The 57,671-nt window shown below is 69.3% G+C and carries 50 protein-coding genes and 1 pseudogene (2 of these 51 running past the window's edge); 36 read left to right on the top strand and 15 right to left on the bottom strand.

Features of this window, described 5'->3' with window-relative positions:
• The 5 genes in view from I1A62_RS12135 to I1A62_RS12115 are tightly spaced (at most 31 nt apart) and all read right to left on the bottom strand, a layout consistent with a single transcriptional unit that may run on beyond the window.
• A protein-coding gene (locus I1A62_RS12135; RefSeq protein WP_219458784.1) for a glycosyltransferase family 2 protein crosses the window boundary here: on the bottom strand, nucleotides 1-546 show its 5' end (the start). Its footprint begins 615 nt before the window's first position; the window shows 546 of its 1,161 coding nt (coding positions 1-546); its start codon is at nucleotides 544-546; its stop codon lies beyond the left edge, outside the window.
• On the bottom strand, nucleotides 543-1,256 hold the full coding sequence (locus I1A62_RS12130; RefSeq protein WP_219458783.1) for a DUF3153 domain-containing protein: 714 nt from the start codon (nucleotides 1,254-1,256) through the stop codon (nucleotides 543-545). Before I1A62_RS12130 ends, I1A62_RS12135 begins: the two co-directional genes overlap by 4 nt.
• 31 nt (nucleotides 1,257-1,287) lie before the next feature.
• Nucleotides 1,288-2,100: a carotenoid biosynthesis protein gene (locus tag I1A62_RS12125; RefSeq protein WP_124389955.1), complete on the bottom strand. Its 813-nt coding sequence runs from the start codon at nucleotides 2,098-2,100 to the stop codon at nucleotides 1,288-1,290.
• Nucleotides 2,097-3,671 carry an NAD(P)/FAD-dependent oxidoreductase gene (locus tag I1A62_RS12120; protein WP_219458782.1) on the bottom strand — a complete coding sequence of 525 codons (1,575 nt, stop codon included), beginning with the start codon at nucleotides 3,669-3,671 and terminating at the stop codon, nucleotides 2,097-2,099. Before I1A62_RS12120 ends, I1A62_RS12125 begins: the two co-directional genes overlap by 4 nt.
• The gene (locus I1A62_RS12115) at nucleotides 3,668-4,279 is read right to left on the bottom strand and encodes a GNAT family N-acetyltransferase (protein WP_124389957.1); all 612 of its coding nucleotides are present in this window, start codon (nucleotides 4,277-4,279) and stop codon (nucleotides 3,668-3,670) included. Before I1A62_RS12115 ends, I1A62_RS12120 begins: the two co-directional genes overlap by 4 nt.
• Nucleotides 4,280-4,452: 173 nt before the next feature.
• Between I1A62_RS12115 and I1A62_RS12110 the strand changes: the two genes are divergently transcribed.
• The 24 genes from I1A62_RS12110 to I1A62_RS11995 all read left to right on the top strand — a co-directional run bounded on the left by I1A62_RS12110 (nucleotide 4,453) and on the right by I1A62_RS11995 (nucleotide 32,044).
• Complete coding sequence (locus I1A62_RS12110; protein ID WP_225857918.1) at nucleotides 4,453-4,914, top strand: SAV_6107 family HEPN domain-containing protein; 462 nt, start codon at nucleotides 4,453-4,455, stop codon at nucleotides 4,912-4,914.
• Between the two features lie 233 nt (nucleotides 4,915-5,147).
• Nucleotides 5,148-5,576: a DUF3040 domain-containing protein gene (locus I1A62_RS12105; protein WP_012688068.1), complete on the top strand. Its 429-nt coding sequence runs from the start codon at nucleotides 5,148-5,150 to the stop codon at nucleotides 5,574-5,576.
• A gap of 496 nt (nucleotides 5,577-6,072) precedes the next feature.
• Nucleotides 6,073-6,504, top strand: a complete 432-nt coding sequence (gene mraZ, locus I1A62_RS12100; RefSeq protein ID WP_005247637.1) for a division/cell wall cluster transcriptional repressor MraZ — start codon at nucleotides 6,073-6,075, stop codon at nucleotides 6,502-6,504.
• Nucleotides 6,505-6,701: 197 nt separating this feature from the next.
• Entirely contained in the window at nucleotides 6,702-7,718 is a 1,017-nt protein-coding gene (gene rsmH / locus I1A62_RS12095; RefSeq protein ID WP_124389960.1) for a 16S rRNA (cytosine(1402)-N(4))-methyltransferase RsmH, read from the top strand.
• Nucleotides 7,715-8,389 carry a hypothetical protein gene (locus tag I1A62_RS12090; protein WP_124389961.1) on the top strand — a complete coding sequence of 225 codons (675 nt, stop codon included), beginning with the start codon at nucleotides 7,715-7,717 and terminating at the stop codon, nucleotides 8,387-8,389. Before rsmH ends, I1A62_RS12090 begins: the two co-directional genes overlap by 4 nt.
• Nucleotides 8,386-10,236 carry a penicillin-binding protein 2 gene (locus I1A62_RS12085; RefSeq protein WP_206010830.1) on the top strand — a complete coding sequence of 617 codons (1,851 nt, stop codon included), beginning with the start codon at nucleotides 8,386-8,388 and terminating at the stop codon, nucleotides 10,234-10,236. The genes I1A62_RS12090 and I1A62_RS12085 overlap by 4 nt, the downstream gene beginning before the upstream one ends.
• Before the next feature lie 170 nt (nucleotides 10,237-10,406).
• Nucleotides 10,407-12,020, top strand: coding sequence for a UDP-N-acetylmuramoyl-L-alanyl-D-glutamate--2,6-diaminopimelate ligase (locus tag I1A62_RS12080; protein ID WP_219458781.1), 1,614 nt, complete (start codon nucleotides 10,407-10,409; stop codon nucleotides 12,018-12,020).
• On the top strand, nucleotides 12,017-13,531 hold the full coding sequence (gene murF, locus I1A62_RS12075; protein WP_219458780.1) for a UDP-N-acetylmuramoyl-tripeptide--D-alanyl-D-alanine ligase: 1,515 nt from the start codon (nucleotides 12,017-12,019) through the stop codon (nucleotides 13,529-13,531). Before I1A62_RS12080 ends, murF begins: the two co-directional genes overlap by 4 nt.
• Nucleotides 13,528-14,607: a phospho-N-acetylmuramoyl-pentapeptide-transferase gene (gene mraY, locus I1A62_RS12070; protein ID WP_072945365.1), complete on the top strand. Its 1,080-nt coding sequence runs from the start codon at nucleotides 13,528-13,530 to the stop codon at nucleotides 14,605-14,607. The genes murF and mraY overlap by 4 nt, the downstream gene beginning before the upstream one ends.
• A 4-nt stretch (nucleotides 14,608-14,611) precedes the next feature.
• Nucleotides 14,612-16,111 carry a UDP-N-acetylmuramoyl-L-alanine--D-glutamate ligase gene (gene murD, locus I1A62_RS12065; protein ID WP_219458779.1) on the top strand — a complete coding sequence of 500 codons (1,500 nt, stop codon included), beginning with the start codon at nucleotides 14,612-14,614 and terminating at the stop codon, nucleotides 16,109-16,111.
• On the top strand, nucleotides 16,108-17,646 hold the full coding sequence (ftsW, locus tag I1A62_RS12060; protein WP_219458778.1) for a putative lipid II flippase FtsW: 1,539 nt from the start codon (nucleotides 16,108-16,110) through the stop codon (nucleotides 17,644-17,646). The genes murD and ftsW overlap by 4 nt, the downstream gene beginning before the upstream one ends.
• Nucleotides 17,643-18,791 (top strand): undecaprenyldiphospho-muramoylpentapeptide beta-N-acetylglucosaminyltransferase, encoded by a 1,149-nt coding sequence (gene murG / locus I1A62_RS12055; protein ID WP_219458777.1) that lies wholly within the window; start codon nucleotides 17,643-17,645, stop codon nucleotides 18,789-18,791. The genes ftsW and murG overlap by 4 nt, the downstream gene beginning before the upstream one ends.
• Complete coding sequence (gene murC / locus I1A62_RS12050; RefSeq protein ID WP_219458776.1) at nucleotides 18,788-20,299, top strand: UDP-N-acetylmuramate--L-alanine ligase; 1,512 nt, start codon at nucleotides 18,788-18,790, stop codon at nucleotides 20,297-20,299. The genes murG and murC overlap by 4 nt, the downstream gene beginning before the upstream one ends.
• Nucleotides 20,296-21,180 carry a cell division protein FtsQ/DivIB gene (locus I1A62_RS12045; protein WP_225857917.1) on the top strand — a complete coding sequence of 295 codons (885 nt, stop codon included), beginning with the start codon at nucleotides 20,296-20,298 and terminating at the stop codon, nucleotides 21,178-21,180. Before murC ends, I1A62_RS12045 begins: the two co-directional genes overlap by 4 nt.
• A 217-nt stretch (nucleotides 21,181-21,397) precedes the next feature.
• Nucleotides 21,398-22,597, top strand: coding sequence for a cell division protein FtsZ (gene ftsZ / locus I1A62_RS12040; protein WP_012688055.1), 1,200 nt, complete (start codon nucleotides 21,398-21,400; stop codon nucleotides 22,595-22,597).
• Entirely contained in the window at nucleotides 22,594-23,337 is a 744-nt protein-coding gene (pgeF, locus tag I1A62_RS12035) for a peptidoglycan editing factor PgeF (protein WP_219458775.1), read from the top strand. Before ftsZ ends, pgeF begins: the two co-directional genes overlap by 4 nt.
• A gap of 47 nt (nucleotides 23,338-23,384) precedes the next feature.
• Nucleotides 23,385-24,110, top strand: a complete 726-nt coding sequence (locus I1A62_RS12030; RefSeq protein ID WP_219461180.1) for a YggS family pyridoxal phosphate-dependent enzyme — start codon at nucleotides 23,385-23,387, stop codon at nucleotides 24,108-24,110.
• Nucleotides 24,111-24,195: 85 nt separating this feature from the next.
• A complete protein-coding gene (locus tag I1A62_RS12025; protein ID WP_124389971.1) occupies nucleotides 24,196-24,873 on the top strand; it encodes a cell division protein SepF in 678 nt (225 codons plus the stop codon).
• A 133-nt stretch (nucleotides 24,874-25,006) separates the two neighbouring features.
• Nucleotides 25,007-25,309 carry a YggT family protein gene (locus I1A62_RS12020; protein ID WP_072945348.1) on the top strand — a complete coding sequence of 101 codons (303 nt, stop codon included), beginning with the start codon at nucleotides 25,007-25,009 and terminating at the stop codon, nucleotides 25,307-25,309.
• A 102-nt stretch (nucleotides 25,310-25,411) separates the two neighbouring features.
• Nucleotides 25,412-26,263, top strand: a complete 852-nt coding sequence (locus I1A62_RS12015) for a DivIVA domain-containing protein (protein ID WP_124389972.1) — start codon at nucleotides 25,412-25,414, stop codon at nucleotides 26,261-26,263.
• Nucleotides 26,264-26,312: 49 nt separating this feature from the next.
• Nucleotides 26,313-26,564: a hypothetical protein gene (locus I1A62_RS12010; RefSeq protein WP_219458774.1), complete on the top strand. Its 252-nt coding sequence runs from the start codon at nucleotides 26,313-26,315 to the stop codon at nucleotides 26,562-26,564.
• A gap of 262 nt (nucleotides 26,565-26,826) precedes the next feature.
• The gene (ileS, locus tag I1A62_RS12005) at nucleotides 26,827-29,994 is read left to right on the top strand and encodes an isoleucine--tRNA ligase (protein ID WP_219458773.1); all 3,168 of its coding nucleotides are present in this window, start codon (nucleotides 26,827-26,829) and stop codon (nucleotides 29,992-29,994) included.
• A gap of 46 nt (nucleotides 29,995-30,040) precedes the next feature.
• Nucleotides 30,041-31,393 carry a DNA polymerase IV gene (locus tag I1A62_RS12000; protein ID WP_124390040.1) on the top strand — a complete coding sequence of 451 codons (1,353 nt, stop codon included), beginning with the start codon at nucleotides 30,041-30,043 and terminating at the stop codon, nucleotides 31,391-31,393.
• Between the two features lie 150 nt (nucleotides 31,394-31,543).
• Nucleotides 31,544-32,044 (top strand): hypothetical protein, encoded by a 501-nt coding sequence (locus I1A62_RS11995; RefSeq protein WP_087556253.1) that lies wholly within the window; start codon nucleotides 31,544-31,546, stop codon nucleotides 32,042-32,044.
• A 98-nt stretch (nucleotides 32,045-32,142) separates the two neighbouring features.
• Here I1A62_RS11995 and I1A62_RS11990 read toward each other — a convergent pair whose 3' ends face one another.
• Nucleotides 32,143-32,895 (bottom strand): sensor domain-containing protein, encoded by a 753-nt coding sequence (locus tag I1A62_RS11990; RefSeq protein ID WP_124389975.1) that lies wholly within the window; start codon nucleotides 32,893-32,895, stop codon nucleotides 32,143-32,145.
• A pseudogene (locus I1A62_RS11985) lies at nucleotides 32,895-33,847 on the bottom strand (hypothetical protein). The gene I1A62_RS11990 and the pseudogene I1A62_RS11985 overlap by 1 nt, the downstream one beginning before the upstream one ends.
• A 51-nt stretch (nucleotides 33,848-33,898) precedes the next feature.
• Between I1A62_RS11985 and lspA the strand changes: the two are divergent.
• The 5 genes from lspA (at nucleotide 33,899) to dnaE (ending at nucleotide 40,646) form a co-directional block, all read left to right on the top strand.
• A complete protein-coding gene (gene lspA, locus I1A62_RS11980) occupies nucleotides 33,899-34,495 on the top strand; it encodes a signal peptidase II (RefSeq protein ID WP_192581723.1) in 597 nt (198 codons plus the stop codon).
• Nucleotides 34,492-35,418 carry an RluA family pseudouridine synthase gene (locus tag I1A62_RS11975; RefSeq protein ID WP_005260233.1) on the top strand — a complete coding sequence of 309 codons (927 nt, stop codon included), beginning with the start codon at nucleotides 34,492-34,494 and terminating at the stop codon, nucleotides 35,416-35,418. The genes lspA and I1A62_RS11975 overlap by 4 nt, the downstream gene beginning before the upstream one ends.
• A 1-nt stretch (nucleotide 35,419) precedes the next feature.
• Nucleotides 35,420-36,097: a hypothetical protein gene (locus I1A62_RS11970; protein ID WP_124389978.1), complete on the top strand. Its 678-nt coding sequence runs from the start codon at nucleotides 35,420-35,422 to the stop codon at nucleotides 36,095-36,097.
• Nucleotides 36,094-37,011, top strand: a complete 918-nt coding sequence (gene rarD, locus I1A62_RS11965; RefSeq protein ID WP_124389979.1) for an EamA family transporter RarD — start codon at nucleotides 36,094-36,096, stop codon at nucleotides 37,009-37,011. The genes I1A62_RS11970 and rarD overlap by 4 nt, the downstream gene beginning before the upstream one ends.
• A 98-nt stretch (nucleotides 37,012-37,109) precedes the next feature.
• Nucleotides 37,110-40,646 (top strand): DNA polymerase III subunit alpha, encoded by a 3,537-nt coding sequence (dnaE, locus tag I1A62_RS11960; protein WP_219458772.1) that lies wholly within the window; start codon nucleotides 37,110-37,112, stop codon nucleotides 40,644-40,646.
• An 18-nt stretch (nucleotides 40,647-40,664) separates the two neighbouring features.
• Here the strand turns inward: dnaE and I1A62_RS11955 are convergent, their stop codons facing one another.
• Nucleotides 40,665-40,901 (bottom strand): hypothetical protein, encoded by a 237-nt coding sequence (locus I1A62_RS11955; RefSeq protein ID WP_124389981.1) that lies wholly within the window; start codon nucleotides 40,899-40,901, stop codon nucleotides 40,665-40,667.
• 170 nt (nucleotides 40,902-41,071) lie between these two features.
• On the opposite strand from I1A62_RS11955, the gene I1A62_RS11950 reads away from it, so the two are divergent.
• From I1A62_RS11950 to ilvA, 3 genes are read left to right on the top strand one after another with little or no spacing between them, the layout of a single operon-like run.
• The gene (locus I1A62_RS11950; protein WP_124389982.1) at nucleotides 41,072-41,506 is read left to right on the top strand and encodes a nitroreductase family deazaflavin-dependent oxidoreductase; all 435 of its coding nucleotides are present in this window, start codon (nucleotides 41,072-41,074) and stop codon (nucleotides 41,504-41,506) included.
• 53 nt (nucleotides 41,507-41,559) lie between these two features.
• Nucleotides 41,560-43,335 carry a pyruvate dehydrogenase gene (locus I1A62_RS11945; protein WP_219458771.1) on the top strand — a complete coding sequence of 592 codons (1,776 nt, stop codon included), beginning with the start codon at nucleotides 41,560-41,562 and terminating at the stop codon, nucleotides 43,333-43,335.
• Between the two features lie 43 nt (nucleotides 43,336-43,378).
• Nucleotides 43,379-44,731, top strand: a complete 1,353-nt coding sequence (ilvA, locus tag I1A62_RS11940; protein WP_124389984.1) for a threonine ammonia-lyase IlvA — start codon at nucleotides 43,379-43,381, stop codon at nucleotides 44,729-44,731.
• Between the two features lie 4 nt (nucleotides 44,732-44,735).
• On the opposite strand, the gene I1A62_RS11935 is transcribed toward ilvA, so the two are convergent.
• The gene (locus I1A62_RS11935) at nucleotides 44,736-45,260 is read right to left on the bottom strand and encodes a TetR/AcrR family transcriptional regulator (protein WP_087556262.1); all 525 of its coding nucleotides are present in this window, start codon (nucleotides 45,258-45,260) and stop codon (nucleotides 44,736-44,738) included.
• Between the two features lie 122 nt (nucleotides 45,261-45,382).
• On the opposite strand from I1A62_RS11935, the gene I1A62_RS11930 reads away from it, so the two are divergent.
• Nucleotides 45,383-46,948 (top strand): MFS transporter, encoded by a 1,566-nt coding sequence (locus I1A62_RS11930; RefSeq protein WP_124389985.1) that lies wholly within the window; start codon nucleotides 45,383-45,385, stop codon nucleotides 46,946-46,948.
• Here I1A62_RS11930 and treZ read toward each other — a convergent pair.
• Together treZ and I1A62_RS11920 are read right to left on the bottom strand one after the other, a co-directional pair.
• Complete coding sequence (gene treZ / locus I1A62_RS11925) at nucleotides 46,915-48,648, bottom strand: malto-oligosyltrehalose trehalohydrolase (RefSeq protein WP_219458770.1); 1,734 nt, start codon at nucleotides 48,646-48,648, stop codon at nucleotides 46,915-46,917. The two genes, I1A62_RS11930 and treZ, sit on opposite strands and share 34 nt — an antisense overlap.
• Nucleotides 48,649-48,688: 40 nt before the next feature.
• Nucleotides 48,689-48,838 (bottom strand): hypothetical protein, encoded by a 150-nt coding sequence (locus I1A62_RS11920; protein ID WP_179220139.1) that lies wholly within the window; start codon nucleotides 48,836-48,838, stop codon nucleotides 48,689-48,691.
• Between the two features lie 109 nt (nucleotides 48,839-48,947).
• Here I1A62_RS11920 and I1A62_RS11915 point away from each other — a divergent pair, with 109 nt between their 5' ends.
• Nucleotides 48,948-49,136, top strand: coding sequence for a DUF1918 domain-containing protein (locus I1A62_RS11915; RefSeq protein ID WP_005247576.1), 189 nt, complete (start codon nucleotides 48,948-48,950; stop codon nucleotides 49,134-49,136).
• 91 nt (nucleotides 49,137-49,227) lie between these two features.
• Nucleotides 49,228-49,857 carry a TetR/AcrR family transcriptional regulator gene (locus I1A62_RS11910; RefSeq protein ID WP_124389987.1) on the top strand — a complete coding sequence of 210 codons (630 nt, stop codon included), beginning with the start codon at nucleotides 49,228-49,230 and terminating at the stop codon, nucleotides 49,855-49,857.
• Nucleotides 49,858-49,873: 16 nt separating this feature from the next.
• On the opposite strand, the gene I1A62_RS11905 is transcribed toward I1A62_RS11910, so the two are convergent.
• Genes I1A62_RS11905 through I1A62_RS11890 form a run of 4 tightly spaced genes read right to left on the bottom strand, consistent with a single transcriptional unit; the run spans nucleotide 49,874 to nucleotide 56,844 of the window.
• Nucleotides 49,874-50,812: an NADP-dependent oxidoreductase gene (locus I1A62_RS11905; protein ID WP_124389988.1), complete on the bottom strand. Its 939-nt coding sequence runs from the start codon at nucleotides 50,810-50,812 to the stop codon at nucleotides 49,874-49,876.
• A 43-nt stretch (nucleotides 50,813-50,855) separates the two neighbouring features.
• Complete coding sequence (treY, locus tag I1A62_RS11900; RefSeq protein WP_219458769.1) at nucleotides 50,856-53,225, bottom strand: malto-oligosyltrehalose synthase; 2,370 nt, start codon at nucleotides 53,223-53,225, stop codon at nucleotides 50,856-50,858.
• A gap of 13 nt (nucleotides 53,226-53,238) precedes the next feature.
• On the bottom strand, nucleotides 53,239-55,497 hold the full coding sequence (gene glgX / locus I1A62_RS11895; RefSeq protein ID WP_219458768.1) for a glycogen debranching protein GlgX: 2,259 nt from the start codon (nucleotides 55,495-55,497) through the stop codon (nucleotides 53,239-53,241).
• A gap of 54 nt (nucleotides 55,498-55,551) precedes the next feature.
• Nucleotides 55,552-56,844 carry an adenosylmethionine--8-amino-7-oxononanoate transaminase gene (locus I1A62_RS11890; RefSeq protein ID WP_124389991.1) on the bottom strand — a complete coding sequence of 431 codons (1,293 nt, stop codon included), beginning with the start codon at nucleotides 56,842-56,844 and terminating at the stop codon, nucleotides 55,552-55,554.
• Between the two features lie 65 nt (nucleotides 56,845-56,909).
• Here I1A62_RS11890 and I1A62_RS11885 point away from each other — a divergent pair, with 65 nt between their 5' ends.
• On the top strand, nucleotides 56,910-57,671 hold the 5' portion of the coding sequence (locus I1A62_RS11885; RefSeq protein WP_219458767.1) for an 8-amino-7-oxononanoate synthase. Its footprint extends 393 nt past the window's final position; 762 of the gene's 1,155 nt are visible here — the first part of the coding sequence; the start codon lies at nucleotides 56,910-56,912; the stop codon falls past the right edge of the window.

Raw genomic sequence — 57,671 nt, 5'->3', positions numbered from 1 at the left:
GGCCTCGCCGGCCGATCCCGCCTGCTGGAACGGCCACGCGCAGACCAGCGCCGCGTCGGACTTGCGCAGGGCGGTGCAGGCGGTGTTCAGCGCGTCGGGGCGCAACCGCACGTCGGCGTCGAGGAACACGAGGACCCCGCTGCCTGCCCGGCCCTGCGCGAAGGCGTGCTCGCTCACCCGGTGGCAGGCCGCGGGTTTACCCACCCACCCCGGCGGCGGCTCCGACGTTCCCCGGACCACCGAGAAGCGGGCGTCGTCGCCGGCCGCTGCCTCCGCGGCCCCGGCCGTCCCGTCGGTGGAGGCGTCGTCGTAGACGAACACCCGGAGATCGTCGACCCCGCGCTGTTCCCGCAGATCGCCGATCAGAGCGGGTAGCCGGTCACGCTCGTCCCGGGCTGGGACGCAGACCGTGACGGGTTCGGTGACCCGGCGGGCCGGAGCAGGGAGCCGCGGTGCGGAGCGCAGGTTGGCGACGGAGACGGCGAGACCGAGCACCGAGATCAGCGAGCCGAACCGGACCACCCGCTCGATCGGCGCCGCGGTCACACGTCCGAGTGGTCCCGTGCGCGCCGTCCGCCGAGCACCGGCTCCTTGTTACGGGCCAGCCACGCCAGCGCACCGACGATGACGGCCACACCCAGCGTCACACCGGCCATGATGCCCGCCCAGCCCGCGAAACTGCGGGTGCTGGGATCCGAATAGCGCACCTCGGCCCGGATCGTCGAGGTGTCGCCGGCGGGCAACTTCCACGACACGATCGAATCGCCCTCACGGGTGCCGTTGGTGGTGGCGACGCGGGCCGGGAACGCGATCGTGAACTGCACGTCGGTGCCCTGGGCGGGTACCGAACTGAGATCGGCCTTCCCGTCGAGGGTCACGAGGTCGCCGGTCCGCTGGAGCGAGATCTGGAAACTTCCCGTGGCCTGCTCCGACATGGTGCCGAGCTGCGCCACGTCGCCGAACGTGAGGTCGCTGAAGAACGCCTGGCTGCCCACGTAGCCGTCCTTCTTGTACTCCTGGATGCGCACCTTGTCCGACAGCGAGCCGGGGGGAGTGAGCTGGGGGCCCTTGTCCTGATCGTTCGCAGGCACGGCGGCGGCCACGATCTGGCCGGAGACCCGGTCGTCGGCGGACACACCCATCGACACCTGAACCCGCAGGCATCCCGCGAGGAACGGTACGAGGAGAAGTCCGAGGACGGCGAGGGACACGGCCCTCCGCGAGCGGGTCGAGGTCGGAACCGAAGGCAGCTGCACAGTCGTATCGTGCCAGGGGACCGGTTCGGTGTCAGTGGTGAGGGTGCGTGTCGCGGGCCCCGGGCCGCCGGACGCCCGGCCGCAGCAGCGAGACGAGCAGGGGAACTCCCAGGATTCCCATCGCGCACCACCCGTAGATTGCCGAATACCGCAACTCGGGGGCGTCCAGGAAGACGGAGTGGGCCAGCGCCGAACCCAGCCACGTCCACAGGAACAACCCGATCGGGACGCCGTCGCGGTGCCGGGTTCGCGTGCCGAAGCGGCGGTCGATCCGGTCGACCGCGACCGCCATCACCGTCGCGACGATGAACCACCCCGCGTAGTTCGTCAGCGGAATGTGCTCGACCCCGGGCAGGCCGGCGTCGGTGACGCACCAGCGCCACTGGCCGTCCGCGACCATCTGCGGGTCCAGGTACAGGTCCCAGCCGACGACGCCGACGGTCGTCAGCGCGACCCGGACCGCCCGCCTGTGCGGGCCGCGGGCGAGCGCCGACGCCGCACACCACACCGGGTAGAAGCCGGCGGTCCAGGCGAACGGCACCACGAGGGGCACCCCGGCGAGTGCGGGACCGAGCCGGTCGACGCTGTAGTCGTAGCAGCCGTAGGGGAAGCCGGTGGCCGTCCCGGCGACCTCGGAGACCAGACCCAGGCCGGCCGTCACGACCACCAGCCCCACCGCCCAGCGTCCACCCCGGGTCACGGCCGCGTGGGAGATCGAGGCGGCGGCGAGCAGGACGACCACGAACACGGTGACGACGTCGCGGACCCCGCCGTGCACCAGCGGGTAGAGGATCTGCGCCGCGATCGCCGCCCCCGCGAAAACGACGGGAACGCGGGAGGTCATCGCCGGCGCCACACGCGGGCCAGACCCTTTCGGTCGTCGCGGAGCGCGATCCGGGCGGCGCTGCGGCCGCTCGCACCGGACACCCCGCCACCCGGATGGGTCGAGGCCCCCGTCAGGTACAGGCGGTCGGCCCCCGGAACGCGGTGCCCCGACAACTCGGGGAGGGGACGCCACATCATCATCTGGTCCAGCGACATCTCCACGTGCATGACGTTGCCGCCGAGCAACCCCATCTCGTCTTCGAGGTCCTGCGGCGACTGCACGTGCCGGTCGAGGACGGACTCGCCGAACCCGGGTGCCAGCGCGTCCATCTCCGCCACGATCCGATCGGCCTCCCGCGCGGCGAGGTCGCTCCACCGCCTGCCGCCGGTCAGCCGGTACGGCTGCCATTGCGACCACAGGGTCACCTGGTGCCTGCCCTCGGGTGCGATGGTGGGGTCGAGTCCGCTGAAGCTCATCCCCAGCACCGCGGGCCGCGGCGGGAGCTCCCCGGCGAGCGCCGCGCCGTGCGCGAGCCGCAGCTGGGCGCGATCCGAGACCAGCAGCTGGAGCCCGTCGGTGACGGTGTCGTCGGGCGCACTCGGATAGGCGGGGAGAGTGTCGGTCGCCAGCCGCACCACCATCCCGATCCCCGGGCCGACGCGGATCCGGCGACGCCACCGGGCGAGGGTCGGCGGGTCGTACCCGCCGCGTTCGAGCAGACAGAGGGTGGTCAGCACGTGGCAGCCTGCGACCACCACCCGGGAGCGGATCTCGCGACCCGACGACGTCCGAGTCGTCCAGGCGTCGCCGTCGCGGCTCAGCGAGACCACCGACTCGCCGAGCGTGACCGTCCCGCCGTCCGACTGCAGTCGCGAGGCGAGCGCCGCGGTCAAGGCTCCGCTGCCGCCGACGGCCCGGCCGGGCGGAATTGTGTGCATCAGGGCCGCGAACCCGACCATCGGCGCCGTCCCCGGCTCCGACATCGGCGGACCGGACTGGGCGCCGAACCACGCGAGCGCCGCCTTGAGCCGTTCGTCGTCGAAATACTCGTCGAGCAGTGCGTCGCCGGAACCGAGGAACTGCCGGGAGAGGTCGCTGCCGCCGCCGCCCGTGTCGAGCCCCCAGAACGACGAGAGCAGCGCGGGCGCGGTCGGCGGATTCGAGAACGCGCGCATGACGCGGGCGCTGCGCGGACCCCACACGTCCACGAACCGGCGGTACGCGTCGGCGTCCGCGGCCCCGCAGGTCTCCTCGATGGACCGGCACGTCGCCTCGAGGCTGCGGTGGAACACGATTCCCGGCCGGTCCGTCCCAGCGGGGGCGGGGGCGAACGCCCACGGATCGCAGTCGAGGTACCGCAGGCCGTGCGCGCCGAGGTCGAGTTCCTCGACGATCCCCGTGTGCCGGACCATGATGTGCGCGGACGACCCGCGGTCGACCTTGTACCCGGGGAAGCGTTCCACCGTGGACACGGCGCCGCCGAGCACGGTGTCGCGTTCGATCACCTCGACCGACCACCCGGACCGCGCGAGGTAACACGCCGACACCAGGGCGTTGTGTCCCGATCCGACGACCACCGCGTCGATCACAGGGGAAGCCCGCGTCCCAGCACCGCGAACGGCCGGTTGTCGCCGGCGAATCGGAAGTGGCGCAGGACATCTCTGAAGCCGAGGCGGCGGTACAGCCGCCACGCGCGGTTGTCCTCGTCCGCCACTTCCGGGGTGGAGAGCAGCACCCCGCGTTCGGGTCGGCGTTCGAGGAGGCGCAGGAGCAGGGTCTCGCCGAGCCCGTGACCCTGGGCGTCCGGGTGGACGTGGAGTTCGGTGAGTTCGAAGTAGTTGCCGAGGATCACGTCGATCTGGTCGCGGGTCCACCCCGTGTGGCGCAGGCCGGAACGGACCTGCTGGTGCCACCACTGCTCGGGGGCTCCGCGGTAGCCGTAGGCGATGGCGACGAGGCGGGCGGCCGCGTCGTCGGTGGATCCGTCCCCGGCCGGGACGAGCGCGCCGACGCCACGCCACCCCGACCGCTGGAGGTGCTCGTTCCACATCGGCGCCCGGTGGTATTCGGTGCCGTGGGGATAGCCCATGGCGGCGACGTAGATCGACAGCGCCTCGTGCAGGCGGTCGCGGAACTCGGCGGCCGAGAGTTCGACCACGAGCGGAGTCTGGTCAGCGTTCGGTTCGACCGGTCTCACCTTTCTCTTGACGACATGTCGGTGGGTCCAGCTATATTGAATAGGTCGAACAGATGTTCGATGGTGGGGATCCGGCGATGCTCGAGGGAAGCGAGCATCGCCGGCCCCCGAACTCACGACCTGACTACGCCCGGCGGGGTGGTTGCACCGGGGTTTTGGAGGTGTTCGAAGTGCTGACGAATCCGGTCACGGGACCGACCTCTGGGAACTCGCACCGGAAGGGTGACGTACGCAACCCTGGCGCCCGGCGGAGCTCGGCGCTGCTCGATCGCGCCGACGCGCTCCTCGCCCAATCGGTGGGGGCAGGCGGCCCGGCGGATCGATTCCACAGCGCGTATCTGGCCGCGTTGCGCGGCGCGGGCGCCGTGCTGGCCGCCGCGGAGGGGCCGGCCGGGAGCAAAAGGACACGAACACGTAACGCCTGGGTGCTCATGGCCGGCGCGGCGCCGGACTTCGCGAACTGGGCCGACTACTTCGCCGGTCACTCGCCCACCCGCGCCGCCATCGAGGCAGGAATGTCGAGAACCCTCACCGACCTGGAGGCCGACGAGTTCTTCGTCGAGGTCGGACGCTTTCTCCAGGCCGTCGAAGATCACATCGAACGTGGCGCAGGTCTCGATCTGCGGGCCTCGTAGGACGGCCGGAGACCGGAAACGGCGGGTAAACGGTGAGGCGTCCGCGACATTGCGGTGCCCCGAACGTCGTTCGGTGCGGGAGTCCGTAAGGTTGGTGGGGAACTCGTACGTGGAGTAGGTGGTACGGGGATCGAACTGCTCGTATTATTAAATCTAGGTAGCCGCCAAAGTCGGTTACCCACCGTCTCGCACCGTGAGGCGGTGGCCAACACTCCAGTGCCGGGGGAGGTACCGTGCCACTCTCCGAGCACGAGCAGCGCATGCTCGACCAGATCGAGAGCGCTCTCTACGCCGAGGATCCCAAGTTCGCCTCCACTGTGCGAGGCGGTCGCATGCGTGCGGCATCGAGTCGTCGTCGATTGCAGGCGGTGGCCCTGTTCGTTCTGGGCCTGGTCCTGCTCATCGCCGGCGTCGCCCTTCCGATCAAGCCGGGCGGTTTTCCCGTCATCAGCCTGATCGGCTTCATCGTCATGTTCGGTGCCGGAGTCCTCCTCCTGTGGGGTGGAGGAAAGAGCAAGTCCGGACAGTCCTCACGTGGTGGCTCGACCACGCAAGGCGAGACCGGCCGTGCCGAACGCGGTAAGCCCCGAAGCGGGCGCAAGAGTGGCGGATTCTCGTCGCGAATGGAAGACCGCTTCAAGAAGAGATTCGAGCAGGAGTAGTACAACCCGCTCAGCAGTTCAGCGGCGGCGTGGCATGTGATGCCACGCCGCCACTGCTGTCTCCGGGGTCGGCACCCCGTCGCCCGGCGCCCATTCGGCCCTGTTGTGCCCGGCAGGTGGGGCCAGTGAACGCTCCCGCCCACGAATCCCCACCCTTACCCACCCCGTTTCCCCACTTTCCCCCTCGGGTCTCCGACGGGCCGCGGAGCAGGGGTAACGCACCCTCTCCGTGAGCTCTCACCTGGGCCTTTCGGATGCTTGGCGCCGCTGTGTGCCGGAGCGCGATCGACGGTGCCCGTGTCGGTGATCACGTCGGGAATTTCCCCCCACCTGCTCCAATTCGCGTTGACCAGCAAGTATTGGGCAAATTGGGTGGCAACACGCCGTTATCTACCTTGTGGGTGGGGGAAAGTGGGGTACTGTGGTGCGCAGCGGGGAGCGAAGGTGAACCGCCCGGGCATGCGGCGTTCGATATGAACGCGGTGGGAGGTGTCGAGTGTTTCTCGGTACCTACACGCCGAAGCTCGACGACAAGGGGCGGCTCACGTTGCCCGCAAAGTTCCGGGATGCGCTGGCGGGAGGGTTGATGGTCACCAAGGGTCAGGATCACAGCCTCGCGGTGTATCCCCGGGAAGAATTCACCGCTCTCGCACGCAAGGCCGCGGCCGCGTCGCGAAGCGATCCGGAGGCGCGAGCCTTCGTTCGCGGACTGGCGGCAGGTACCGACGAGCAGCACGCAGATGCCCAGGGGCGCATCACCCTCTCGGCAGATCACCGTCGTTACGCGGGTCTCTCCAAGGACTGCGTAGTGATCGGTTCGGTCGACTTCCTCGAAATCTGGGATGCGCAAGCCTGGCAGACCTATGTCGAGGCGAACGAGGAGAACTACTCGCAGGCAACAGGAGTCGCGCTCGGCGAGATCGTCTGAGCGTGAACACGTCCCCGCGAATGCCGCGAGGCCTCTGTCCGACGGAACCCTGACGCACTTCCCCAGCGCCAGGTTTTCATTTCGGGCAGGGACCTCGAAGCATTCGCCACGGCAACTGGCCGACACGAGAAGTTCGAGCAGTGGACCCCGGCACCGGGCACGTTCACCCGCACCACAGAGCAGGAGCCGGAGGGGTCATGGTGGATCACGAGGGGGAAGATTCCTCGCCCGCCGATGGTTTCGGTCACATCCCGGTACTGCTTCACCGCGCAGACGAACTGCTGGGCCCTGCCCTCACCGTGAACGACCCGCAGGGCGGGGGCGCCGTCATGATCGACGCGACCCTCGGCCTCGGCGGGCATTCCGAGCACTTCCTGCGGACCTACCCCCAGCTGAGGCTCGTCGCCCTCGACCGTGATCCGCACGCACTGGAGATCGCGGGTGGCCGGCTCGCCCCGTTCGCGGACCGAATCACGTTCGTGCACACCCGCTATGACGGCATCGAGGACGCGCTCACCCAGGCGGGTCTGTCCGCGCAGGAGTCGGTGCACGGCATCCTCTTCGATCTGGGTGTCTCCTCGATGCAGCTCGACGAATCGGATCGGGGGTTCGCGTACTCGATCGACGCGCCCCTGGACATGCGAATGGACCCGACCACCGGCATCACGGCGGCCGAGGTCCTCAACACGTATAGCCACGGAGATCTCGCTCGCATCCTCAGCACGTACGGCGAGGAGCGCTTCGCGGGCAAGATCGCGTCGGAGGTGGTCCGGCAACGCGCGAAGGAGCCGTTCACGACCAGCGCAGCTCTGGTCGAACTGCTGTACCGCACCATTCCTGCGGCGACCCGTCGTACCGGGGGACATCCCGCGAAGCGGACGTTCCAGGCTCTTCGAGTGGAGGTCAACGGCGAGCTCGATTCACTGCGCGCCGCGGTACCGGCTGCACTCGACGCGTTGACCGTCGGGGGACGCGTCGTGTTCATGTCGTACCAATCCCTGGAAGACCGGGTCGTCAAGCAGGAAATCACTCCCAGGTCCAAGTCGAAGAGCCCGGAGGGGCTTCCCGTCGAATTGCCCGGGATGGGACCGGAATTCCGGATCCTCACACGAGGGGCGGAGCGCGCGTCCGAACAGGAAATCGAAGAGAACCCACGATCAGCCCCGGTGCGTTTGCGCGCTGCAGAAAGAATTGCCAGGAGGTCGGCGGCATGACGGTTCAGGTGAGTTCCACCGAGATGCGGCCCGCGCGGGCGGACAACCGGTCGGGCGCGGCTGAGCGGGCGTACAAGAAGCGCACCCAGCGCGCGGCTGTGCACAACGGATCCGCGATCGCCGTCTCCGGCAAGAACCGCACCGGCACGCTCACCGCCCGCATCCCGTTCGTGGCGACGATCCTCGTGCTGCTCGCGACGGGCCTGGCCGTCACACTGCTGCTCACCACCCGGTCCGCGGAGGACTCGTACCAGCTGAGCGCCGCCCGCGCGCACAACCAGTCCCTCGAAGAGGAGAAGGCAGCGCTCCAGCGTGACGTCGAGACCGCCAACTCCGCCCCGAAACTGGCGGAGGAAGCGGCCAAGCTCGGCATGGTCCCCGCGAACGACCCGGCTCGGCTCGTCGTCCACCCCGACGGCAGCGTCGAGGTCGTCGGAAAGCCGGCCCCGGCGTCGGGTGCGCCCGTGCCTCCGCTCGACGCCGCCGCCCCGAACACGCAGCGTGGCAACTCCGTGGCTACCGCCCCGAACAGGGGCACTACACAGTCTCCGCGCGCCACGCCGCAGCCCGGCAATGGCGCAGAGATCCAGGCGCAGGGTGAACAATTGGTTCCCGTGATCCCTTCGGCCGCTGCACCGACGACTGCTCCACCCTCCGGTGGTCGCCGGTGAGTCGAAGCGCACCGAGAAATCGTCCCCGGCGCCCCACGGGCGCCGGGACCGCGTCTTTTCCGTTCAGGCAACGGATCGGGCGCGGATTGATGTTCTTGGCGCTCGGCCTCGCCGCCGTGCAGCTTCTGTGGATCCAGGTCATCGACGCACCGCAACTGTCCGCGGAGGCGGCGAACCAGCGCACGACCACTGAGGTGGATCCGGCGCTGCGCGGCTCGATCACCGACCGCAACTCCAATCCCGTCGCCTTCACGATGGAAGCCAAGGCGCTGACTTTTCAGCCTGCGCGGGTGCGGAAGGAACTCGAGGAGGCGAAGGCCAAGAGCGACACCGCCCCCGACGTCGATTCCCGGCTCGACGCGATAGCGAAGGAGATCCACGACCGGCTCGGCGACGTCGCACCAGAGAAGGATCTGAAGGAGAAACTGCACGGCGACGAGACGTTCGTCTATCTGGCCCGCAGCGTCGACCCGAACATCGCCGCGCAGATCAGCGACAAGTTCCCTGAGGTCGGTCTCGAACGCCAGGACATCCGCGAGTACCCGGGTGGGTCGCTTGCCGCCAACCTGGTCGGCGCCACCGGCTGGGACGGTCACGGACTGCTCGGCCTCGAGGATTCGCTCGATTCCACCCTCGCCGGGACCGACGGCTCCCAGACGTACGACCGCGGTTCCGACGGCGCGGTGATTCCCGGCAGCTGGCGCGACAAGCAACCGGCGGTGGACGGATCGAGCGTCGAACTCACCATCGACTCCGACCTGCAGTACTACGTCCAGCAGCAGGTGCAGATGGCCAAGGACAAGTCCGGTGCGAAGGACGCGTCGGCGGTCGTGCTCGACTCCCACACCGGTGAGGTGCTCGCGATGTCGAACGACAGCACGTTCAATCCGGCGATCGGGGTGGGCAACAACCCACGCACGGTGGAGATGGGCAACCTGCCGGTGAGCACGCCGTTCGAGCCGGGATCCGTCAACAAGATCGTCACCGCGGCGGCCGCGATCGAGTACGGGCTGACCTCACCCGACGAGGTTCTCGAGGTTCCCGGCAGCATTCAGATGTCGGGGGTGTCGGTGAAGGACGCGTGGGATCACGGGGTCGCCCCGTACACGGCCACCGGGGTGTTCGGTAAGTCCTCGAACGTCGGCACCCTGATGCTCGCACAGCGCGTGGGCGAGGACCGTTACGCGGACATGCTGTCCAGGTTCGGTCTGGGCCAGCGTACCGACGTCGGACTTCCCGGTGAGAGCGCCGGCAACGTGCCCAGCCGGGACCAGTGGTCGGGGGGCACGTTCGCGAACCTGCCGATCGGACAGGGCCTGTCGATGACCCTGCTGCAGATGACCGGCATGTACCAGGCGATCGCCAACGACGGTGTGCGCATCCCGCCGCGCATCGTCAAGGCGACGGTCGACGCGTCCGGCAACCGGACGGAGACCGAGGCGCCCGAGGAGGTGACGGTCGTCAGCCCGCAGACCGCGGCCACCGTCCGCGACATGTTCCGGTCCGTCACCCAGAACGACACGGGCAACCAGCGCGGTACCGGGGTGCAGGCCGCCGTCGACGGCTACCAGATCAGCGGCAAGACGGGCACCGCCCAGCAGGTCGACCCCGCCTGCAAGTGCTACTCGAACTCGAACTACTGGATCACGTTCGCCGGGATCGCTCCGGCCGACAATCCGCGGTACGTCGTCGGAATCATGCTCAACGCGCCGACACGCAGTGCGGACGGCTCCGGTGGGCAGTCCGCTGCCCCGCTGTTCCACAACATCGCGTCCTGGATGTTGCAGCGCGACAGCGTGCCGATGTCCCCGGACCCCGGACGCAGGCTGGTGCTGCAGGCCGATTGAGCGAAGGTCGGCCGAATCGGGTTCCGGGAGCGCTCACGGTAATCTGACACGTCGGCCGTTCAGCGGACACGCGCATTTGCCGTGGACGCAGGGAACTGCCGAGGTAGCACGCTGTATCGATCCGTGCACTACGCCGTTGTCAGTGCGAGTCGACATACGAGAGGAGCCCGGTGCCTGTTCCGTCCCGCCCGCAGTCGGCGTCAGTGGAGGTGAAGGTCACAGACGGTCTTCGCCCCGCCCAGCCGGTCCGTACCACGGTGAGCGCTCTGGCAGCGCTCGCCGGAGCGAGGGTCGAGGCACCCACCGGAACCGCCGAGCACGTGATCGTCACCGGGGTGGATCTCCGCGCCCAGGGGATCGTGGAGGGGGATCTGTTCGCAGCCCTCCCCGGGGCCCGCGCGCACGGCGCGGAATTCGCCGTGGACGCTCTCGAACGCGGAGCGAGCGCGATCCTCACCGACGAGGCCGGATTCGCACTCGTGTCCGCGTTGGGCACCGACGCCCCGGTGCTCGTCCACGACGACCCGCGCGGCGTGCTCGGTGAGCTGTCGGCCACCATCTACGGTCGGCCCTCGGAGAAGATGCAGGTCATCGGCATCACGGGGACGTCGGGAAAGACCACCACCTCGTATCTCGTCGAAGGAGCCCTCAACGCGGCCGGCCGGACGACGGGTCTCGTGGGCACCATCGAGACCCGGATGAGCGGCCGTCGCGTGCCGAGCGCCCTGACGACCCCCGAGGCGCCGCAGCTCCACGCCCTGTTCGCCGTCATGCTCGAGCAGGGGATCGACACCGTAGTCATGGAGGTGTCCAGCCACGCGCTGTCCCTCGGCCGCGTCGACGGAGTCCGCTTCGACGTGGGCGCGTTCACGAATCTCTCCCAGGACCACCTGGACTTCCACCGCGACTTCGAGGACTACTTCGCTGCCAAGGCGCGGCTGTTCGCGGCCGACTCGTCCGTGCACGCGCAGCACGCCGTCGTCTGCGTCGACGACGTGTGGGGCCGGCGGATGGCCGAGGTGGCGCGCGGCGCCCACTCGATCGTGACGACGGTCGCGACCACGCCGGAGATCGACGACGCGGTGTGGACGGCGGGACCGGCGACGGTATCGCCCTCGGGCTCGCAGACGTTCGCGCTCACCACCGCCGAGGGCACGACCCTCGACGTGGAACTCCGGCTGCCGGGGCAGTACAACGTCGCGAATGCGTCGCTCGCCGTCGCACTGTGCGCCGCGCTGGGCGTCGATCCGCGCGACGCCGTCGCGGGTATTGCCGGGGTCGACGTGCCGGGCCGGGTGCAGCGGATCGACCGGGGGCAGGACTTCCTCGCCGTCGTCGACTACGCGCACAAGCCGGCAGCGGTCGAGGCCGTGATCGCGACGCTACGCGAGCAGGTACGCGGCCGCGTCGCCGTCGTCGTGGGTGCCGGCGGCGATCGCGACGCGGGTAAGCGGCCGTTGATGGGCGCCGCGGCCGCGCGGGGAGCGGACCTGCTCATCATCACGGACGACAACCCGCGTACCGAGGATCCGGCGAAAATCAGGGCCGCGATCCGCGAGGGCGCCCTCGGGGTGCCCGAATCCGAGCGGGGACAGGTGTGGGAAGTAGCGGACCGAGCGAAGGCGATCGCCGACGCCGTCGGCTGGGCGCAGGCAGGCGACGTTGTTCTGGTCGCAGGCAAGGGACACGAGATCGGTCAGGAGATACACGGGGTGAAGTACCCATTTGACGACCGCGACGTACTGGGCGACGCGATCGAGCGACAGGTCGGAGGAACGCGATGATCCCGATGACACTCGCCCGCATCGCCGAGATCGTGGGCGGCGAACTGCACGACGTCGCGGACACGTCGGCCGAGGTGACGGGAACGGTCGAGTTCGACTCGCGCAAGGTCACCGGCGGCGGACTGTTCCTCGCCCTGCCCGGCGCCCGCGTCGACGGACACGATCATGCGGCGGCGGCGGTCGAGGCCGGCGCGGTCGCGGTTCTGGCCGCGCGCCCGGTCGGGGTCCCCGCCGTCGTCGTCACCCCGGCGCCCGGCGACGGTCCGAGCAGGGCGATGGCGCTCGAACACGACACCGACGGATCGGGCGCCGCGGTGCTCGCGGCCCTCGCGAAGCTCGCGCGCGCGTCCGTCGACGACCTCACCGCGAAGGGTCTCACCGTCGTCGGCGTCACCGGCTCGGCAGGCAAGACGTCGACGAAGGATCTGCTCGCCGCCGTTCTGCGCCCCCTCGGTTCCGTCGTCGCGCCGCCCGGATCGTTCAACAACGAACTCGGCCACCCGTGGACCGCGCTGCGCGCGGACGCCGGAACGGGATTCCTGGTTCTGGAGATGTCGGCCCGCGACCGCGGCCACATCGCCTCCCTCGCCGCTATCGCGCCCCCGAAGATCGGGGTGGTCCTCAACGTGGGCACGGCGCACCTCGGCGAGTTCGGTTCGCGGGACGCGATCGCCGCCGCCAAGGGGGAACTCCCGGAGTCGCTGCCCTCGGCCGAAGACGGTGGTGTCGCGATCCTCAACGCGGACGATCCGCTGGTGGCAGCGATGGCCCCGCGCACGTCCGCGAGGGTGGTGCTCGTCGGCCGGTCGGAGTCCGCGCACGTGCGGGCCACCGACATCGTGCTCGACGAGAGGGCAAGGGCGCGTTTCACCCTCACGACGACGGCGGGCAGCGTCCCGGTCGAACTCGCCGTGCACGGTGAGCACCAGGTCGGCAACGCACTCGCTGCAGCCGCGGTGGCGCTCGAATGCGGGGCGGACCTCGACCAGATCGCGCAGGCGCTGTCCGGCGCCGCCGCCGTCTCGGGGCGCCGGATGGACGTCCGCGACCGGCCGGACGGTGTGACCGTCGTCAACGATTCGTACAACGCGAACCCCGACTCGATGCGGGCAGCCATCAAAGCGCTGGTGTCGATGGCCAGGTCGGGCAGGGGAGCGGCGCGCCGGAGTTGGGCGGTGCTCGGAGAAATGGCCGAGCTGGGTCCAGAATCGGTGGTCGAACACGACGCCATCGGCAGATTCGCGGTCCGGCTCGATGTCAGCAGGCTGATCGTCGTCGGAACCGGCAGGCCCGCCCGCGCCATGCATCAGGGTGCGGTCATGGAAGGTTCGTGGGGTGAGGAGTCGATCCTCGTCCCCGACATCGCCGGTGCGGTCGCACTGCTCGAGAAGGAACTGGCGCCGGGAGATCTGGTGCTGGTCAAGGCGTCGCAGTCCATCGGATTGTGGGAGGTCGCGGACACGGTGTTGGCGGGAAGCACGGGACAGAAGGGTTCGGAGGCTACGCGGTGAGACAGATCCTCTTCGCGGCGGGCATCGCGCTCGCCGTTTCGATTCTGCTGACCCCCGTTCTCATCAAGGCCTTCTCCCGGCAGGGGTTCGGCCAGGAGATCCGTGTCGAAGGTCCGGCGAGTCACCAGTCGAAGCGCGGCACCCCGACGATGGGCGGCGTCGCCATTCTCGCCGGACTGTGGGCGGGCTACTGGGGTTCGCACATGATCGGCATCGGCTACGACGCGGACGGGCCGTCGGCGTCGGGACTCCTCGTGCTCGGTCTCACGACGGCGCTCGGCGGTGTCGGGTTCCTCGACGACTTCATCAAGATCCGCAAGCAGCGCAACCTCGGGCTGAACAAGACGGCGAAGCTCGTCGGGCAGCTCATCGCGGCGGTGGCGTTCGGCATCCTCGCGCTGCAGTTCCGGGGCGCGAACGACCTCACTCCCGGCAGTGAGCACCTGTCGTATGTTCGTGACATCGCGACGGTCACGATGGGCTCCGTCGTGTTCGTCGCCTTCTGCTACCTGCTGGTGAGTGCGTGGTCGAACGCGGTCAACCTCACCGACGGCCTCGACGGTCTCGCCGCCGGTTCCATGAGCCTGGTGCTCGGCGCGTATGTGATCATCACGTTCTGGCAGTACCGCAACGCGTGCGAGACGAGCCCCGGAAAGGGCTGCTACGACGTCCGCGATCCGCTCGACCTGGCCCTGATCTGCGCGGCAGGCGCCGGTGCGTGCATCGGATTCCTGTGGTGGAACGCGGCGCCCGCGAAGATCTTCATGGGCGACACCGGTTCGCTGGCCCTCGGCGGCATGCTCGCCGGACTGTCGATCACGACGCGCACCGAACTGCTGATGGTCGTCATCGGCGCGCTGTTCGTCGCCGAGGCGGCATCGGTCGTGATCCAGGTGGCGGTGTTCCGGTCGAGCCGAAGACGCGTGTTCCGGATGGCCCCGTTCCACCACCACTTCGAACTCGCCGGGTGGGCGGAAACCACGGTGATCATCCGTTTCTGGTTGCTGGCCGCCATCGCCTCCGCGATCGGGCTCGCGCTGTTCTACAGCGAGTACCTGGCAGCGATCGGGGGCTGACGCCATGACAGAGGAACACGGCGGGCTCGACTGGTTGCGAGGCCGCGGTGTCCTCGTCGCCGGTGCGGGGGTGTCCGGCCGCGCCACCATCGAACCTCTTCGCGACCTCGGGGCCCACGTCACCGTCACCGACGCGAACGTCGACGCCCTCGCCGAGTGCGCGCGACTGGGGGCGGCGACCGTCCCGATCGACGATCTGCTCGCCGAGCGGGAGAGGATCGCCGAATTCGCGCTGGTCGTGACGAGCCCGGGGTTCCGCCCGGACGCGTCGCTGCTCTCGATCGCCGCCGGGGACGGGGTGCCGATCTGGGGCGACATCGAATTCTCCTGGCACGTGGACCGGGCCGGGCTCTACGGCCCGCCGCGGCAGTGGCTGGTGGTCACCGGCACCAACGGCAAGACCACGACGACCTCCATGCTGCACGCCATTCTCGAGGCGGCCGCGCTGCCGAGCCTCGCGTGCGGCAACATCGGGCTGCCGGTGCTCGACGCACTGCGGCAGACCGAACCGCAGGCGGAGGTGCTGGCGGTCGAACTGTCGTCGTTCCAGCTGCACTGGGCGCCGTCGGTCCGGCCGACCGCCGGCGCGATCCTCAACATCGCCGAGGATCACCTGGACTGGCACGGCGGCATGCAGCCGTACATCGACGCGAAGGCTCGCGCCCTGACCGGTGAGGTCGCGGTTCTCGGCCTCGACGACGAAGTCGCGTCGTCTCTCTTCTCTTCGTCTCGCGCAGTCCGCACTCTGGGGTTCCGGCTGGGAGTGCCCGCGACGGGCGAACTGGGTGTCGAGGACGGCTATCTCGTCGATCGCGCGTTCGCGGACGGCGAGCGGCTGGCCCCGGCCGACGGGATCACCCCGCCCGGGCCCGCCGGACTGATGGATGCGCTGGCAGCGGCGGCTCTCGCGCGGGCGATCGGGGTTCCGCCGGCCGCGGTCGCAGCAGGCCTGGCCACCCACGTGGTGGGCCCGCACCGGGCGGCGCACGTCGCCGAGGTCGGGGGAGTGACGTTCGTCGACGACTCCAAGGCGACCAACCCGCACGCCGCCCGCCCGTCGATCCTCGCCCACGACCGGGTGGTGTGGATCGCCGGTGGTCTGCTGAAGGGTGCGCGGGTCGACGACCTCGTCCGGGAGGTGGCCGGTCGCCTCGCGGGCGCCGTCCTCCTGGGCCGCGATGCGATGCAGATCGCAGAGTCGCTTGCGCGACACGCCCCCGAGGTTCCCGTGGTCACCGTCGAAACGGGAGACGATGCAGGTGTGAGTGCAGTCCCGCAGTCCGCGGCGCACCGGGTGGTGCTGCCGGCGGACACCGACAGCGACGCCGTGATGGGCGTCGTCGTGCGCGAGGCAGCTGCGCTGGCAACGGCAGGCGATGCCGTCGTCCTGGCGCCCGCGGCGGCGTCGCTCGACATGTTCGACAGTTACGGGCACCGGGGGCGCAGCTTCGCCGACGCCGTCGGCAGGCTCGACGAATCGGACATCTCCAGGACGCTGCGATGACCTCCGCCGGAGCCCGCACCCGCCGCGTCCCCGAAGGACAGCGGTCCCCGGCCCGCACCGCCGCCGCACCCGGGGTGGCCAAGCGCGCCCCGTCGGGTCCGCGCACGCGGACGGCCCCTCCCCGCAGTCCGCGCACCCGGATCGGGGCGTGGCTGTCGCGGCCGCTGGCGTCGTTCCACCTCGTGGCGACCATCGCGTTTCTGCTGACGGTCCTCGGCCTGGTGATGGTGCTGTCGTCGTCGAGTGTCGAGGCCTACGCCTCCGACGGCTCGGCCTACACCCTCTTCACCCGGCAGGCGCTGTTCGCGGCTCTCGGACTCGGCCTGTTCTACGCCGCGCTGCAGATCCCCGTCCGGGTGATGCGCGCCCTGTCGTTCCCGGCGTTCGCGGCCACGATCATCCTGCTGGTCCTGGTTCTCATCCCTGGCATCGGCACCGTGTCCCAGGGCACCCGTGGCTGGTTCGTGGTCGCCGGATTCTCGTTGCAGCCCGCCGAGCTCACCAAGATCGCGCTGGCGGTGTGGGGCGCGCACATCCTGGCGTCGCGCCGCAGCGACATCTCCAGCGTCCGGGACATGCTGGTGCCGCTGGTTCCCGCCGCTCTCGTCGCGTTCGTCCTGATCATCCTGCAGCCCGACCTCGGCACGACGGTCTCGCTGGCCATCATCCTGATGGCACTGCTGTGGTTCGCGGGGCTGCCGCTGAAGCTGTTCGTCGCCATCGTCGGCACCGGCGTCACCGGAATCGTGATTCTCGCGCTCACCGCCGGCTATCGGTCGGCTCGCGTGCGCGAGTTCCTCAACCCCGGCTCCGACCCGCAGGGCATCGGATACCAGTCGCGGCAGGCGATGTATTCGCTCGCGGACGGCGGGATCCTCGGACGAGGGCTCGGGCAGAGCCGCGCCAAGTGGAGCTACCTGCCGAACGCGCACAACGACTTCATCTTCGCGATCATCGGCGAGGAACTCGGATATCTCGGCGGCGCCGCCGTCCTCGGCCTGTTCGGGCTGTTCGTGTACACGGGTCTGCGTATCGCGGCGCGATCCGCCGACCCGTTCCTGCGGTTGCTCACGGGAACGGCGACGGTGTGGATCACCGGGCAGGCATTCATCAACGTGGGATATGTGATCGGGCTGCTCCCCGTCACCGGTCTGCAGTTGCCGCTGGTGTCGGCGGGCGGAACGTCGACGGCGACCACACTGTTCATGTTCGGTCTCGTCGCCAACGCGGCGCGGCACGAACCGGAGGCGGTCGCGGCGCTGCACTCCGGGCAGGACGGCCCGTTCGGCCGGCTGCTGCGGCTCCGCAAACCCGAGGCGTATTCACCGGTGCGGGCGGACGCGGCCCGCGCGGAGGCGGTGCGCCGGGCCGAGGCCCGTCGCCGGGCCGGTCGCGAGATGGCCCCGCGGACCCGCAGCATCACATACGAGAAGGGTCGCACCCCCGAACGCGGCACGGGCCGCACCCCCGAACGGGGTGCACGTCAACAGCGAAGCTCGGGTGGCCGAGCAGGAGAGCGAGGATTTCGTAGGTGAACGGCGACAAGTCCACCCTGTCGGTGATCGTGGCCGGCGGTGGTACCGCCGGGCACATCGAACCGGCCCTGGCCGTGGCCGACGCGATCAAGGCGATCGACGACACCGCGGTGGTGACCGCCCTCGGCACGGCGCGCGGCCTCGAAACGACGCTGGTTCCCGAGCGGGGCTACCCCCTGGAACTCGTTCCGCCGGTGCCGCTGCCCCGTAAACCCACCCTCGACCTGCTGCGGCTGCCCGGGCGCGTGCGCGCATCGGTGCGCCGCACCCGCGAGGTGCTCGACGCGACCGGCGCCGACGTCGTCGTCGGTTTCGGCGGATACGTGGCGCTGCCCGCGTACCTCGCGGCAGGCCCCGGCCTGCTCCGCCGCCGGCGCCGCATTCCGATCGTCGTGCACGAGGCGAACGCCAGCGCCGGGATCGCGAACAAGATCGGTGCCCGTCGCGCCGCCCGCGTCCTGGCCGCGGTGGCCGGTTCGGGCGTGTCGGCACGGGGGCGTTCGGACGCCGAGATCCTCGGGATCCCGGTGCGGGCGTCGATCACCGGTCTCGACCGGGCCGCGTTGCGCGCGGAGGCGCGTGCACACTTCGGCCTCCCCGCCGAGGGCCCGGTGCTGCTCGTGTTCGGCGGTTCCCAGGGCGCGCGGTCGCTGAACGAGGCCGTGTCGGGTGCGGCCGAGTCGCTCGCGGCAGCCGGGGTGGCCGTCCTGCACGCGCACGGACCGAAGAACACCCTCGACGTTCCCGCGACCCCGGGCGGCCCGCCGTACGTGGCCGTTCCCTACCTGTCGCGGATGGACCTCGCCTATTCGGCCGCGGACGCGGTGATCTGCCGGTCGGGTGCGATGACGGTGGCGGAAGTGTCGGCCGTCGGCCTTCCCGCGGTGTACGTGCCGCTGCCACACGGCAACGGTGAGCAGGAACTGAACGCGCGGCCGGTCGTCGCCGCCGGAGGTGGAATGATTGTGGCCGACGGAGACCTGTCCGCCGGATTCGTCGCGGAGACCGTGATCCCACTGCTGCGCGACCCCGTACAGCTCGAGGACATGGGGCGACGCGCGGCCGGCGCGGGTCACCGCAGCGCAGCCGCCGAGGTTGCGCGCATCGTGATCGACGTGGCCGCGCAGACGAGGGGAACCCGATGACCGACCTGCCCGCGCAGTTGGAACGTGTCCACATGGTCGGGATCGGCGGCGCCGGAATGTCCGGAATCGCGAGGATCCTGCTGGCCAGGGGTGGCCAAGTCTCCGGTTCGGACGCCAAGGAAAGCCGCGGCGTCCTCGCGCTGCGTGCCCGCGGCGCGCAGGTCCGCATCGGCCACGACGCCTCCGCGCTCGACCTGCTGCCCGGCGGCCCGACCGTCGTGGTCACCACCCACGCCGCCATCCCCAAGGACAACCCGGAACTCGTGGAGGCGGCCCGGCGCGGGATTCCCGTGATCCTGCGGCCCGCGGTGCTGGCCTCGCTGATGCAGGGGCACCGCACCCTGCTGGTGTCGGGCACCCACGGCAAGACGTCGACGACGTCGATGCTGGTGGTGGCGCTGCAGCACTGCGGGTTCGATCCGTCGTTCGCGGTCGGCGGAGAACTGAACGAGGCCGGAACCAACGCCCACCACGGCAGCGGCGACGTGTTCGTCGCCGAGGCCGACGAGAGCGACGGTTCACTGCTCCAGTACGACCCGAATGTCGTCGTCGTCACCAACGTCGAGGCAGATCACCTCGACTACTTCGGCAGCCCCGAGGCGTACGTCCAGGTGTTCGACGATTTCGCGGCCCGGCTGTCGCACGGCGGGCTGCTCGTCGCCTGCCTCGACGATCCGGGGTCCGCGGCGCTTGCGCAGCGGGTGGCGGCGCGGGGACTGCCCGGGATGCGGGTGCTCGGCTACGGCAGCGCCGAGAACGCGGACGGGGCCTTCGCTCCGATCGACGGCGTCGAGGTCGGTGCGCGCCTGCTGAGTTTCGAGGCCAGGGACGTCGGCGGGGTACTGCAGTTCCAGCTGGCCGGGGAGCAGGCGCCGAGAACGATCCGGATGAACGTGCCGGGCAGGCACATGGCGCTCAACGCGCTGGCCGCGCTCCTCGCCGCCCGGGAGACAGGTGCCGACGTGGACGAGATCCTCGAGGGCATCGCCGGTTTCGGGGGAGTGCACCGCCGGTTCCAGTTCACCGGCCGCGAGCACGGGGTCCGCGTGTTCGACGATTACGCGCACCACCCGACGGAGGTGCGGGCGGTGCTCGGCGCCGCCGCGGATCTGGTGCGCCAGCCCCACGAGGCCGACCGCCGCGAATCCGAGGACTCGGTGCGCAGCGGCAAGGTCATCGTGGTCTTCCAGCCGCACCTGTATTCCCGCACAGCAACATTCGCGGAGGAATTCGGGCACGCACTCGACCTCGCCGACGAGGTCGTCGTCCTCGACGTGTACGGCGCGAGGGAAGAACCGCTCCCGGGAGTCAGTGGCGCCCTGGTCGCGCTGTCGGTGTCGAAGCCGGTGCACTACCAGCCCGACCTGTCGCAGGCGCCGCGTCAGGTCGCGGCACTCGCGTCCCCCGGTGACGTGGTCATCACCATGGGTGCAGGCGACGTGACGATGCTCGGGAACCAGATCCTCGACGCTCTGCGTGCGGCGCCGCACCACCACCCGTCGCGATGACGCGGGAGCGCCGCGGCCGGTCCGAGAGGCCGGACCGCCCTGTCCGCCGCGACGCCGCGCGCAGTCCGCGACCGGGCGCGTCCGGCGCGCGCGCCACGGCGGGCGAGGGGACGTCCGCGCGGCGGCGCGGCGCGACCGCCACCGACCCGGGCCCGCGGCGCACCCGCGAATCGGCTTCGGCGGCACGGAAGTCCGCGGCGGTGCAGACGCCGCGGCGTCCGTGGTACCGGCGTCCTGCGGTGATGGGCGCCGTCGGCGTCGTGGTGGTCGTGGCGCTCGGTCTCGTCGCGTGGTTCACGCCGCTGCTGTCGGTGCGTCAGACGGACGTCGCGGGGGCGACGTCGATCTCCGAGGAGCAGATTCGCCAGGCGCTGGCGGTGCCGCAGGGGCAGCCGCTGCTCCGCGTCGACACCGAGGGCGCGGCGCTGCGGGTCGCCGCGATCCCGAAGGTGGCGTCCGCCCGCGTGCAGCGGGTGTACCCGTCCACCATCCGCGTCACGGTAACCGAGCGGGTGCCCGTCGTGTTCGTCGACAGCCCCGGCGGCACCCATCTCCTCGACGCGGAGGCCGTGGATTACGAGATCGCCCCGCCCCCGCCCGGGGTGCCGCGACTGGTGACGGAGAAGCCGGGGTGGGGCGACCCGTCGACGGAGGCGGCGATCGAGGTGCTGGAGTCGATGCCGCCCCAGCTGCGCGGTCAGGTGGGACAGGTTGGCGCGAAGTCGATTTCGGATATCGCGGTGACCCTGCTCGACGGCCGGGTCGTGGTGTGGGGTGGCACCGAGAAGTCCGAGCGCAAGGCTGCGGTCACGCTGCCGCTGCTCACTCAGCCCGGGCAGACGTACGACGTGTCCAGTCCGGACCTGCCGACGGTGCGGTGAGGGGGCGTGACCCGGATGCGAGAGAGTTGCGGGCGAGTTCGTCAAATAACTCGGCGCGTCTCGGCGCGCCTAATGGCGTATCCGTAGGACGGTGCATAGCGTTTCGCTCTAGTCGAGCAGCACTTGACATAACCGTAACCCTATGGTTGATGTTGAGGGTTCAGGCTGGGCTGATCTGTACGAAAGCGTGATACACACTCATGGAAGGCGAGAGCCGATGACGCCCCCGCACAACTACCTCGCCGTAATAAAGGTCGTCGGCATCGGCGGCGGCGGCGTGAACGCAGTCAACCGGATGATCGAGCAGGGACTCAAGGGAGTCGAGTTCATTGCCGTCAACACCGACGCGCAAGCGCTGCTGATGAGTGACGCCGACGTCAAGCTCGACGTCGGCCGGGAACTCACCCGCGGGCTCGGCGCCGGCGCGGATCCCGAAGTCGGCCGCAAGGCCGCAGAAGACCACAAGGACGAGATCGAGGAAGTCCTCAAGGGCGCCGACATGGTGTTCGTGACCGCAGGCGAGGGCGGCGGCACCGGCACCGGTGGCGCACCGGTCGTGGCGAGTATCGCGCGCAAGCTCGGAGCCCTCACCGTCGGCGTCGTCACCCGGCCCTTCTCCTTCGAGGGCAAGCGCCGCGGCGGCCAGGCCGACACCGGCATCCAGTCGCTGCGCGAATCGTGCGACACCCTCATCGTGATCCCCAACGACCGCCTGCTGCAGCTCGGCGACGCCGCGGTCAGTCTCATGGACGCGTTCCGCAGTGCCGACGAGGTTCTGCTCAACGGTGTCCAGGGCATCACCGACCTCATCACCACCCCCGGACTGATCAACGTCGACTTCGCCGACGTCAAGGGAGTCATGTCCGGTGCGGGTAGCGCGCTGATGGGCATTGGATCCTCGCGCGGTGAGGGCCGGGCCATCAAGGCCGCGGAATCGGCGATCAACTCCCCGCTGCTGGAGGCGTCGATGGAGGGTGCGCGCGGCGTGCTGCTCTCGATCGCCGGTGGCAGCGACCTCGGCCTGTTCGAGATCAACGAGGCTGCGTCGCTGGTCCAGGAAGCCGCCCACATCGACGCCAACATCATCTTCGGCACCGTCATCGACGATTCCCTCGGCGACGAGGTGCGGGTCACCGTCATCGCCGCCGGGTTCGACGGCGGCACCCCCACCCGCAGGCCGGTCGAGTCGGGTGCTGCCGGTCGCAGCGCCATCGGCGCCGGACGGGCGGGCGAGGTCGGACAGTCGGCCGAGCAGCAGAACAGCGAGCCGATGTCGGTGACCCGCGAGACGATCAGCTCGCACCAGAGCCCGAGCAGTCTGCCGCCGCTTCCCGGAAACGGGCAGTCCCGTGCGGTGCCGGTGTCCGACGAGGAGGGTGAAGACGAAGTCGACGTGCCCTCCTTCATGCGTCGTTGAGTTCGCCGACCGCCCCCGAGTTCAGGGTTCGCCGGGTCGTCACCACCCGCGCCGGAGGACACTCCGTCGCACCGTACGACACGTTCAACCTCGGTGATCACGTCGGCGACGATCCGGCCGCGGTGGAGGCGAACCGGCGCCGGCTCGCCGGCGAGATCGGCGTGCCGTTCGACCACCTGGTGTGGATGGAGCAGATCCACAGCCGCAACGTGACCGTCGTCGACGGGCCCACCGACACGCCGGTGCCGGCGACGGACGCGTTGGTGACGACGGTGCGGGGGCTCGCGCTCGCGACCCTCAGTGCCGACTGCGTCCCGGTGCTGCTCTCCGACGACGAGGCCGGGGTGATCGCCGCCGTCCACGCCGGCCGGATCGGCGCCCGCATCGGCATCGTTCCGCGGGTTCTCGACGTCATGGTCGAGCAGGGAGCGCGGATCGATCGGATCGGCGCGTTCCTGGGTCCGGCGGCGAGTGGCAGGCAGTACGAGGTGCCCGCGGCGATGCAGGCGGACGTCGAGAAGTTCCTTCCCGGCAGCGCCGTCCGCACCGTCAAGGGGACACCCGGTCTCGACCTGCGGGCGGGTCTGCGGAAGCAACTGCTCGACGCGGGGGTCGCGGGAGTTGCGGAGGATCCGCGCTGCACCATCGAGGACCAGACGCTGTTCAGTCATCGCCGCCAGGCCCCGACCGGTCGGCTCGCGGCGGTGATCTGGATGGATACTGGGCAGGACAGCGTGTGACAACTGCCGGCGTCGCCGGTGAGGGATTCGGTGTGGGAGTGGAAACGATGAGCAGGGTCGGGGACATCGAGGCTGCGCTCGGCGCCGTGCGCGTACGGCTCGACGCGGCGTGCCGGGACGCCGGCCGCGACCCCTCGGAGGTGTCGCTCCTGCCCGTCACGAAGTTCTTCCCCGAATCGGACGCCCGGATCCTGTACGACCTCGGCTGCCGTGAATTCGGGGAGTCGCGGGAGCAGGAGGCCACGGCCAAGATCGCGGAGTTCCGCAACGCGGTGACGGACCCGTCGGTGCGGTGGCACATGATCGGGCACCTGCAGCGCAACAAGGCGAAGGCCGTCGCGCACTGGGCGTACGCGATCCACTCGGTGGACAGCGAACGACTCGTCGGCGCCCTCGGCCGCGCGGCGACCACGGCCCTGGAGGCGGGGGAGCGGCCCGCGCCGCTGCGGGTGCTGCTGCAGGTCAGTCTGGACGGTGACCCGCAGCGCGGCGGCGCCGCGATCGCCGACCTCGATCGCCTTGCCGCGCAGGTGCAGTCGTCGCCGGGGCTCGAGTACCGCGGACTGATGGCGGTTCCGCCGATCGACGCCGACCCGGACGCGGCGTTCGAGGAACTGCAGAAGATACACGCACGGTTGCAGCGCGACCATCCGGATGCGACGGAACTCTCGGCGGGCATGACGAATGATCTCGAGCACGCCGTTCGACACGGGTCCACCTGCGTGCGTGTCGGAACCGCGCTGTTGGGTTCGAGGCCTATAACCTCGAAATAGATCGCTCAGGTGATCGCCAACCCGTCCACACCGCTGCGACCGGTCGCAGTTGGATCCTGTCCGCCGCGCCAAGGAAGGTCGATCAATGAGCAGTCTGCACAAGTTCAAGGCTTACTTCGGCATGGTTCCCCTCGACGACTACGAGGACGAGTACCTGGACGAGCCGGAACCTGCGCGCAGGCCCGCTCGACCGGCGCGCGACGGTGGACGCGATCCGTACCTCGACCGTGACGACCGCGACTTCGCCGAACCGGCCTTCAGCAAGGCCGCCTACGCGCCCGGTCGCCGGGACGACCTGGACGACGACTTCGACCGCTACGAGAGCCCCCGGCACTCGTCCCGGGTGGAACCCGTGGCCGTCCGGTCGGCACGTCCCAGCGCGAGCGGTGCTGTGCGCGGCAGCACCCGCGGCGCGCTCGCCGTCGACACGCGATCCGACCGGGTCGAGAGCCGTCGCGGACCCCTCTTCGACGAAGGTGGCCCACTGTCCAAGATCACCACGCTCCGCCCCCGCGACTACGGGGAGGCCCGCACCATCGGCGAGCGGTTCCGGGACGGCACCCCCGTCATCATGGATCTCGTCGAGATGAGCAACGCCGACGCCAAACGCCTCGTGGATTTCGCCGCCGGTCTGGCATTCGCGCTGCGCGGGTCGTTCGACAAGGTGGCCACCAAGGTGTTCTTGCTCTCACCCGCAGACATCGACGTGTCCGCCGAGGAGCGTCGCCGCATCGCGGAAACCGGTTTCTACAGCCAGAAGTAAGCCGGGGAGCGGGGGAAACGACCATCGGGATCCGAACGTCCGACACGACGCGAGCCGCGACGGCTGTGGCGCAGAACGCCCTGGCCACGCGGCTCGTTTTGATCGCCCGGACATTCTCAGGCAGAGTGAAGGTGTGGCCTTGTTCTCGGTGATCTATTTGATACTGTTTGTCTTTTGGCTGCTTCTCATCGGCAGAATCATTGTCGAGTTCGTACGGACCTTCGCACGAGACTGGCGGCCAACCGGCGTCGTGGTCGTCATTCTCGAAGCGATTTTTACGGTCACCGATCCACCGGTCAAACTGCTTCGGCGGTTGATCCCCCCGATCAATCTCGGTGGGGTGCGGTTGGATCTATCCATCATGGTCTTGCTGTTCATCGTCTTCATCCTGATGTCGATCGTTCAGGGACAAGCGCGTGCCGCGGGAGTGGTGTGACAGAATGGACCCCATTGATCCAGTCTTGTTTCACCGTTACGTAGACTGCGCTGTAACTGAATGCTTGCTAGACCGCCAAATGACGCGTGAAGGGATCCTTCCATGCCGCTGACTCCCGCTGATGTGCACAATGTCGCGTTCAGCAAGCCACCGATCGGTAAGCGGGGCTACAACGAAGACGAAGTCGATGCGTTTCTCGACCTCGTCGAGCAAGAGTTGTCGCGCCTGATCGAGGAGAACGCCGACCTTCGGCAGCGAGTTGGGGAGCTCGACAAGGAGCTCGCCGATGCGAAGAAGGCTCCCCGCTCCACGTCTGCAGCACCCACTCCTGCCCCCAAGGCGGAGCCCGCTCGCGTCGTCGAGCAGCCCAAGGCACCTGCTCCGGCGCCCGCTCCGGCCCCGGCCGCCGCGGCTGCCCCGGCTCCCGCTCAGGGCGCCGACGCTCACATGCAGGCCGCCAAGGTCCTGGGTCTCGCCCAGGAGATGGCAGACCGCCTCACGAGCGACGCGAAGACCGAGTCCGAGCAGCTGCTCGGCAACGCACGCACCAACTCGGAGCAGCTGGTCAGCGACGCGCGGAACCGTTCCGAGACGATGATCTCGGACGCCCGCCAGAAGTCGGAAGCACTGATCACCGACGCTCAGACCCGTTCCGAGACCCAGCTGCGCCAGGCCAAGGAGAAGGCCGACGCGCTGCAGGCGGACGCGGAGAAGAAGCACACCGAGATCATGGCGACGATCAACCAGCAGCGTTCGGTGCTGGAGGGTCGAATCGAACAGCTCAAGACGTTCGAGCGCGAATACCGTGTGCGCCTGAAGTCGTACCTGGAGTCGCAGCTCGAGGAACTGGAGCAGCGGGGATCCGCGGTTCCGGTGGACGGCGGTCAGGATTCGTTCGCACAGGGTGGATCGCAGTCCAATTACAGCCAGTCCTACGCCAAGGGCAATAGCTGACTGAGCGCGCGGTAGTTGCCCAGCCAGCGGCCCGGATTGAGGTTGAGCCGTGCTGGTCGTGACACTCGCTCTTGCAGCGGTGGGGTTCGCTCTCCTGGTGGTGGCTCTCATGACCGGTTCGGTCGTGTGGGCCTGGGGATGCATCGTGGTATGCGTCGCCGGAGCGGTCCTGCTGCTCGTCGGCGCTCTCGCGGGCAAGAAGGCCACGGTCGTGCCGGGGCAACCCGCGAGCGGTGTCCCCGGTGACCGCGGTACCGCAGCGGATACGGACACGACGCCCGGATCCGACGAGACCGACTGAGCTGCCGTCCGGCGGTGGCGGTTAGACTGCATTCAGCGAATAATTCAGTAATCGAGTTTCGCGGCGACGATCCGGCCATCACCGGGGAGCCTTCGGAAGAACGGCCGGCACGCCGGCTCAGTAGAACCGAACGGGTGGGCCCGTCACAGCCCGGCACCGAGAGGCGCCCTCCGGGGTGCAAGCGGGGTGGTACCGCGGTAGGTGACGCAGGAGGCGTCCCCGTCGTCCCCGTGCCGAGTACTTCAGGCACGAGGAGATCGCGGTGACCGACACCAGCAACGTGACCAACAGCAACGAGTCGTACCCCAAGGTCGATTACGGCGTCTCCCAGGACGCCGGCGTCCGGTTCCCCGAGATCGAGCAGCGGGTGCTGGCCGGCTGGGACGAGGACGACACGTTCCGGGCCTCGGTCACCCAGCGCGACGACGCCCCCGAGTTCGTGTTCTACGACGGTCCGCCGTTCGCGAACGGTCTCCCGCACTACGGCCACCTCCTCACGGGGTACGTCAAGGACCTGGTCCCCCGGTTCCAGACCATGCGCGGCAAGAAGGTCGAGCGCCGATTCGGCTGGGACTGTCACGGGCTGCCCGCCGAACTCGAGGCGGAGAAGCAACTCGGCATCAAGGACAAGTCCGAGATCGACGTCATGGGTCTCGAGAAGTTCAACGAATACTGCAAGTCGTCGGTGCTGCGCTACACGGACGAGTGGCGCGACTACGTCACCCGTCAGGCCCGGTGGGTCGACTTCGACAACGACTACAAGACCCTGGACCTCGACTTCATGGAGTCGGTCATGTGGGCGTTCAAGGAACTGTTCGACAAGGGCCTGATCTACCAGGGTTTCCGCGTGCTGCCGTACAGCTGGTACGAGCAGACGCCGCTGTCGAACCAGGAGACGCGGCTCGACGACGCGTACAAGATGCGCCAGGACCCGGCCGTCACGGTCGACATGCCACTGCGCGGTGAGGGACCGCTCGACGGCGCCAACGCCATCATCTGGACCACCACCCCGTGGACGCTGCCGTCCAACCTCGCCGTCGCGGTCCACCCGGACATCGACTACGTGCAGGTCGCGGGTGGCGACGGGAAGCGTTACGTACTCGCGAAGGACCGGCTGGGTCACTATGCCCGCGAACTCGGCGAGGAGCCCGAGGTGCTGTCCGAGCACAAGGGTTCCGAGCTCGTCGGGCTCAGCTACGACCCGCCGTTCGACTTCTTCGCCGGCCACGACAACGCGCACCGGGTGCTGTCCGCCGACTACGTGACCACCGAGTCCGGCACCGGAATCGTGCACATGGCACCGGCTTTCGGTGAAGAGGACTACGACTACTGCGTCCGCAACGGCATCGAACTGGTGCAGCCGCTCGACCCGGGCGGCAAGTTCACGGCGATGGTGCCGCCGTACGAGGGTCTCCTGGTGTTCGACGCGAACCCGGTCATCATCAAGGACCTCAAGGCTGCTGGAAAGTTGCTGCGGCACGAGACGATCGAGCACTCGTACCCGCACAGCTGGCGCAGCGGGCAGCCGCTGATCTACATGGCCGTGCCCTCGTGGTTCGTCGCCGTCACCAAGTTCCGCGACCGCATGGTGGAGCTGAACCAGGACATCACCTGGGTGCCCGAGCACATCCGCGACGGACAGTTCGGCAAGTGGCTCGAGGGTGCCCGCGACTGGAACATCAGCCGCAACCGGTACTGGGGCAGCCCGATTCCGGTGTGGGTGTCCGACGATCCGGCGTACCCGCGCACCGACGTGTATGGCTCCCTCGACGAACTCGAGCGTGACTTCGGGCTGCGGCCGACGGATCTGCATCGCCCGATGATCGACGACCTGGTGCGCCCGAACCCGGACGACCCGACCGGGAAGTCGATGATGCGCCGCGTGCCGGAGGTCCTCGACTGCTGGTTCGAGTCCGGGTCGATGCCGTACGCGCAGGTGCACTACCCGTTCGAGAATCGGGAATGGTTCGACTCTCACTTCCCGGGCGATTTCATCGTCGAGTACAACGGTCAGACCCGCGGCTGGTTCTACACGCTGCACGTGCTGGCGACGGCGCTGTTCGATCGTCCCGCGTTCAAGACCGTTGCGGCCCACGGCATCGTCCTGGGCGAGGACGGCCTGAAGATGAGCAAGTCCAAGGGCAACTACCCGGACGTGAAGGAGGTGTTCGAGCGCGACGGCTCCGACGCCATGCGCTGGTTCCTCATGTCGTCGCCGATCCTGCGCGGCGGAAACCTCGTCGTCACCGAGCAGGGCATCCGCGAGGGTGTCCGGCAGGCGCTGCTTCCGCTGTGGAACGCGTGGAGCTTCCTGCAGTTGTACGCGCCGACGTCCGGTGAGTGGCGCACGGATTCGACGAACGTCCTGGACCGGTACATCCTCGCGAAGCTGGCGGGCACCCGGGACGTCATCACCGACGCGCTCGAGACGAACGACATCGCCGGGGCGTGCGACGAACTGCGCACGTTCTGCGACGCGTTGACGAACTGGTATGTGCGGCGGTCGCGTTCGCGCTTCTGGGACGAGGACGCCGAGGCCGTCGACACCCTGCACACCGTGCTCGAGGTGGTCACCCGGCTCGCCGCGCCGCTGCTGCCGCTGATCAGCGAGGTGATCTGGCGGGGGCTGACCGGCGGACGGTCCGTGCACCTCGCGGACTGGCCCGCGGGAGCGGAACCTGGGGAGCGACCCGGAAGCACTGTCGGTGAGCTGCCTGCGGATCCGGAGTTGGTGTCGGCCATGGACGAGGTCCGGTCGGTGTGCTCGACGGTGCTGGGTCTGCGCAAGGCGCAGAACCTGCGGGTGCGGTTGCCGTTGCCCGAGGTGACGGTCGCGGCCGAGGACGCGGAGCGGCTGCGCCCGTATCTCGGACTGATCGCCGACGAGGTCAACGTCAAGAAGGTCGACCTCACCACCGACGTGGACGCACACGGCCGCTTCGAGCTCGTCGTCAACGCGCGCGCCGCGGGGCCGCGGCTGGGCAAGGACGTGCAGACCGTCATCAAGGCCGTGAAGGCCGGTGACTGGTCGGAGAACTCGGACGGCGTCGTCGTCGCGGCGGGGATCGAGTTGCTGCCGGAGGAGTACACGCAGCGTCTGGTTGCCGCCGAACCGGAGTCGACGGCGGCCCTGCCCGACGGTGCCGGTCTGGTGGTCCTGGACTCGGCGGTCACCGAGGAACTGGAAGCCGAGGGCTGGGCGAAGGACCGGATCCGCGAGTTGCAGGACGCGCGCCGCGCGGCCGGGCTCGAGGTGTCCGACCGGATCACCGTCGTCCTCGACGTGCCCGCGGAACGGCGGGACTGGGCGCTGGCGCACCGGGAACTGATCGCGGGCGAGATCCTCGCCGTCCAGCTGGAACTGGCCGAGGCGCCGGGCGATGCCGTCGAACTCGGCGAGGGTGTGCGGGCGGCGATCACGAAGGCGTGACCTGTCGGACCGGGCGGGTATTTTGCACCAGGTGAGTCGTCGGTGGGTGCTGCACCTCGACATGGACGCGTTCTTCGCGTCGGTCGAGCAGCTCACCCGGCCGACGCTCCGCGGCCGCCCGGTTCTCGTCGGTGGTCTCGGCGGGCGCGGTGTCGTCGCCGGGGCCAGCTACGAGGCGCGGGTGTTCGGCGCGCGGTCGGCCATGCCGATGCATCAGGCGCGGAGGCTGGTGGGTCCGGGTGCGGTGGTGCTGCCGCCGCGGGGCCGGCTGTACGGCATGCTGAGCAAGTCCGTGTTCGACGCGCTTCGCGGGCCGATGCCGGTGCTCGAGCAACTGTCGATGGACGAGGCGTTCGGTGAACCCACCGAACTGGCCGGAGCGGATGCGGCCACGGTGCAACGCTATTGCGAGGGCCTGCGGGCCCTGGTTCTCGAGGAGACGGGGCTCGTCGCGTCCATCGGTGCCGGGTCGGGGAAACAGGTGGCCAAGATCGCGTCCGGTCTCGCCAAACCCGACGGGATCACGGTGATTTCGCCGGACGAGCAGCACGCGGTGCTGGACGAGCTTCCGGTGCGGAAGCTGTGGGGCATCGGCCCGGTCGCGGAGGAGAAACTGAAGCGGCTCGGCATCGAGACCATCGGCGGTTTCGCGCGGACCCCCGAATCGGAGGTCGCGTCGATTCTGGGCACCACGATCGGACCGGGCCTGCACCGGTTGGCGCAGGGCATCGACAATCGGCCCGTCGCCGAACGCGCGGAGTCGAAACAGGTCAGTGCGGAGACGACTTTCGCCACCGACATCGTCACGATGGCGGACTTGCGAACTGCTGTCGAGTCGAGCGCGGCGTCCGCGTTCGTGCGCCTGCAGAAGGACGGCCGGGCCGCGCGCACAGTGGTGCTGAAGCTGAAGAAGGCGGACATGAGCATTCTGACGCGTTCGGTCACGCTTCCCTACGCGACCCTCGACCGTCAGATTCTGGTCGCGGCCGCGCAGCGTCAGGTGATCGACCCGATCGAACTCGGCCCGGTCCGTCTGGTCGGGGTGGGGTTCGCCGGACTGTCGACGGTGCGCCAGGGCTCGCTGTTCCCCGAACTGGACCTGGACGTCCCGGGCTACCAGGAGTCGAAGATCACGGATGCGGTCGGTGACGACGGCCTGTCCGTGCCCGTCCCCGCACCCGCCCCCGCCCCCGCACCCGCCCGGGCGATCGACACGCGGTGGCATCCCGGTCTCGACGTGACGCACCCGGACTTCGGCCACGGCTGGGTCCAGGGTGCCGGGCACGGTGTCGTGACCGTCCGATTCGAAACGCGCACAACGGGTCCGGGAAAGGCCCACACGTTCAAGGAGGACGACGGGCAACTCGAGACGGCCGATGTGGAAGGCTCGCTCGCGTGACCGGACGCATCGCCCGGACGAGGGAGTGGAGACCGGCTCCGCGAGAAGGTAGCCTCGGGCGCTGATGCCTACCCTTGGGTAATGTCGCCCGGGTAGCGAACGTGCTCAGATCGTCCGAGAACGAACACCGAGAATGAAGAGGTTATTGAGTTGAAGCTTCGTAAGATCACGGTTGCCGGAGTAGCAATCGCCGCAGCCCTCACGATGTCCGCGTGTGGCTCCGACGACGGCGACACGGCGGCCAAGACCACGACGACGACTTCCGCAGCTGCCGAGACCTCGGAAGCCATCGAGGTGCCCACCGCGGCCGATCTCAACGCGCTTCTGGTGCAGGGCCTCGACCCGGCCACCCCGCTCGAGGTCAAGTCCGCGATGGTCGAGGGCTCGGAGCAGGATCCGGAGCTCATCAACCAGGTCGCCGCCGCCGCCAAGGCCAACAACGCCCAGGTCACCGTTCTCGACCCGGTCATCGACAACGGTGACGGCACCGCCAGCGGCCAGCTGCAGCTGACCGTCAACGGCCAGGTCCAGCAGGGTGGCGTTCCGGCCATCTTCGTTCCCGGCGAGAACGGAACGTGGAAGCTGTCGAAGATCACCGCATGCCAGATCGTGTCGCTCGCGCAGCTGACCTCGCCTGCATGCCCTGCCTGATTCCGGGCCGAACCGTGCGGTCCTGACGGATCGCCGCGTTCTCGCACCGATGCCGGTGTCCCCTCGGGGGCACCGGCATCGGTCGTTACGGGGTCGGCTCACCCGGCGGGTGCGGGCGCGAGCTTCGCCACGGCGGTGCTCGTCAGGTCGCCGAAGACGCCGGCGTCGATCGGATCCTGTCCCGTCGCGACCAGTTGAGTGACGGTGCTGCCGACGACGACCACCACCACGTCCGAGACGAGACTGACGCCCTCGCTGGTGGTGACGAGCCGGAACGCCGTCGACGCGTCGCCCGCGGGCTGCTGCTCGCGGCCCCCGACCCGGTACTGCACCTGCACGCCGTCGGCGTCCGTGCCGCTGTACTGGGTGCATCCCGCCAGCCGGCCCTGCACCGCGGCGAAGGCCTGGGCCGCGTCGGCGCCGGTGGCGTAGCTCGCCGCGTCCTGGTCGATGGTCGCGAAGCCCGGGCCGGTGAACCAGCCGGACGCGGACGCCGGCGCTCCCGGGCGCTGGTCCGCGACCGGCGACAGCACCGCGGCGCAGTCCGCGGGATCCGTGCTCGACTTGTCGGAATCCGCCGACTCCGACGCGGGCGGCAAACCCAGATCCTCCTCGGGATCGGGGACCGGGGTGAATCCGACCGGTAGGTCGCCGACGTCGAGGAGCGCCGCCTTCAGCGCGGCCCGATCGGCGAACGGTGTGCCCGCCGCATCCGGCGCGGCGGTCACCACCGGACCGAGCGGCTCCAGCGATCCGGTGTCGCCTGCGTCGCCGGACGCGTTCGACGAGCATGCCGACAGCGCGAGCACGGCCAGCAGCGAGTAGGAGGCCGCGACGGGTCCGCGGCGCATCACGACCCCCACCGGACCGAGTTCGACGTGGTCTGGTGCAGGCGGGTGGCGCCGTCGGGGTCGCTGTACTGCTGGTCACCGCCCACGGTCACCGTCCCGGACACCGGCAGCGGCAGACCGAGGTCGACGGTCATGGTGCCCGAGCCCTGCATCACGTACTGGTCGACGTTCAGCGTGCCTGCCTCTCCGGGCAGTTCCCACACGGGGGACTTCGGCTTCTGGTCGATCGTGTAGTCGACGGTGAGGCGGTTGCCGTCTCGCGCGGTCAGGGTGGCCACGGTCGTCTGGTCGAGCGCGATGCCGCTCATCACCTGCTGGCGGATCGTCCACTGGGCGCCCACACCGACCGGTTCCGCCGGAAACGGGACCGTGCGGTACACGGCTTGGTAGAAGGCCTGCTCGATCGCGGAGCGCGCGATGTCCTGAGCGTCGGCGTCCGGTCGCAGTCGCAGCGCGGTAATCGCACCGGTGGGATCGACGGTGAAGCCGGCGCCGGAACCTGCACTGGCTTCGAGTGCGCTGCCGAGGCGGTCGTCGGGGCTGGTGACGTCGCCGAGCGTGAGGTCGACGGTGGTGCTGCCGTCCGCGTCCTCGGTCGCCCGGCCGACGGCGGCGGTGAGGGGGAGCGTCACCTGGGGGAGGAGAAGTCCTGGGCGGGCTGGTCGTCGATCTGCTGGAACACCTGCGCGTCCGTGGTCAGCTGGACGTCCTGCGTGACCCCAGCCGGCGGTCTGCGTGAGATCACCTCCCGTGGTTCCTCTCCGGGCTGGATCAGTTCGACGGTGGTGGCGGAGATTGGGACGGTCACTTCGGCGGGAGTGGACGTGGACCCTGCGGGGCTCGACTCCGAGGAGTCGCCGTCACCTCCGCACCCGGCGGTCAGAGCGACCAGGGAGAGGGTTGCGGCGAGTAGGCAGAATCCGGGTCGCAGAGCTTTCGAGAACAGTGGCACGCCCCCAGGCTAGTGCGCGCGGGAGCGCGTGAACGGAGGCTTGCCTCCGTAGTGGATGATGAACGGGTGAGTCAAGACCCCACGGCAGAGAACGAGACCGACGCCGAAGACCGGAACGACGGTGACACGTCCGGCGCCGTAGCCCCCCGGCCGGCGAAGCATCAGCGCAGGCTGCTGCTGTTCGCGATCGCAGGGACGATCCTCGCGACCGACCTGCTGACGAAGATCCTCGCCGTCGCCAACATCGAGCCCGGGCGCCCGGTCTGGCTGATCGGGGACCTCGTCTCGCTGCGGCTCGTGCGCAACCCCGGCGCGGCGTTCTCCATGGCCACCGGCATGACGTGGCTACTCACCCTCGTCGCCGTGGGTGTGGTGGTCGGCGTCGTCCGCATCGGCCGGACGCTGCGGTCGCCGTGGTGGGCGCTCGGTCTCGGGCTCGTGCTGGGAGGTGCCCTCGGCAATCTCGTCGACCGGTTCTTCCGGGCCCCCGGAGTGATGCAGGGGCACGTCGTCGATTTCGTCTCCGTCGGCTGGTGGCCGGTGTTCAACGTCGCGGACTCCGCGATCGTGTGCGGTGCGATCCTGCTCGTCGTGCTCACCCTGGTGGGGCTGGAACCTGACGGAACACGCAAGGGGGAAGAGAAGTGAGGGAAACACGGTCGATGCCGGTCCCGGACGGGCTCGAAGCGATGCGGGTCGACGCCGGCCTCGCTCGACTGCTCGGTCTGTCGCGCACCGCGGTCGCGCAGCTCACCGAGGAGGGGTCGGTGCTCGTCGACGGCGCTCCGGTCGGCAAGTCCGACCGGCTGTCCGCAGGCACCTGGCTGGAGGTGGAACTGCCCGAGCCGCCGCGGCCGCTGACCATCGAGGCGGAACCCGTCGAGGGCATGGAGATCCTGTACGCCGACGACGACGTGGTCGCCGTCGACAAACCCGTCGGGGTCGCGGCCCACGCCAGTGTCGGGTGGACCGGTCCGACGGTGATCGGTGGCCTCGCCGCCGCGGGCTTCCGGATCTCGACGTCCGGTGCGCACGAGCGCCAGGGCATCGTGCACCGGCTGGACGTCGGCACGTCCGGAGTGATGGTGGTGGCCACGTCGGAGCGCGCCTACACACTCCTCAAGCGCGCGTTCAAACAGCGGACCATCGACAAGCGGTACCACGCGCTGGTGCAGGGTCACCCGGATCCGAGCAGCGGAACCATCGACGCCCCCATCGGCAGGCACCGCAGCAACGACTGGAAGTTCGCGGTCACCGCGGACGGCAAACCCAGCATCACCCACTACGACACGGTCGAGGCGTTCCAGGCGGCGAGCCTGCTCGACATCCACCTGGAGACGGGCCGGACCCATCAGATCCGCGTCCACTTCGCCGCGCTGCGGCACCCGTGCTGCGGCGACCTCACGTACGGGGCCGACCCGCGGCTGGCCGAACGCCTCGGGCTGGAGCGCCAGTGGCTGCACGCCCGGTCGCTCGGGTTCGCGCATCCCGCGGACGGGCGGTGGGTCGAGATCACGTCCAAGTACCCGAAGGATCTCGAGGACGCTCTCGGGGTTCTGCGGGCGAGCTGAGGTGCGGCTCCCGCGCCCCGGCGGTACCGCGGTGCCGGCGGTGCTCACCGCTGTCGTCCTGATCGCGGTGACCGTCGTGCTCGGGGCGCTGAACCCTGTCCGGCGCACGCCCGTGTCGACGGACACGCTGGGCCCGGACAACGGGGAAGTGGTGGCCGACTACCTGGCCCGGGCGGACCGATCGCTCGACGAGGCGGACGGCCGCCAGGAGCGGTGGGCGCTGGTCTCGTTCACGCGTCCGGTGACCACGGACACCGTCCGGGACGCCGCGTCCGGCACCCGGGTGTCGCAGGTGCTCTTCCGCGTGCCGCTCGACCGGGTGCAGACCCCCTTCGTGCCCGTGTCCGTCGCGGCAGGCGACGCGGCCCTCGCCCGGGCGAGCGACCTGGCCGCCGGCCGCGCCCAGGCGATGACGGGCGAGACGGAGCGGCAGGCGCAGATCGCGGCGGTTTCGTCGGCGGAACTCGCCGGGAACTGCGCGTGCGTGATCGGCGCCGTCGTCCGCGGCGATCACGACGCCCTGGCCGCGCTGCGGTCCGAACCGGACGTCCGGGCGGTCGAAGCGCTCGGCGCCGACGCCGTCGCCGGGCGGTTCGCGGTGCGCCCGCTGCTGCCGGAGCAGGTCGAGACCGTCGCGCCCGGTCCCGACGACGGGGTCGTCCCGGGGAGCGGCTCGTGACGGCGCGCAAGGCGGAAACCGTGGGCGCCGCCTGCGGAGTCGGCGCCTACGTGCTGTGGGGCGCGTTCCCGGCGTTCTTCGGTCTCCTCGGCCCTGCCGGGTCGGTGGAGATCCTCGCGCACCGCGTGGTGTGGACGCTCGCACTCATGTTTCTCGTCCTCGCGGTCTCGGGCCGGCTCCACTCGCTGCGCGGGCTCAGCGCGCGCACCTGGCTGCTGGTCACGGCCGCCTCGACGGCCATCGCCGTCAATTGGGGCACCTACATCTACGGGGTCACGTCCGACCGGGTGGTCGAGACGGCGCTCGGCTACTTCATCAACCCGTTGGTGAGCGTGCTCCTGGGCGTCGTGATCTTCCGGGAACGGCTCGTCCCGGCCCAGATCGTCGCGCTCGCCCTCGCCACGGTCGCGGTGATCGTGATCACCGTCGACTACGGGCATCCGCCGTACATCGCGCTCACCCTGGCCGCCTCGTTCGCGCTGTACGGACTGTGCAAGAAGGTGATGCCGCTCGACCCGCGGACGAGCCTCACCGCCGAGGGCATCGTTGCCGCACCCGTCGCGGTCGGCTACCTCGTGTTCCTCGCCCTCACCGGAGCAGGCACGTTCCTGGGGTTCGGCGTCGGGCACACCCTGCTGCTGATGGCCGCGGGCCCGGTGACCGCCCTGCCGCTGCTGCTGTTCGGCGCCGCGGCGCAACGGGTGCCGTTGCGCACACTCGGCATGCTGCAGTACCTGACACCGGCGCTGCAGATGGCCTGGGGCGTCGCCGTCCTCCACGAGGACATGCCCGCGTCGCGGTGGATCGGATTCGCCCTGATCTGGGTGGCGCTCGCGATCTTCAGTACCGATGCGCTGGTACGGGTCCGGCGCGAACGGCGCAATCCCGCCCCGTCCCAGGCGCCCGTCCCGTAACTCGCGTCACGACTTCGCCGACACCCGCCGTCGGCGACCGGAACTGTCGGTCCGAGGGCCTACACTCGTGAGGCTCCCAGACCTTCAGAGAGGCGCACGTGGCTGACTCGTTCGTACATCTGCACAATCACACCGAGTACTCGATGCTCGACGGTGCGGCCAAGGTCGGCCCCCTGTTCGAAGAGGCCGCGCGGCTGGAGATGTCGGCGGTCGGCATGACCGACCACGGCAACATGTACGGCGCCAGCGAGTTCTACAACGTGGCGAAGAAGCAGGGCATCAAGCCGATCATCGGCATCGAGGCGTACGTGGCGCCCGAGTCCCGTTTCAACACCAAGCGTGTGCTGTGGGGCGACCGCAGCCAGAAGTCCGACGACGTCTCCGGTAGCGGTGCGTACACCCACATGACGATGGTCGCGGAGAACGCGACCGGTCTGCGGAACCTGTTCAAGCTGTCCTCGCTCGCGTCGATCGAGGGTCAGCTCGGCAAGTGGGCGCGCATGGACGAAGACCTCATCGCCACCCACCACGAGGGCATCATCGCGACCACGGGCTGCCCGTCCGGCGAGATCCAGACCCGGCTGCGACTCGGCCACGACCGCGAGGCGCTCGAGGCGGCCGCCAAGTGGCAGGAGATCTGGGGCAAGGACAACTTCTTCCTCGAGCTGATGGACCACGGACTGTCGATCGAGCGACGCGTGCGTGAGGGCCTCCTCGAGATCAGCAAGAAGCTCGAGATTCCGCCGCTCGCCACCAACGACTGCCACTACGTCACGAAGGAAGCAGCGGAGAACCACGAGGCGCTGCTCTGCATCCAGACCGGCAAGACGCTGTCCGACCCCACCCGGTTCAAGTTCGACGGTGACGGCTACTTCCTCAAGTCCGCCGCGGAGATGCGGGCTCTGTGGGACGACCAGGTGCCCGGCGCGTGCGACAACACCCTGCTCATCGCCGAGCGTGTCCAGCCGTACGACGACGTGTGGGCGCACCACGACCGGATGCCGATCTTCCCGGTTCCCGAGGGCGAGACGCAGGGCACCTGGCTGCGCAAGGAGGTCCTCCGCGGGCTGGACCGCCGGTTCCCCGACGGACCGCCCAAGGAGTACCTGGCCCGCGCCGACTACGAGATCGGCGTCATCCTGGAAATGGGTTTCCCCGCCTACTTCCTCGTCGTCGGCGACCTCATCAACCACGCGCGCGAGGTCGGCATCCGGGTCGGCCCCGGCCGAGGCTCGGCCGCCGGTTCGCTCGTCGCCTACGCGATGGGCATCACCAACATCGACCCCATCCCGCACGGCCTGCTGTTCGAGCGGTTCCTGAACCCCGAGCGCGTGTCCATGCCCGATATCGACATCGACTTCGACGATCGCCGTCGCGGCGAGATGGTGCGCTACGCGACGGACAAGTGGGGCAGCGACCGCGTCGCCCAGGTCATCACGTTCGGCACCATCAAGACGAAGGCGGCCATCAAGGACTCCGCCCGAGTCCAGTTCGGTCAGCCCGGTTTCGCGATCGCCGACCAGATCACGAAGGCGCTGCCGCCGCCGATCATGGCCAAGGACATCTCGGTGTCCGGCATCACCGACCCGACCCACGAGCGCTACAAGGAAGCGGTGGAGGTTCGCGCCCTCATCGACTCCAACCCGGACGTCGCGAAGATCTACCAGACGGCCAAGGGACTCGAGGGCCTGATCCGAAACGCCGGCGTCCACGCCTGCGCGGTGATCATGTCGTCCGAACCGCTGATGGACGCGATTCCCGTGTGGAAGCGCGCCCAGGACGGCGCCATCATCACCGGCTGGGACTACCCGTCGTGCGAGGCCATCGGCCTGCTGAAGATGGACTTCCTCGGACTGCGGAACCTCACCGTCATCGGTGACGCCATCGACAACATCAAGGCGAACCGGGGCATCGAACTCGATCTCGACACCCTCGCGCTCGACGACACGGCCACGTACGAACTGCTCTCGCGCGGTGACACTCTCGGGGTGTTCCAGCTCGACGGCAGCGCAATGCGCGACCTGCTGCGCCGCATGCAGCCCACCGGCTTCGAGGACATCGTCGCGGTGCTCGCGCTGTACCGGCCCGGTCCGATGGGCATGAACGCGCACAACGACTACGCCGACCGCAAGAACGGGCGGCAAGAGGTCAAACCCATCCACCCGGAACTCGAGGAGCCCCTGAAGGAGATCCTGGCCGACACGTACGGCCTGATCGTCTACCAGGAGCAGATCATGCAGATCGCGCAGAAGGTGGCCGGGTACTCGCTCGGACAGGCCGACATTCTCCGCCGCGCCATGGGTAAGAAGAAACTGTCGGTGCTGGAGGAGGCGTACGCAGGCTTCCGCGAGGGCATGCTCGCGAACGAGTTCTCCGAGCCCGCCATCAAGGCGCTGTGGGACACCATCCTCCCGTTCGCCGGGTACGCGTTCAACAAGTCGCACGCCGCCGGATACGGCCTGGTGTCGTTCTGGACCGGGTACCTCAAGGCCAACTATCCGGCCGAGTACATGGCCGGTCTGCTCACCTCGGTCGGTGACGACAAGGACAAGGCCGCCGTCTACCTCGCGGACTGCCGCAAGATGGGCATCACCGTGCTGCCGCCGGACGTCAACGAATCGGAGGTCAACTTCGCCTCCGTCGGAGAGGACATCCGGTTCGGCATGGGCGCCGTCCGCAACGTCGGTGCCAACGTGGTGGGCTCGATCATCAAGGCGCGCAAGGAGAAGTCCAAGTTCGTCGACTTCTCCGACTACCTCAACAAGATCGACGCTGCCGCCTGCTCCAAGAAGGTCACCGAATCGCTGATCAAGGCAGGCGGATTCGACTCGCTGGGCCACCCGCGCAAGGGGCTCATGCTCGTCCACGCCGACGCCATCGACGCGGTGATGGGCACCAAGAAGGCGGAGGCGATCGGCCAGTTCGACCTGTTCGGCGGCGACGACGCCGACGAGTCGATCGCGTCGGTGTTCAACGTGAAGATCCCCGAGGAGGAGTGGGACTCCAAGCACCGGTTGGCGCTGGAGCGGGAAATGCTGGGACTGTACGTGTCCGGGCACCCGCTCAACGGCGTCGAGCACGTGCTGTCGGCGCAGTCCGACACCGCGATCCCGACCATCCTCGAAGGCGACATCAAGGACGGCACCCAGGTCACCGTCGGCGGCATCCTCGCGTCGGTGAACCGGAGGATCAACAAGAACGGTCTCACGTGGGCGTCCGCTCAGCTCGAGGACCTGACCGGTGGTATCGAAGTGCTGTTCTTCCCGCAGGCCTACTCGGTGTACGGGATGGACGTCACGGAGGACTCCGTGGTGCTCGTCAAAGCGCGCGTGTCGATCCGCGACGACCGGATCTCACTCATCGCCAACGACCTTGCGGTGCCGGACCTCTCGGCGGTGGGGGTCGCGAAGCCGTTGGCGGTCAGTCTGCCGCTGCGTCAGTGCACCAAGGACAAGATCGGCGCGCTGCGGCAGGTGCTCACCCGCCATCCGGGCACGTCGGACGTGCACGTGCGGTTGATCGGCGGCACCGAGGTCACGTTGTGGAAGGTGGACGACGTGCTCCGGGTGGAACCGTCGTCGGCGTTGATGGGCGACCTCAAGGCGCTGCTCGGACCGAGCTGCCTGTCCGTGTGATCGCTCTGACGGATGCGGCTAGGAGCGCGGCGGGAAGAGCCGCCGCGCCCACCACACCACGACGGCGGCCGCGGCGGCGGTGAGAACGGCCGCCTGCAGCGTCTGGGTGACGACGAGGATCGTGACGAAGACCAGCAGCGCGACTGCCAGGGCCTCCAGCTTGTAGAGGGGCCACTCGGTGCCGGCGAGATCGACGGTCCTTGTGGGTGCGCTGCGGCGCACATCGCGGCGCACCCAAGCGTCGTGTGTCGTCATCGCAGGTCACCTCACTGGAGTGGGTCGGGGGAGCGGACGTCCCCGCGTGCGATCAGGGTACTCGGAATCCGGAGTTCGGCGCAACGAACAAACTGATGCGGTCCTTCGCATGTGCGCTGGTTCGGTGGAATCGGTGGCGGGCTCTCGCGGACCAGGTGTTGACTGGACGCATGCCACTCACAGGTGAATACGAACCCAGTCCGTCCAAGTGGGCAGCGGATCAGGCCGAGTTGATGGAATCCACCGACGGTGCCGAGGGCACGACGTTGGGCGGCAGGCCCGTCGTCCTGCTGACCACCCGGGGAGCGAAATCCGGCAAGATCCGCAAGACGCCGCTGATGCGTGTCGAGCACGACGGGACGTACGCGGTCGTCGCCTCGCTCGGCGGCGCCCCGAAGAACCCGGTCTGGTACTACAACGTGAAGGCCGAACCGCACGTCGAACTCCGCGACGGCTCGGCGACCCACGACATGGTGGCCCGTGAGGTGACGGGCGACGAGAAGGCCACGTGGTGGGAGCGGGCCGTCGCCGCGTTCCCGGACTACGCCGATTATCAGAAGAAGACCGACCGGCAGATCCCGGTGTTCGTGCTCGAACCCGCCTGAGTCTCGCCCCGCCGCTGTCTTTCGCCGTTCGACCGTCCCCGACCGGAGGCCCGATGAGAGCGAAAACCGTTGCCGATCAGCTGGTGCGTCAACTCCAGGATGCCGGCGTCCGGCGGATCTACGGAATCGTGGGCGACAGCCTCAATCCCGTCGTCGACGCGGTCCGGCGGTCGGGCGGCGCGGAGAAGGGCGGGATCGACTGGATCCACGTACGGCACGAGGAGGCCGCCGCCTTCGCCGCGGCCGCGGAGGCGCAGGTCACCGGTAAGCTGGCGGTCTGCGCCGGCTCGTGCGGGCCGGGAAATCTTCATCTGATCAACGGTCTCTACGACGCGGACCGCTCGGGGGCGCCGGTGCTCGCGATCGCGGCGCAGATTCCGAGCGAGCAGATCGGTCTCGGCTACTTCCAGGAGACGCACCCGGATCGGCTTTTCGTCGAGTGCTCCCGGTACGCCGAGCTGATCGGAAGTCCCGCGCAGGCCCCGCGCGTCACGGCGTCCGCCATCGCGCACGCGACCGCGCTGTCCGGTGTCGCGGTGATCACCCTGCCGGGCGACATCGCGGACCGCCCCGCCGAGGGGCGGGCGCCGTCGGTGCCGCGCACCGGTGCGCCGGCGATCGTGCCCGACCAGTCCGACGTCCAGGCGCTCGCGGACACCGTGAACGCGGCGGCGAAGGTCGCGATCTTCGCCGGCGAAGGGGTGCGCGGGGCTCGCGAGGAGTTGCTCGGCCTGGCCGACACGATAGGTGCGCCGATCGGCCACACCCTCCGCGGCAAGGAATGGATCCAGTACGACAACCCCTTCGATGTCGGGATGACGGGACTGCTGGGGTACGGGGCGGCGCACGACGGGATGCACGGCGCCGATCTCCTGCTGCTCGTCGGAACGGACTTCCCGTACAACCAGTTCCTGCCGGACGGCGTCCGCACCGCGCAGATCGACTGGGCCGCACAGCGAATCGGCCGGAGAACAGACGTCGACCTGGCGGTGCACGGCGACGTGGGGAGCACGTTGCGTGCGCTCGCCCCGCTGATCCGGCGCAAGGACGACCGCCGCTTCCTCGACGACATGCTCGACAAGCACCGGACGCTGATGAACAAGGTGGTCGGCGCATACACGAAACCTGCCAAGCAGCGCGTCCCGATCCACCCCGAGTACGCGGCGTCGATCCTCGACGACCTGGCCGCCGAGGACGCGATCTTCACCACGGACACGGGAATGTCGAACGTGTGGACGGCGCGCTACCTGACGCCGAACGGCTCGCGGCGTTTCCTCTCCTCGGCCCTGCACGGATCGATGGCGAACGCCCTGCCGCATGCGATCGGCGCCCAGGTGTGCGCGCCCGGCAGGCAGGTGGTGTCCGTGTCGGGCGACGGCGGGCTGTCGATGCTGCTGGGGGAGCTGGTGACGGTCGCGATGTACCGGCTCCCGGTCAAGATCGTGGTGTTCAACAACTCCACCCTCGGCATGGTCAAGCTGGAGATGCTGGTGGACGGGCTGCCTGATTTCGGGGTCGACGTCGCGCCGGTCGACTATTCGGCGGTGGCCTCCGCGCTGGGCATCTTCGCCCGCCGGATCGAGAATCCGGCCGACATCGAATCGGGTCTGCGGCAGGCATTCGATCACGACGGACCGGCCCTCGTCGATCTCGTCACCGACCCGTTGGCGCTGTCGCTGCCACCGACCATCACGGGTGGCCAGCTCACCGGTTTCGCATTGGCGCTGTCGAAGATGGTGATGAACGGAGGTGTCGGCGAGGCCGTGAAAATGGCGAAGTCGAACGTCCGGAACGTGCCGCGACCGTCGCAGTTCGATCCGCGCGGCTGAACCCGACTGGTATCCCATGGCCGGAGAGTGGGAACATATCCGGGTGTCCACATCGCCCGATACCGCAGCCCAGAACATCACCTCGCCCCTGACAGTGGGCGACATCGACGCGGCCATCGAGCGAATTTCCCACGTGATCGACGCGACCCCACTGCAGTGGAGCGAACGCCTGTCGTCCCTGACCGGCGCGAACGTGTACCTCAAGCGGGAAGACCTGCAGGTCGTCCGCTCCTACAAACTTCGCGGCGCCTACAACCTCATGGCCCAGCTCGATGCCGCCGAGCGTGCCGCCGGAGTCGTGACGGCCAGCGCCGGTAACCATGCGCAGGGCGTCGCGTTCGCTTGCCGGACAATGGAAATCACCGGCCGCATCTACGTCCCGTCGAACACCCCCAAGCAGAAGCGTGATCGCATCCGGGCGCACGGCGGCGAGTTCGTCGAGCTGATCCTGACGGGGGAGACGTACGACGCCGCCGCCGCTGCGGCCGCCGACGATGTGCGGCGGACGGGCGCGACGATGGTTGCACCGTTCGACGACGCCCGGACCGCGGCCGGTCAAGGCACCATCGCCGCCGAGATCCTCGCGCAGCTCGGCAGCGCCCCCGATTCCGTCCTGGTTCCGGTCGGCGGCGGCGGGTGCATCGCCGGCATCGCCACGTATCTGCACGCGCACGCACCCCGCGCGGCCATCGTCGGGGTGGAGCCGACGGGGGCGGCGTCGATGACGGCGGCCCTGGTGGCCGGTGGTCCCGTGACGCTGACGGAGATCGACCCGTTCGTCGACGGCGCGTCGGTGAAGCGGGTCGGCGACCTGCCCTACGCCGTGGTGTCCGCCCTGGGCGCCGAGGTAGTGACGCACACGTCGCTGGGCCAGGCGGATCGGTCGTCCACGATCCGGCTCGATCCGGAGACGTTCGTGATGACCAACCTCGACGAGGGTGCGCTGTGCACCGCGATGCTCGAGCTGTACCAGAACGAGGGCATCATCGCCGAGCCGGCGGGCGCGCTGTCGGTGGCGGCGCTCGGGAACATCACGTTCGAGCCCGGTTCCACGGTGGTGTGCCTGATCTCTGGCGGCAACAACGACGTCTCGCGGTACGGCGAGATCCTGGAACGCTCGCTGGTGAATCTCGGTCTCAAGCACTACTTCCTCGTCGACTTCCCGCAGGAGCCGGGCGCCCTGCGCCGCTTCCTGGACGAGGTGCTCGGCCCCGAGGACGACATCACCCTGTTCGAGTACGTGAAGCGGAACAACCGGGAGACCGGCGCCGCCTTGGTGGGTATCGAGCTCGGCAAGGCGGAGGGGCTCGGCGAGCTGCTCGAACGGATGGAGCAGTCCCGGATGCAGGTGGAACGCCTGGAGCCGGGAAGCCCCGCGTACCGCTACCTCACCTGAGCCGCTATTTCTGCAGCAGCCGCGCGACGACCTTCTTGTACAGCTCGGGCTCGGGCATGGGAAGCCTGAGCAGCGCGGCCAGGTAGATGCCGTCGCCGACGAGGCGCACGATCTCGGCCTGCACGGGATCATCGATCTCGTCCTGCAGGCCCTCGTCCCAGCTGCGCATGACGTCGGTGACGGCCTTCTGGATCTCGTCGTGCTGACCGTCGACGCTCCGTAGGGCGGCGATGGTCGAACGGTAGAGGGCGAGTTCCTCGGTGGTGCTCGCGTCGGGGACCTGCAGATACCACTCGGACATCGAGGTGCCGCCGGACACGGCGTCGGCGAGCTGGGCGTCGGCCCGCTCGCCGAGCCGGCGCACCATGGCGGCGAGGAGCGCTTCCTTGCTGGGGAAGTGATAGAGCAGTCCGCCCTTGGACACCCCGGCCTCCGCCGCGACGGCTTCGAGGGTCACCTGGGCTATCCCCACGTCGAGCAGCAGCTTCTCGAGGGCGTCGAGTATTCGATCGCGCGTACCGGCAGCCATGGAGAGGGACTGTACCCGGAAAATAACTTTACCGTCCGGACGGTTCACGGTAATGTAACGGAACTGTACCGGCCGGACGGTTCATCGGGTGCCGGCCCCAATCGAAAGTCGCAGGAAGATAAATGTCTGTCTCCACGGATCGCGGGATCAACGACGCCTACGGCGCGCCAGGTCAGTCCTCCGCATCACGCCGAGACTGGCTCGGATTGGTCGTCCTGGCCTTCGCCGTCCTCCTGATCGCCGTCGATGGCACGGTGCTCGACCTCGCACTGCCGTTCATCAGCGCCGACCTCGAGCCCAGCAGCACGCAGCTGCTGTGGATCATCGACGTCTACTCCTTCGTCCTCGCCGGACTGCTCATCACCATGGGCACACTCGGCGACCGGATCGGACGGCGCCGTCTGCTGCTGATCGGCGCCGCCGGATTCGGTATCGCGTCGCTGATCGCGGCATGGGCGCCGACACCCGAGATGCTCATCGCGGCCCGTGTGCTGCAGGGAATCTCGGGTGCCACGCTGATGCCCGCGACCCTCGGCCTGATCCGCACGATCTTCGTCGACCCGCGCCAGCGGACCCTCGCCATCGGCGTGTGGGGCGCGATGGCCGGCGGCGGCACCGCGGCGGGCCCGCTGATCGGCGGCTGGCTGCTCGAGCACTTCTGGTGGGGCTCGGTGTTCCTGATCAACCTCCCCGTGATGCTGGTGCTGATCGCCGTGGGACCGCTCGTGATCCCCGAATCCAAGGATCCCGCGCCGGGACGGTTCGACCTGCTCAGCGCGGCACTGTCGATGACGACGATGCTGCCGCTGGTGTACGCGGTCAAGGAAACCGTGGTGCACGGCCTCGACCCGATGCTCCTCGGCGTCGGTCTCGTCGGCGTCCTGTCGGGTGTGGTGTTCGTGCGCAGGCAGAAGTCGATGAAGGACCCGATGATCGACATCGGCCTGTTCGCGAAGCCCGCGTTCTCGACCGCCGTCCTCACCAACCTGCTGTCCATCTTCGCGCTCGCCGGTGTGCTGTTCTTCGGCTCGCAGTACCTGCAGTTGGTGCTGGGCAACAGCGCGTTCGAATCGGGTGTGCTGATGCTGCCCGGCATGCTGATGAGCGCGGTCACCGCGCTCGCGGCGGCCTGGATGGTGCGCCGGTGGGCCACCTCGCACGTGCTCGGCAGCGGCCTCGCCGTCGCGGGTGTGGGTGCGGCACTGATGCTCACGCTCGGCGTGGACGGTGCCCCGACGATGTTCGTGGTCGGCTTCGGTCTCGCCGGGGCCGGTGTCGGCATCGCGCTGACGCTGACGTCCGACCTCGTGGTGAGCGCCGTCGAGCCCGAACGGGCCGGCGCCGCCTCCGCGGTGTCCGAGACCGCGTACGAACTCGGCATCGCACTCGGTGTGGCCGTGCTCGGCAGCGTCGTCATGGCGATCTTCCGCAGCGGCCTCGACACGTCGATGCTGCCGCAGGAGCAGATCGAGCCCGCGCAGGGCACGCTCGGTGCCGCGGTCGCGGAGGCTCAGCAACTCCCCGAGACGGCGCGGGCGGTGTTCCTGGAGTCCGCGCAGTCGGCGTTCGTCGACGGCATGCACGTCGCCGCGGGCGCGACCGCCGTGATCCTGTTCGCGACCGCGATCCTCGTCCTGCGGATGCTGCGCGACCGTCAGGGCGAGCTGTCGAGCACCACGAACGAGTGACCCGGTAGCACCGTCGCCGACGCGGTCTGGTCCTGCGTCGGCGGCTCCCACCACAGCACGGGGGAGCCGCCGACCGGGACGGTCACCGGTTCGGCACTCAGATTGCAGGCCAGGCGAAGTGCGCCGCGGTGCACCACGATCCACTGCTGCGCCTCGTCGTACTCGACGGACAGGTTCTCGAGCCACGGGTCCGTCAGCTCGGCGCGCTCCCGGCGCAGCCGCAGCAGCGAGCGATAGCAGTCCAGCAGCCGGGCGTACGGCTGCCGGGCCAGTTCGTCCCAGTCGAGCTTGGACCGCTCGAACGTCTCCGGGTCCTGCGGGTCCGGAACGTCGTCCGTGCTCCAGCCGTGCTCCGCGAACTCGGCCTTGCGTCCCTCTGCCGTCGCCCGCGCGAGCTCCGGCTCCGGGTGCGAGGTGAAGAACTGGAACGGGGTGCTCGCCCCCCACTCCTCGCCCATGAACAGCATCGGCGTGAACGGCGAGCAGAGCACGAGCGCCGCCTTCACGGCAAGCTGCCCGGAATCGAGATACGTGCCGGGGCGGTCGCCGATCGCCCGGTTGCCGATCTGATCGTGCGTGCACGTGTACGTGACCAGTGAACTGGCCGGGATCCGCCGCGTGTCCAGCGGTCTGCCGTGCGTGCGACCCCGGAACGTCGAGAACGTGCCCGCATGGAACCATCCCTGGCGCAGGGTGTCCGCGAGGCAGGCCATCGAACCGAAATCTCCGTAATAGCCCTGCCTCTCGCCCGAGACCGCCGCGTGGATGGCATGATGCACGTCGTCGTCCCACTGGGCGTCGAGGCCGCAGCCGCCTGCCGACCGCGACGTGATCAGGCGCGGATCGTTGAGGTCGCTCTCGGCGATGAGCGTCAGTGGCCGCCTCAGATGCGCGGACAGCCGGCGGGTCTCGACGGCCAGATCCTCGAGAAGGTGGGTGGCGGTGTGGTCGACGAGCGCGTGGACGGCGTCGAGTCGGAGCGCGTCGATGTGGAACTCGCGGAACCATCGCAGCGCGTTGCCGATGATGTAGCGGCGCACCTCGCCGCTGTCCGGTCCGTCCAGGTTGATGCTGCGGCCCCAGGTGTTGGCGCCCTGCGCCAGGTACGGGCCGTACCGGTCGAGGTAGTTCCCCGACGGTCCGAGGTGGTTGTAGACGGCGTCGAGGACGACGCCGAGACCGCGGGTGTGGCACGCGTCGACGAGGGTCTGCAGCCCGTCCGGTCCGCCGTAGCCCTCGTGCACCGTGTACCAGAGGACGCCGTCGTATCCCCAGTTGTGGGTTCCGTTGAACCCGTTGACGGGCATCAGTTCCACGAAGTCGACACCGAGTCCGACGAGATGGTCGAGCCGGTCGATCGCGGCGGCGAAGGTGCCCTCCGGAGTGAACGTGCCGACGTGCAATTCGTAGACGACGGAGCCGGCGAGCTGCCGCCCGGTCCACTGCGAGTCGGTCCAGACGCTCTCGTCGAGCGTGTGGAGCTGGGACGGGTTGTGCACGCCGTCGGGCTGGCGCGGCGACCGGGGATCGGGGAGCGGGGTGTCGCTGTCGTCGAGGAGGAACGCGTACCGGGAGTCCGGCGACGCGTCGACGTCGGCCCGCCACCACCCGTCCGGCGACGGGGTCATCTCGTGGCGCCTGCCGTCGACCTCCACGGAAACCGATGTCGGGATCGGGGCCCATACCTCGAATGTGTGCATCCGATCAGCATGCCTCGACCGGGCGGGCCGCGCAGGACAGTCAGCTCTCGGGCGCGGAGGAGTCCTCGACCTCCTCGATGATCTCGGCGCCGAGAACCGACAGCCGGTGTTCCTCGGCGTCCTGCACGGTGCCGAAGTCCTGCTCCTCGAGCACGTTACGGTCCTTGTCGAGGTATCGATAGGTAGCCATGCCCCCACGATGGCACACGGCGGCGGAGATGGCGGCGAGTCGGCCCTTTCGCCCCGCATCCGGAAGTAGCAAGCTGAGAGTACGGACTCGAACGTCGCGAGGAGCAGTCATGCACGTAGCAGTGGGAGACCGGTTGCACGTTCAAGGCCGGGTGGTCGGGGTGCACGAGACGACCGCCGAGGTCGTGGAGGTACACGGCGAGAACGGCGAACCGCCCTATCTCGTCCGATACGACGACGGCCACGAGGCCCTCGTGTTTCCCGGATCCGATGCCTGGGTGGAACACCCGAAGTCGTAGGCATCGGGCGTATCGCCTGGTCCAGGCGCGGCGGATCGCCGTGTCGCATTGGTTGCACGATCGATGAAACGAATGCGTCTATCGTGAGACCGTGCCCGACTCCGCCAAGAGGCCCTACTCTTCGCCGCTGCGTGCGGAATCGGCGCGCCGGACCCGCCTCCTCGTCCGGGATGCCGCGGCCCGGTTGTTCGCCGAACGCGGATACGTCAGCACCACGGTGCGGAACGTGGCCGAGTCAGCCGGGGTGTCCACTCGCACGGTCTTCACCGCGTTCCCGGGCGGCAAGGCGGAACTGTTCCACGAGGCACTGCACGCGGCGATCCAGGGCGACACCGACGCCGCTCCTGCCGCCCGCACACCCCGGGACGGCGACCCGGTGGAGCGGATCCTCGAACAGATGGTGGAGTACAGCACCGACGTCCTGGAGCGGGCCGGCACCCTGATGGCGACGTCGATCGAATCCTCGGGAGCGGACGAGGACATGCGGCGGTTCGCCGACGAGGGCGCGCGGGCGTCCGCCGAGAATGCGATGACCCTCGCCGAGGGGCTCGCCGCGCACGAACTGCTGCGCCCCGAGATCTCCGTCCAGCGGGCCGCCGACGTGCTGTTCACGGTCGTGTCCCCGCAGGTGTATTCGATGCTGCGCCTGCAGTGCGGGTGGGACGTCGACGACTACCGGAACTGGGTGAAGGCGACGATCCGGGCCAGTCTGCTCCACTGAGCGCCGGCAACCCCGCCTAGGGCAACAGGATGAATTTGCCCGCCGCGTGCGGCTTCCGGAGATCGGCGTGAGCGCGCGCCGCCTCCGACAGCGCGTACGTGCGTGCGACCCGCACCCGCACGTCACCGCTGCCCGCGAGGTCGACGAGGAACCCGCGGGCCCGCTTCCGCGGTTCCATGCCTTCAGGCCCCAGCGCGCCCACGATCCGGAAACCGGCCTCGCCCGCCCGTGGTCCGGGGACGGTCGTCACCAACCGCGACCGGTCCCGCACCAGGTCCACGGAGACGTCGATCGCCTCGTCGCTGCCCGCGGTGTCGATGACGGCGTCCACCCCGTCCGGTGCCAGGACTCGGATCCGGTCGCTCAGGCCGTCCCCGTAGGACACCGGGGTCGCGCCGAGCGACCGCACGTAGTCGTGGTTCCCGGGGCGCGCCGTGCCGATGATCGTGGCGCCGCGGGCCCGCGCCAACTGCACGACGAACGACCCCACGCCGCCCGCAGCCCCGTGTACGAGCAGCAGGTCGCCGGTGCCGACGTTCGCCGTGTCGAGGGTGTCGACCGCCGTGGCACCCACCGCGAGAAGTCCGGCGGCCTCGTTCCACGGCAACGACGCCGGTTTCGGGACCACCGAATCACCCGACACCACGAGTCGGTCTGCGTACGCCTCCGACAACGGGTACGCGATCACCTCGTCGCCCACCGCGATCGGGCCCCTCGGTCCCGTGGCGGAGTCACCCACCTCCGCGACGACGCCCGCCGCCTCGCTGCCCAGCCGCATCGGCAGCGCGACGGGATCGGCGCCGAACGCGCCGCTGTAGAGCTTGTAGTCGATCGGGTTGACCCCGATCGCGCGGACCTCGATCACCACCTCACCCGGCGCGGGACCCACCGGCTCCGCATCGACCACCGCGAGGACCTCCGGCCCTCCGTACGCCCGGGCAACCACACGTCGCATACAGAGGCCAGTACCCCCGTGAGTACTTCTTAACCGCCGGCGGTTAAGAAGTACTCACGGGGGCCAGCAGGGCAATGGGGTAGCGGGCGAACAGGGTGGCGGCGTCGATGCGGCCGCCGGGGTGCGTCGCGGAGGTGAGCAGGTCGGTCCACGTGCCGTCCGGGAGGATCACCGCGGTGTCGCCCCAGCCGTCCTGCTGCAACCCGACGCTGTGCCGGGTGGCCAGGGCCACGACGTCCGGCGCCGACCCCCGGGGCCCGCGGGTGAATCCGATCAGGTGTTCGGCCGCGGTCCCCGACGCGAAGACCGGCGCGTACGTCCCGCCTGCGAAGCTGCCCGGACGCTCGCGGCGCAGCCGTAGGGCCGTCCGGACGACGTGCATCTTCGCCGCGCCGGTGGCGTCGACCGGAGGCGTGCCGAGCCCAGCGAGCACGGTGCGACGCACGTCGTAGTCCACGGGACGGCGGTTGTCGGGGTCGACGAGCGAGTCCTCCCACAGTTCGGTGCCCTGGTACACGTCCGGGATCCCGGGCCCGCACAGCTGGAGGAGCTTCTGGCCGAGCGCATCGGACCAGGCGTGCGGTGCCAGTTGCGTGCACAGCGACCCGAGCGCCTTCCCGACGGTGCCGTCGATCACGGTGTCCAGCCAGCGGTGGAGGTCGCGTTCGAAGTCCTCGTTCACGTCGTTCCACGACGTCCGGGTCCCGGCTTCCCGGACGGCCTTCTCCGCGTATGCGTGGACGCGGTCGCGGAAGTCGGGCACGTCGCCCGCGGCGCGGCCGTCGACCGGCCACACACCGAACAGGTTCTGCCACAAAAACAGTCCGGTGGCGGGATCGGGGCTGGGGGCGATGCGCTCCCACTGGTCGACGCATTCCGCCCACAGGTCCGGCACCTGCGACAGGATGCCGATCCGGGCGCGGACATCCTCGCCGCGCTTGGTGTCGTGCGTCGAGAGCGTCGTCATCGCCCGCGGCCACCGGCCGGCGCGCTCGGCGGCGGCGAGGTGGAATTCGGCGGGGGAGACGCCGACGTGCGCGGGGTTGCCGCCCACCTCCTGCAGCGACACCAGCCGGGCGGTGCGGTAGAACAGGCAGTCCTCCACGGATTTCGCCATCACCGCGCCGCAGACCTGCTGGAAGCGGGTGGCCGCCTCCTCGTCGGCGATCAGTGCGGCGGCGAGGGCGGACAGTGCCGCGGACCGCCCCGGTTCGCGCCGCGCGGCGTCACCGATCACGCGGGTCGCGAGCCCGGCGAGCGGACTGTAGTCGGACCGGTACACGGGCATCGCCGCGACGACGTCCACGACGGCATCGCGCAGGTCCTCGGCGGTGCAGTCGGTGCCCGTCTCCGCGCGGATCGCGCGGACGAGGCGCCGGATCTCCGGGGCGAGGCCGGTGCCGGCGACGTCGCGTTTGATCGCGGTTTCGTGCTCGTGGATCCACGTCGCGTCACCCCGGTCGCCCGTGCGGGACGCCGACAGGGCGGTGAGCGCGGGAGCTCCCGACGGGTCGACGAACACGCCGCCGAGTTCGGCCAGTGCGTCGTAGCCGGTGGTGCCGTCGATCGGCAGGTGATCGTCCAGGGGTTCGGAGTGGCCGAGGATCTTCTCGATCACGAGCCAGCGGTCCGCGCCGATCACGCCGCGCAGCCGGTCGAGGTACCCGGCCGGGTCGGACAGCCCGTCGGGGTGGTCGATGCGCACGCCGTCGATCAAGTCGTCCGCCACCCAGCTCCGCAGTTCGCGGTGCGAGGCCTCGAACACGCGGGGGTCTTCCTGACGGATCCCGGCCAGTTCGCTGACCGCGAAGAATCGGCGGTACCCGATGAGCCCGGAGTTCCACGGGACCAGGCGGTATGACTGCGCGTCGTGCACCGACTCCGGCTCGGTCGCGTCCGTGCCGGGGGCGATGGGGAACCGGTGCTCGTAGAACGCGAGCAGCGGCTCCGGTCCCGAGCGGTCGACGGTCAGCGACTCGCGGTCGGCGTCCGATCCGAGGACGGGCAGCGCGAGCCGTCCGCCCGCGCCGTTGTCCTCGCTCCAGTCGATGTCGAAGAAGTCGGCGTATTCGGAGCCGCGACCGTGCGTGAGAACGTCCCACCACCAGGCATTCTCACGCGGATTCGCGACGCCCACATGATTGGGGACCAGGTCGACGACGAGGCCCATGCCGCGGCCGCGCAACTCCTGCGACAGCGCGGCCAGCGCCTCCCTGCCACCGAGAGCGGGGGACACGCGGGTGACGTCGGTGACGTCGTAACCGTGGGTCGAGCCCGTCGTGGCCGTCAGGATCGGCGACAGGTAGACGTGCGAGATCCCGAGGTCGTCCAGATAGTCGGCGACGGCGGCGGCGTCCGCCAGGGTGAAGCAGTCTCCGCGCAGTTGCAGCCGGTAGGTGGCCGTGATCGCCATCGTCGCCCCCGGTTCAGGCGGTCCGGCGCAGCACGACCAGCGACCGGGACTCGACCTGCAGCGAATTCCCGGCCTTGATCACCGCGTCCTTCGCCCCCGTCGGCACGGCGGTGTCGAGCACGACCGCCCACTCGTCGGCGTAATCGGAATTCGGCGTGGAGAACTCGATCTCTTCGTCGTGCGCGTTGAAACACAGCAGGAACGAGTCGCCGACCACCCGCTCACCGCGATGGTTGGGTTCGGGGATGCCCTCGCCGTTGAGGAACACCGCGAGGGACTTCCCGAAACCGCTGTCCCAGTCCTCGGGGGTCATCTCCTCACCGGACGGGGTGAGCCAGGCGATGTCGCGGGTCTGGTCGCCGCTGCGGATGGGGGTGCCTTCGAAGAACCGGCGGCGGCGGAACACCGGATTCTTCATCCGCAGCGCGATCACCCGTTTGGTGAACTCGACGAGGTCGGCGTTGGTATCGGCCAGCGACCAGTCCATCCACGACAGTTCCGAGTCCTGGCAGTACACGTTGTTGTTGCCCTGCTGGGTGCGGCCCATCTCGTCACCGTGCGCCAGCATCGGCGTCCCCTGGCTGAGCAGGAGGGTGGCCAGGATGTTGCGGCTCTGCCGCCCCCGCAGATCGAGGATCTCCGGATCGTCCGTGGGGCCCTCGACGCCGCAGTTCCAGGACCGGTTGTGACTCTCGCCGTCGTTGTTGTCCTCGCCGTTGGCCTCGTTGTGCTTCTCGTTGTACGACACCAGGTCGTGCAGGGTGAACCCGTCGTGGGCGATGACGAAGTTGATGCTCGCGCCGGGGCGGCGCCCGGTCGCCTCGTAGAGGTCGGAGGAGCCGGTGAGCCGGGACGCGAATTCGCCGAGCGTCGCGGGTTCGCCTCGCCAGTAGTCGCGGACGGTGTCGCGGTACTTGCCGTTCCACTCCGTCCACAGGCCGGGGAAGTTGCCCACCTGGTACCCGCCCTCGCCGATGTCCCACGGTTCGGCGATGAGCTTGACCTGGCTGACGATCGGATCCTGCTGGACGAGGTCGAAGAACGCGGAGAGCCGGTCGACGTCGTGCAGTTCGCGGGCGAGCGTCGACGCGAGGTCGAAGCGGAAGCCGTCGACGTGCATCTCGGTGACCCAGTACCGCAGCGAGTCCATGATCAGCTGCAGCGTGTGCGGGTGACGGGCGTTGAGGCTGTTCCCGGTGCCCGTGTAGTCCATGTAGTGCTCGGCGTCGCCGTCGACGAGCCGGTAGTAGGCGGCGTTGTCGATGCCGCGGAACGAGATGGTCGGACCGAGATGGTTGCCTTCGGCGGTGTGGTTGTAGACCACGTCGAGGATCACCTCGATGCCCGCCTCGTGGAACGAGCGGACCATCGCCTTGAACTCCGACACCGCCGCGCCCGGCTTCTCCGCCGACGAATACCCGGTGTGCGGGGCCAGGAAGCCGAACGTGTTGTAGCCCCAGTAGTTCCGCAGCCCCTTGTCGAGCAGGGTCTGATCGTGCATGAACTGGTGCACCGGCATCAGTTCGATTGCGGTGACGCCGAGGTCGACGAGGTGGTCGATGATCACCGGATGCGCGAGGCCCGCGTACGTACCGCGGAGTTCTTCCGGCACACCGGGATGCGTCGCCGTCATGCCCTTGACGTGGGCCTCGTAGATCACGGTGTCGTGATACGGGTGTTTCGGTGCGCGGTCGGCGGCCCAGTCGAAGAACGGGTTGATCACGACCGTCGTCATCGTGTGGCCGAGCGAATCGTGTCCGGGCAGCCCCGGCGCCGAGTCGTCCTCGGCTTCCGCTTCGAGTGCGTCCCCGGCGTCCTCCGCCTCGATATCGTCGTCGGTGTCGACGATCAGGGCGGCATCCTCGTATTCGTCGTCCCCGGCATCCTCGGGGGCGTCGATGTCATAGGAGAACAGGGACCGGTCGCCGTCGAATTCGCCGTCGAACGCCTTGCCGTACGGGTCGAGGAGCAGCTTGCTGGGGTCGCAGCGGTGCCCGGCCGAGGGGTCCCACGGTCCGTGGATCCGGTACCCATACCGTTGCCCGGGCACGACGGTCGGCAGGTAGGCGTGCCACACGTAGCCGTCGACCTCGTCGAGACGCACCCGCGTCTCCGTGCCGTCCTTCGCGATCAGGCACAGATCGACCGCCTCGGCGACCTCGGAAAACAAGGAGAAGTTCGTCCCGGCCCCGTCGTAGGTGGCGCCCAGTGGGTAGGCGCTGCCGGGCCACACGGGAATGGGCGTGGTGCCGGTCGACTCGCTCGCTTCCATATCGAGAACACTAGCCCGCGTTCGCGTCGCTCTCAGCCCGACGGGAGCGCACCGTCAGCCCGGGGTGGAGGTCCATGCGGCAGCAAGCATTCCGGTTGTGATATTCCGCACGTCCTCGCTGGTGCACACGTACGGCGGCATCGCGTAGATCAGGTTGCGGAAGGGCCGCAACCAGACTCCGGCCGCCACCGCGGCGTCGGTTGCGGCCCGCATGTCGACGGGCTCGGAGAGTTCGATCACGCCGATCGCGCCGAGCACCCGGACGTCCCGGACTCCGGGCAGTTCCCGGGCAGGCGCGAGACCCGATTCGAGCCCGCGGCGGACGTCCTCGACCTCGCCTCGCCAGTCGCGGGAGAGCAGGAGTTCGATCGACGCCACCGCGACGGCGCACGCGAGCGGGTTCGCCATGAACGTGGGTCCGTGCATCAGCCCGCCTGCGTCGCCGGCGCTGATGGTCTCGGCGACGTCGGTGGAGCAGAGCGTCGCGGCGAGGGTCAGGTATCCGCCAGTGAGGGCCTTGCCGACGCACATGATGTCGGGGCGGGTCCCGGAGTGGTCCGCGGCGAACAGTTCGCCGGTGCGGCCGAAGCCCGTGGCGATCTCGTCGAACACGAGCAGGAGCCCGCGCTCGTCGCAGATGCGGCGCAGTTCCGACAGATACCGGGGGTCGTGGAAGCGCATGCCTCCGGCGCCCTGCACCACCGGCTCCACGATGACGGCCGCGAGTTCGTCGGTGTGCTCGGCCACGAGGCGCTCGAACTCAGCGACGTACCGCGGGTCGAACTCGCGCGGCGGCGGTCCCGCGAACACCTGCCGTGCCAGGACGTCCGTCCACAGGGAGTGCATGCCGCCGTCCGGGTCGCAGACGCTCATCGGCGCGAACGTGTCGCCGTGATAGCCGCCGCGCCAGGTCAGCAGCCGATGCCGCTCCGGCCTGCCGCGACTGCGCCAGTACTGCAGGCACATCTTGACGGCGACCTCGACGGACACCGAACCGGAATCGGCGAGGAACACCTTGTCGAGTCCGTCCGGCGTGATCTCCACGAGCAGCTGGGCGAGCCGCGCTGCCGGTTCGTGGGTCAGCCCGCCGAACATCACGTGGCTCATCCGGCCGAGCTGCGCGGTCGCCGCCGCGTCGAGGACGGGATGCCGGTAGCCGTGGACCGCCGCCCACCACGAACTCATGCCGTCGACGAGTTCGCGTCCGTCGGCGAGAGTGAGGCGGGTGCCGCTCGCCTCGGCCACCACGAGCGGGGTGGTCGAGGCAGGGAAGGCGCCGTACGGATGCCAGAGCAGCGAGGCATCGAGCGAGGTGATGTCGTCGGCGGACAGGCTCGGGGAGGTCACGGTCTCGACCCTAGCCATCGGAGGAAAAGTGGGTCCACCCGGGTTGAACACCGTTCAAGTCGCGTATGGTGCCGAGTGTGAGTACCGACCACACCTTCACTACCTGGCTCGACGACGTCGAGGAGCGGCGCCGCGCCGCGGGGCTGCGCCGCGAGCTGCGGCCACGCACGTCCGGCAGCGCGCTCATCGACCTGGCGTCCAACGACTACCTCGGGCTCGTCCGGCACCCCGAGGTGCTGCACGGCGCGATGACCGCGCTGCGGCGGTGGGGCGCCGGGGCCACCGGCTCGCGACTGGTCACGGGATCGACCACCGAACACGAACTGCTCGAAACGGAACTGGCCGAGTTCGTCGGTGCCGACGCCGGGCTGGTGTTCTCCTCCGGGTACACCGCGAATCTCGGTGCCGTCACCGCGCTGTCCGGCGCCGGATCGCTGATCGTCTCCGATGCGGGCAGTCACGCCTCGCTCGTCGACGCGTGCCGGCTGTCGCGGGCCCGGGTGGCCGTCGCGCCGCACGCCGATCTCGACTTCGTCCGCAGCGCACTGGCCACCCGGCCGGAGGAACGGGCACTGGTCGTCACCGATTCGGTGTTCAGCGCGGACGGTGATCTCGCACCCCTCGTCGACCTGCACCGGGTCTGCCGCGAGTACGGCGCGTTTCTCGTGGTGGACGAGGCCCACGGTGTCGGAGTCCGCGGCGCAGGGGGCCGCGGACTCGTGCACGAGGTGGGACTCGCGGGCGAACCCGACATCGTCGTCACGGCCACGCTGTCGAAGTCGCTGGCCAGCCAGGGCGGTGTGGTGCTGGCGTCGGAGAAGGTGCGC

Origin of the sequence: Rhodococcus sp. USK10, from assembly GCF_019378875.1 — a bacterium.
Classification (GTDB): domain Bacteria; phylum Actinomycetota; class Actinomycetes; order Mycobacteriales; family Mycobacteriaceae; genus Rhodococcus_F; species Rhodococcus_F pseudokoreensis.
This window is presented reverse-complemented; position numbering and strand designations above follow the sequence as displayed.

Coding starts and splice junctions, on each gene's coding strand:
- I1A62_RS12125 (WP_124389955.1), bottom strand. CDS start 2,100: ATGACCTCCCGCGTTCCCGTCGTTTTCGCGGGGGCGGCGATCGCGGCG.
- rsmH (WP_124389960.1), top strand. CDS start 6,702: ATGGTGGATCACGAGGGGGAAGATTCCTCGCCCGCCGATGGTTTCGGT.
- I1A62_RS12090 (WP_124389961.1), top strand. CDS start 7,715: ATGACGGTTCAGGTGAGTTCCACCGAGATGCGGCCCGCGCGGGCGGAC.
- murF (WP_219458780.1), top strand. CDS start 12,017: ATGATCCCGATGACACTCGCCCGCATCGCCGAGATCGTGGGCGGCGAA.
- murD (WP_219458779.1), top strand. CDS start 14,612: ATGACAGAGGAACACGGCGGGCTCGACTGGTTGCGAGGCCGCGGTGTC.
- ftsW (WP_219458778.1), top strand. CDS start 16,108: ATGACCTCCGCCGGAGCCCGCACCCGCCGCGTCCCCGAAGGACAGCGG.
- murC (WP_219458776.1), top strand. CDS start 18,788: ATGACCGACCTGCCCGCGCAGTTGGAACGTGTCCACATGGTCGGGATC.
- I1A62_RS12045 (WP_225857917.1), top strand. CDS start 20,296: ATGACGCGGGAGCGCCGCGGCCGGTCCGAGAGGCCGGACCGCCCTGTC.
- ftsZ (WP_012688055.1), top strand. CDS start 21,398: ATGACGCCCCCGCACAACTACCTCGCCGTAATAAAGGTCGTCGGCATC.
- I1A62_RS12030 (WP_219461180.1), top strand. CDS start 23,385: ATGAGCAGGGTCGGGGACATCGAGGCTGCGCTCGGCGCCGTGCGCGTA.
- I1A62_RS12025 (WP_124389971.1), top strand. CDS start 24,196: ATGAGCAGTCTGCACAAGTTCAAGGCTTACTTCGGCATGGTTCCCCTC.
- I1A62_RS12015 (WP_124389972.1), top strand. CDS start 25,412: ATGCCGCTGACTCCCGCTGATGTGCACAATGTCGCGTTCAGCAAGCCA.
- I1A62_RS11990 (WP_124389975.1), bottom strand. CDS start 32,895: ATGCGCCGCGGACCCGTCGCGGCCTCCTACTCGCTGCTGGCCGTGCTC.
- I1A62_RS11955 (WP_124389981.1), bottom strand. CDS start 40,901: ATGACGACACACGACGCTTGGGTGCGCCGCGATGTGCGCCGCAGCGCA.
- I1A62_RS11950 (WP_124389982.1), top strand. CDS start 41,072: ATGCCACTCACAGGTGAATACGAACCCAGTCCGTCCAAGTGGGCAGCG.
- I1A62_RS11945 (WP_219458771.1), top strand. CDS start 41,560: ATGAGAGCGAAAACCGTTGCCGATCAGCTGGTGCGTCAACTCCAGGAT.
- I1A62_RS11935 (WP_087556262.1), bottom strand. CDS start 45,260: ATGGCTGCCGGTACGCGCGATCGAATACTCGACGCCCTCGAGAAGCTG.
- I1A62_RS11930 (WP_124389985.1), top strand. CDS start 45,383: ATGTCTGTCTCCACGGATCGCGGGATCAACGACGCCTACGGCGCGCCA.
- treZ (WP_219458770.1), bottom strand. CDS start 48,648: ATGCACACATTCGAGGTATGGGCCCCGATCCCGACATCGGTTTCCGTG.
- I1A62_RS11920 (WP_179220139.1), bottom strand. CDS start 48,838: ATGGCTACCTATCGATACCTCGACAAGGACCGTAACGTGCTCGAGGAG.
- I1A62_RS11915 (WP_005247576.1), top strand. CDS start 48,948: ATGCACGTAGCAGTGGGAGACCGGTTGCACGTTCAAGGCCGGGTGGTC.
- I1A62_RS11905 (WP_124389988.1), bottom strand. CDS start 50,812: ATGCGACGTGTGGTTGCCCGGGCGTACGGAGGGCCGGAGGTCCTCGCG.
- treY (WP_219458769.1), bottom strand. CDS start 53,225: ATGGCGATCACGGCCACCTACCGGCTGCAACTGCGCGGAGACTGCTTC.
- glgX (WP_219458768.1), bottom strand. CDS start 55,497: ATGGAAGCGAGCGAGTCGACCGGCACCACGCCCATTCCCGTGTGGCCC.